This window comes from Maridesulfovibrio sp. (assembly GCF_963678865.1).
GTDB lineage: Bacteria > Desulfobacterota > Desulfovibrionia > Desulfovibrionales > Desulfovibrionaceae > Maridesulfovibrio.
On record NZ_OY787459.1, the window covers coordinates 2,228,674 to 2,286,344 of the forward strand.

The 57,671-nt window shown below is 46.5% G+C and carries 44 protein-coding genes, 1 tRNA gene and 1 pseudogene (2 of these 46 only partly in view); 23 read left to right on the plus strand and 23 right to left on the minus strand.

The window, feature by feature from the left end:
* From ACKU41_RS10225 to ACKU41_RS10265, 9 genes are all read left to right on the plus strand, one after another.
* On the plus strand, positions 1-539 hold the 3' portion of the coding sequence (locus ACKU41_RS10225; protein WP_321400540.1) for a sulfite exporter TauE/SafE family protein. The gene continues 388 nt to the left of window position 1, outside the view; only the last 539 of its 927 coding nucleotides appear in the window; the start codon falls outside the window, past its left edge; its stop codon occupies positions 537-539.
* 3 nt (positions 540-542) lie between these two features.
* A complete protein-coding gene (locus ACKU41_RS10230) occupies positions 543-1,292 on the plus strand; it encodes a TIGR02186 family protein (protein ID WP_321400542.1) in 750 nt (249 codons plus the stop codon).
* A gap of 155 nt (positions 1,293-1,447) precedes the next feature.
* The gene (locus ACKU41_RS10235) at positions 1,448-3,913 is read left to right on the plus strand and encodes a PEP/pyruvate-binding domain-containing protein (protein ID WP_321400544.1); all 2,466 of its coding nucleotides are present in this window, start codon (positions 1,448-1,450) and stop codon (positions 3,911-3,913) included.
* 4 nt (positions 3,914-3,917) lie between these two features.
* Complete coding sequence (locus tag ACKU41_RS10240; RefSeq protein WP_319777225.1) at positions 3,918-4,319, plus strand: response regulator; 402 nt, start codon at positions 3,918-3,920, stop codon at positions 4,317-4,319.
* 31 nt (positions 4,320-4,350) lie between these two features.
* Positions 4,351-5,163, plus strand: coding sequence for a universal stress protein (locus tag ACKU41_RS10245; protein ID WP_321400546.1), 813 nt, complete (start codon positions 4,351-4,353; stop codon positions 5,161-5,163).
* Positions 5,163-6,029 carry a universal stress protein gene (locus ACKU41_RS10250; protein WP_319777229.1) on the plus strand — a complete coding sequence of 289 codons (867 nt, stop codon included), beginning with the start codon at positions 5,163-5,165 and terminating at the stop codon, positions 6,027-6,029. Before ACKU41_RS10245 ends, ACKU41_RS10250 begins: the two co-directional genes overlap by 1 nt.
* Positions 6,030-6,622: 593 nt before the next feature.
* Positions 6,623-11,134 carry a DUF4347 domain-containing protein gene (locus ACKU41_RS10255; RefSeq protein ID WP_321400549.1) on the plus strand — a complete coding sequence of 1,504 codons (4,512 nt, stop codon included), beginning with the start codon at positions 6,623-6,625 and terminating at the stop codon, positions 11,132-11,134.
* A gap of 46 nt (positions 11,135-11,180) precedes the next feature.
* On the plus strand, positions 11,181-12,689 hold the full coding sequence (locus tag ACKU41_RS10260) for a TolC family protein (RefSeq protein ID WP_321400551.1): 1,509 nt from the start codon (positions 11,181-11,183) through the stop codon (positions 12,687-12,689).
* The gene (locus tag ACKU41_RS10265) at positions 12,686-13,441 is read left to right on the plus strand and encodes an efflux RND transporter periplasmic adaptor subunit (RefSeq protein ID WP_321400553.1); all 756 of its coding nucleotides are present in this window, start codon (positions 12,686-12,688) and stop codon (positions 13,439-13,441) included. The genes ACKU41_RS10260 and ACKU41_RS10265 overlap by 4 nt, the downstream gene beginning before the upstream one ends.
* A 108-nt stretch (positions 13,442-13,549) precedes the next feature.
* Here the strand turns inward: ACKU41_RS10265 and ACKU41_RS10270 are convergent, their stop codons facing one another.
* Together ACKU41_RS10270 and ACKU41_RS10275 are read right to left on the minus strand one after the other, a co-directional pair.
* Positions 13,550-14,266 carry a response regulator transcription factor gene (locus ACKU41_RS10270; protein ID WP_319777235.1) on the minus strand — a complete coding sequence of 239 codons (717 nt, stop codon included), beginning with the start codon at positions 14,264-14,266 and terminating at the stop codon, positions 13,550-13,552.
* A 12-nt stretch (positions 14,267-14,278) separates the two neighbouring features.
* Complete coding sequence (locus tag ACKU41_RS10275; RefSeq protein ID WP_321400556.1) at positions 14,279-16,627, minus strand: transporter substrate-binding domain-containing protein; 2,349 nt, start codon at positions 16,625-16,627, stop codon at positions 14,279-14,281.
* 327 nt (positions 16,628-16,954) lie between these two features.
* Between ACKU41_RS10275 and ACKU41_RS10280 the strand changes: the two genes are divergently transcribed.
* Positions 16,955-18,508, plus strand: a complete 1,554-nt coding sequence (locus ACKU41_RS10280; protein ID WP_321400558.1) for a methyl-accepting chemotaxis protein — start codon at positions 16,955-16,957, stop codon at positions 18,506-18,508.
* Between the two features lie 10 nt (positions 18,509-18,518).
* Here ACKU41_RS10280 and ACKU41_RS10285 read toward each other — a convergent pair whose 3' ends face one another.
* On the minus strand, positions 18,519-18,659 hold the full coding sequence (locus tag ACKU41_RS10285; protein WP_319777238.1) for an integrase core domain-containing protein: 141 nt from the start codon (positions 18,657-18,659) through the stop codon (positions 18,519-18,521).
* Positions 18,653-19,069: pseudogene (locus ACKU41_RS10290) on the minus strand (transposase); the annotation flags it as partial. The pseudogene ACKU41_RS10290 and the gene ACKU41_RS10285, both read right to left, overlap by 7 nt.
* A gap of 606 nt (positions 19,070-19,675) precedes the next feature.
* On the opposite strand from ACKU41_RS10290, the gene ACKU41_RS10295 reads away from it, so the two are divergent.
* The 7 genes from ACKU41_RS10295 (at position 19,676) to ACKU41_RS10325 (ending at position 29,815) form a co-directional block, all read left to right on the plus strand.
* Positions 19,676-23,722: a BadF/BadG/BcrA/BcrD ATPase family protein gene (locus tag ACKU41_RS10295; protein WP_321400561.1), complete on the plus strand. Its 4,047-nt coding sequence runs from the start codon at positions 19,676-19,678 to the stop codon at positions 23,720-23,722.
* On the plus strand, positions 23,706-24,494 hold the full coding sequence (locus ACKU41_RS10300) for an outer membrane lipoprotein-sorting protein (RefSeq protein WP_321400563.1): 789 nt from the start codon (positions 23,706-23,708) through the stop codon (positions 24,492-24,494). Before ACKU41_RS10295 ends, ACKU41_RS10300 begins: the two co-directional genes overlap by 17 nt.
* A 10-nt stretch (positions 24,495-24,504) precedes the next feature.
* Positions 24,505-25,728: an FtsX-like permease family protein gene (locus ACKU41_RS10305; protein ID WP_321400565.1), complete on the plus strand. Its 1,224-nt coding sequence runs from the start codon at positions 24,505-24,507 to the stop codon at positions 25,726-25,728.
* A gap of 1 nt (position 25,729) precedes the next feature.
* Positions 25,730-26,962, plus strand: coding sequence for an FtsX-like permease family protein (locus ACKU41_RS10310; RefSeq protein ID WP_321400567.1), 1,233 nt, complete (start codon positions 25,730-25,732; stop codon positions 26,960-26,962).
* A 45-nt stretch (positions 26,963-27,007) separates the two neighbouring features.
* On the plus strand, positions 27,008-27,694 hold the full coding sequence (locus ACKU41_RS10315; protein ID WP_321400569.1) for an ABC transporter ATP-binding protein: 687 nt from the start codon (positions 27,008-27,010) through the stop codon (positions 27,692-27,694).
* Positions 27,687-28,931 carry a hypothetical protein gene (locus tag ACKU41_RS10320; RefSeq protein ID WP_321400571.1) on the plus strand — a complete coding sequence of 415 codons (1,245 nt, stop codon included), beginning with the start codon at positions 27,687-27,689 and terminating at the stop codon, positions 28,929-28,931. The genes ACKU41_RS10315 and ACKU41_RS10320 overlap by 8 nt, the downstream gene beginning before the upstream one ends.
* A gap of 194 nt (positions 28,932-29,125) precedes the next feature.
* Positions 29,126-29,815 carry a 4'-phosphopantetheinyl transferase superfamily protein gene (locus tag ACKU41_RS10325; RefSeq protein WP_321400573.1) on the plus strand — a complete coding sequence of 230 codons (690 nt, stop codon included), beginning with the start codon at positions 29,126-29,128 and terminating at the stop codon, positions 29,813-29,815.
* 68 nt (positions 29,816-29,883) lie between these two features.
* On the opposite strand, the gene ACKU41_RS10330 is transcribed toward ACKU41_RS10325, so the two are convergent.
* From ACKU41_RS10330 to ACKU41_RS10350, 5 genes are all read right to left on the minus strand, one after another.
* The gene (locus ACKU41_RS10330) at positions 29,884-37,755 is read right to left on the minus strand and encodes a non-ribosomal peptide synthetase (protein ID WP_321400575.1); all 7,872 of its coding nucleotides are present in this window, start codon (positions 37,753-37,755) and stop codon (positions 29,884-29,886) included.
* Positions 37,756-37,759: 4 nt separating this feature from the next.
* Positions 37,760-39,148 carry an MFS transporter gene (locus ACKU41_RS10335; RefSeq protein ID WP_321400577.1) on the minus strand — a complete coding sequence of 463 codons (1,389 nt, stop codon included), beginning with the start codon at positions 39,146-39,148 and terminating at the stop codon, positions 37,760-37,762.
* A gap of 411 nt (positions 39,149-39,559) precedes the next feature.
* Complete coding sequence (locus ACKU41_RS10340; protein ID WP_319777251.1) at positions 39,560-39,922, minus strand: hypothetical protein; 363 nt, start codon at positions 39,920-39,922, stop codon at positions 39,560-39,562.
* A gap of 88 nt (positions 39,923-40,010) precedes the next feature.
* Entirely contained in the window at positions 40,011-40,448 is a 438-nt protein-coding gene (gene ccsA, locus ACKU41_RS10345; RefSeq protein WP_319777253.1) for a cytochrome c biogenesis protein CcsA, read from the minus strand.
* A 2-nt stretch (positions 40,449-40,450) separates the two neighbouring features.
* Complete coding sequence (locus ACKU41_RS10350) at positions 40,451-40,612, minus strand: hypothetical protein (RefSeq protein ID WP_319777255.1); 162 nt, start codon at positions 40,610-40,612, stop codon at positions 40,451-40,453.
* A gap of 453 nt (positions 40,613-41,065) precedes the next feature.
* On the opposite strand from ACKU41_RS10350, the gene ACKU41_RS10355 reads away from it, so the two are divergent.
* From ACKU41_RS10355 to ACKU41_RS10380, 6 genes are all read left to right on the plus strand, one after another.
* The gene (locus ACKU41_RS10355; protein ID WP_321400580.1) at positions 41,066-41,227 is read left to right on the plus strand and encodes a hypothetical protein; all 162 of its coding nucleotides are present in this window, start codon (positions 41,066-41,068) and stop codon (positions 41,225-41,227) included.
* A gap of 64 nt (positions 41,228-41,291) precedes the next feature.
* On the plus strand, positions 41,292-41,993 hold the full coding sequence (locus ACKU41_RS10360; RefSeq protein ID WP_321400582.1) for a response regulator transcription factor: 702 nt from the start codon (positions 41,292-41,294) through the stop codon (positions 41,991-41,993).
* Positions 41,959-43,290, plus strand: coding sequence for a HAMP domain-containing sensor histidine kinase (locus ACKU41_RS10365; protein WP_321400584.1), 1,332 nt, complete (start codon positions 41,959-41,961; stop codon positions 43,288-43,290). The genes ACKU41_RS10360 and ACKU41_RS10365 overlap by 35 nt, the downstream gene beginning before the upstream one ends.
* A 332-nt stretch (positions 43,291-43,622) precedes the next feature.
* The gene (locus ACKU41_RS10370; RefSeq protein ID WP_321400586.1) at positions 43,623-44,825 is read left to right on the plus strand and encodes a site-specific integrase; all 1,203 of its coding nucleotides are present in this window, start codon (positions 43,623-43,625) and stop codon (positions 44,823-44,825) included.
* Between the two features lie 311 nt (positions 44,826-45,136).
* Positions 45,137-45,358: a ComEA family DNA-binding protein gene (locus ACKU41_RS10375; RefSeq protein ID WP_407944402.1), complete on the plus strand. Its 222-nt coding sequence runs from the start codon at positions 45,137-45,139 to the stop codon at positions 45,356-45,358.
* A 245-nt stretch (positions 45,359-45,603) separates the two neighbouring features.
* Positions 45,604-46,227 carry a hypothetical protein gene (locus tag ACKU41_RS10380; RefSeq protein ID WP_321400588.1) on the plus strand — a complete coding sequence of 208 codons (624 nt, stop codon included), beginning with the start codon at positions 45,604-45,606 and terminating at the stop codon, positions 46,225-46,227.
* 217 nt (positions 46,228-46,444) lie between these two features.
* Here the strand turns inward: ACKU41_RS10380 and ACKU41_RS10385 are convergent, their stop codons facing one another.
* From ACKU41_RS10385 to ACKU41_RS10450, 14 genes are all read right to left on the minus strand, one after another.
* The gene (locus ACKU41_RS10385) at positions 46,445-48,193 is read right to left on the minus strand and encodes a sel1 repeat family protein (protein ID WP_321400590.1); all 1,749 of its coding nucleotides are present in this window, start codon (positions 48,191-48,193) and stop codon (positions 46,445-46,447) included.
* 279 nt (positions 48,194-48,472) lie between these two features.
* The gene (locus ACKU41_RS10390; RefSeq protein WP_321400592.1) at positions 48,473-49,021 is read right to left on the minus strand and encodes a hypothetical protein; all 549 of its coding nucleotides are present in this window, start codon (positions 49,019-49,021) and stop codon (positions 48,473-48,475) included.
* A gap of 388 nt (positions 49,022-49,409) precedes the next feature.
* On the minus strand, positions 49,410-49,970 hold the full coding sequence (locus ACKU41_RS10395) for a metal-dependent hydrolase (RefSeq protein ID WP_321400594.1): 561 nt from the start codon (positions 49,968-49,970) through the stop codon (positions 49,410-49,412).
* Between the two features lie 141 nt (positions 49,971-50,111).
* Positions 50,112-50,474 carry a ribbon-helix-helix protein, CopG family gene (locus ACKU41_RS10400; protein ID WP_321400595.1) on the minus strand — a complete coding sequence of 121 codons (363 nt, stop codon included), beginning with the start codon at positions 50,472-50,474 and terminating at the stop codon, positions 50,112-50,114.
* Positions 50,474-51,496, minus strand: a complete 1,023-nt coding sequence (locus ACKU41_RS10405; RefSeq protein ID WP_321400597.1) for a type IV secretion system protein — start codon at positions 51,494-51,496, stop codon at positions 50,474-50,476. The genes ACKU41_RS10400 and ACKU41_RS10405 overlap by 1 nt, the downstream gene beginning before the upstream one ends.
* Positions 51,496-52,422: a hypothetical protein gene (locus tag ACKU41_RS10410; RefSeq protein WP_321400599.1), complete on the minus strand. Its 927-nt coding sequence runs from the start codon at positions 52,420-52,422 to the stop codon at positions 51,496-51,498. Before ACKU41_RS10410 ends, ACKU41_RS10405 begins: the two co-directional genes overlap by 1 nt.
* Before the next feature lie 50 nt (positions 52,423-52,472).
* The gene (locus ACKU41_RS10415; RefSeq protein ID WP_321400601.1) at positions 52,473-52,862 is read right to left on the minus strand and encodes a hypothetical protein; all 390 of its coding nucleotides are present in this window, start codon (positions 52,860-52,862) and stop codon (positions 52,473-52,475) included.
* Positions 52,863-53,507: 645 nt separating this feature from the next.
* Complete coding sequence (locus ACKU41_RS10420) at positions 53,508-53,852, minus strand: hypothetical protein (RefSeq protein WP_321400603.1); 345 nt, start codon at positions 53,850-53,852, stop codon at positions 53,508-53,510.
* Positions 53,839-54,831, minus strand: a complete 993-nt coding sequence (locus ACKU41_RS10425; protein WP_321400605.1) for a hypothetical protein — start codon at positions 54,829-54,831, stop codon at positions 53,839-53,841. The genes ACKU41_RS10420 and ACKU41_RS10425 overlap by 14 nt, the downstream gene beginning before the upstream one ends.
* Positions 54,818-55,069: a hypothetical protein gene (locus tag ACKU41_RS10430; RefSeq protein WP_320173413.1), complete on the minus strand. Its 252-nt coding sequence runs from the start codon at positions 55,067-55,069 to the stop codon at positions 54,818-54,820. Before ACKU41_RS10430 ends, ACKU41_RS10425 begins: the two co-directional genes overlap by 14 nt.
* 99 nt (positions 55,070-55,168) lie before the next feature.
* The gene (locus ACKU41_RS10435; protein WP_321400609.1) at positions 55,169-56,239 is read right to left on the minus strand and encodes a hypothetical protein; all 1,071 of its coding nucleotides are present in this window, start codon (positions 56,237-56,239) and stop codon (positions 55,169-55,171) included.
* A 187-nt stretch (positions 56,240-56,426) separates the two neighbouring features.
* Positions 56,427-56,502, minus strand: a tRNA-Thr gene (locus ACKU41_RS10440).
* A 111-nt stretch (positions 56,503-56,613) separates the two neighbouring features.
* Entirely contained in the window at positions 56,614-57,129 is a 516-nt protein-coding gene (gene tpx / locus ACKU41_RS10445) for a thiol peroxidase (protein WP_319777259.1), read from the minus strand.
* Between the two features lie 93 nt (positions 57,130-57,222).
* A protein-coding gene (locus tag ACKU41_RS10450; protein WP_321400610.1) for an ABC transporter substrate-binding protein crosses the window boundary here: on the minus strand, positions 57,223-57,671 show its 3' portion. 526 nt of this gene lie beyond the right edge of the window; the window shows 449 of its 975 coding nt (coding positions 527-975); its start codon lies off the right edge, out of view; it ends in the stop codon at positions 57,223-57,225.

Genomic DNA, 57,671 nt, shown 5'->3' on the forward strand with positions numbered 1-57,671 from the left:
TGTTCATTGAAAGCCTCCAGAGCCTGCGCAAAAAAGATAAAACAGAAACTCAGGAAGCTCCCAAAAAGAAATCCCGCTACGCCAAGATGCTTGAAAGCCTCCCCTTCCAGACCGATTTCGAAAAATCAGGAGTCCGCCTTTCCCTGCTCATGCCGCTGGTACTCGGAGCTCTCGTCGGTGTTCTGGCTGCAATCATGGGTGTCGGAGGAGGATTTATCATGGTTCCGATCATGGTCTACCTGCTGCGTATGCCAATGCATGTTGTTGTAGGAACCAGCCTCTTCCAGATTCTCTTTACCTGCATCAACGTTACCATTCTGCAATCATATACCAACCATACTGTCGACTTTGTGCTGGCATTGCTGTTGCTGGTAGGATCAACAATCGGTGCTCAATTCGGAACCAGAATAAGCAGAAAACTTAAAGGTGAGCAGCTTAAAATCCTGCTGGCAACCCTCGTTCTGGTTGTAATGGTCAAAATGCTTCTCAGCCTGTTGCTCACTCCTGATGTGCTGCTGGCTTACGCAGGAGGACATTAAAAGATGAATAAATTTAATATAATATTTATTGGCGCACTGGTTTCAATGCTCATTTCATGTGGAGCAGCCCTTGCATCCGAAAAAGTAACATTGCACACAAGTCCCGATCACATTGCTATCGGAACAACTTATGATGGGACTACCCTCACTGCAAGTGGTACTGTACCTGCGGGGAGCGAAGCAGTAGTTAGAATTATGGGTGAACATAAGGACACCCATTTTAAAAAGAAAGGTAAGGCTCTCGGATTCTTATGGATGAATCTAGGGTCCGTGGAACTTCATGATATTCCGGACCTGTTCCTTATCGGCACCGATGCCAAAACATACGCTTCCGGCGGGGGCGCATGGAAACAGCTCAATCTTGGTTTTAATTCAGTAAAAGGAAATACTGATCAGCTCCTGTTTGATGAATACATCAAACTCGTCAGTCAGGAAGGACTGTATGAAGTGCAGGAAAATGTTGTAACCTACAGTGATGCCGGCAATGGTTTGCGGAATTTTACCGCAACAATCAAGCTGCCCTCTTCGCTGAAAAAAGGTGCCTATACCGTTGAACTGGCAGCTGTACAGGGCGATAAGGTTCTCGGCAGGTCCTCAACAACAATAACTGCCGAACTGGACGGATTCCCTGAAATTCTTGCCTCGATCGCCTTCGGACATGAGATTGCTTATGGAGTCTCTGCGGTTATTATCGCAATTCTGGCCGGTCTGTTAATGACCGTGCTCTTTCAAGATAAAGGCGGAGTCCATTAGGACCAAAGGTTAAAATTATGAATCGGTTGTTTAATTTCATACAGAAACTCCTGAAAGGAAGGCACAAGAGAAGGCCTCGCTCTTTTGCCGACCTCTTTAGAAATTTTAATTCCGTATTGGAATTAAACAACCGTATTCTGACCGGCATAGCATCAATGCACAGCAAACTCGGTGGTGATTATATTTTTGACACCCAGTATCTGCGCATGGCGACTCAGGATATGGAAGATCTTGTACGCAGACTTATCGGCGCACTGGATTCCATGACCCCAGGCAAGTATATTGAATTATACAGTTCCCTAGGAGAGATTTCCAAGAACATCCAGCACGAGCTCGCAGGGCAACCGGCTCTTCCAGACAGGTTGATGATTGCGTTCAGTGAAACAACACCAAAGGACTATGATCTGGTCGGAGCTAAAAGTTATAATCTGGCCCGCATATCCAATTTGCTGGAAATCAAAACTCCGGCAGGAATTTCCATCACCACCAGAGCGTGTAAAGAATATATGGAGTCCAACGGCTTCAACAAAATTATTTCCGCCATCAAACACGAATGCATGGATGGAGATAAACCGCTTGATCAGGCCTCAGCGGAGATTTCCGAATTAATCCTTTCCGGTACAATTCCACCCGAAGTGCGCAAGACCCTAAACGAAGTCAGGGATCAACTTTCCCTCAACTCGGAAAAAGGTTTAGGTCTTGCTGTACGCAGCAGTGCGTGGGGGGAAGACGGAAATAATTCTTTTGCGGGAATCTATGAAAGCCTGATCAATGTCCGGCCCGACAGACTGCATGAGGCATACCGGACTGTACTGGCCGCCATATATTCACCCGCTGCCATAAGATACCGCCGCAGGCTGAATTACAGGACCAGAGAAACTCTGATGGCCGTATCCTTTCAGACAATGGTCGATGCCAAATGCAGCGGGGTTGTTTATACTCTTTCACCGACCGCCCCCCGGGACAACACTGTCATTATAAGTTCAGCCTGGGGACTCGGATCAGCCATTGTTGCCGGGGAATCGGCAACGGACCAGTTCTCCGTCTCCAGAGAAAAGCCGTATGAACAGCTGGCTGTGTCCATCCAGCGCAAAGAAAAGGCGCTGCGGATAAATCCCGCTGGTCCGGGTACAGTTGAGGAGACAGTCCCCGAACACCTTCAGACCCGGTCCAGTCTCAGCTCAGAAGAAATAAAAATACTGGTTAAGACCGCCCTGCGTCTGGAACAATATTTTAAAAAACCGCAGGATATTGAGTTCGCCTTTGACCAAGACGGAGAACTCATAATCCTGCAAAGCCGCCCCCTGCGGATACAGTCACCGGTTGATGAGCCTTGTGCGTCACTAATCGAAGAACTGAACAACCGGGAAAAAATCATTTCCGGAAAAGGGGATGTAGCTCAGCAGGGAATTGCTTCGGGAAAAGTATTTATAGCGCGTAATGATTCATGTTTAAACGACTTTCCCAATGGGGCCATTCTGGTTGTCCACCACTCGTCGCCTTCGTATGCCGCCATTCTTCCCCGTGCGGGAGGCTTGATAACAGACGTGGGTTCCCCTCTCGGGCATCTGGCAACTATTGCCCGCGAATATCGCGTCCCTGCGCTTCTTAACACTGAAAATGCGACAAAAATTCTATCCGAAGGCCAGATTATAACCATGGATGCGGAGCAGAAAACCGTTTATGCCGGGATTCTCCATGAATTACATCTTTATCAGGCCAAGAGTGAAAGCATCGATGAAACCTACGAATATCGTTTACTCAGAAGGATTCTCAGGCAGGTGGAACCGCTCAATTTATTCGATCCTGCAGACAGCAATTTTAATCCTGCGGGATGCGAAACATTCCATGACATCACCCGTTTCGTTCATGAGAAAGCTGTAGAAGAACTGATTGAAATCAATATCGGAACTTCGCTTGACTCATCTTCACCCAATGGACGGCTGAAATTACCTGTCCCTCTGGATTTGACAATTATTGATATCGGGGGCGGATTAAAAAACATCGAGTCCGAAATGGACTCAGGCCGGTTCAACAGAAAAACAATAGAACAGGATCAGGTCGCGTCAGCTCCAATGACAGCTTTTATCGAGGGGGTCACTATGGCCGGAGTATGGCAGTCGTCCCCTGTTCCTGTTGACTTTTCAAGTTTTATGTCCAGCATGACCCGGACAGTTTCACCACAGCATGCGGACTCCACAAACATCGGGCGTAATCTGGCTGTTATTTCAGACAATTACTCCCACATAAGTCTGCATCTTGGTTATCACTTCACTATCATAAACTGTTACGTAAGTGAGAATCCGGCAGACAACTACGTATACTTCCGCTTTGCAGGAGGTGTAACCGATGCTGAAAGGCGTTCACGGAGAGCCAGATTCCTGAGCGAAGTTCTTGCCCGTCTGGATTTCTCAATTACCGTCAGGGATGATCTTGTCATCGCACGAGCCAAAAAAATCAGTGCTGATGACATTATGTATCGTATGATGGTCATGGGGATACTGGTTGCATACAGCAGACAGCTGGATGTTTCCATGATCAATGACTCCAGTATCGAAAGTTATGCAAACGATTTTGATGAACTAATAAAAAATCGCATTCAAACAACAATCGGAGGGTGACAGAATGAACACCTCAAAAACAAGTATTCTGATTCTTGATGACGAACCGATCGTCAGTAAAAGGCTCCATCCTGCTCTGGAAAAAAAGGGCTATGAGGTGGAAAGCTTCATAGACAGCAGCAAAGCTCTGGAAAGAATCCACCAACGTAATTTCGATATTGTGGTCACTGACCTCAAGATGGATGGAGTGGACGGGATGCAGTTTATGACTGAAGTAAAAAGCCTCTCTCCCGACACCGAGGTGATAATCATCACCGGATTTGCGACCATGGAAACAGCAAAGGAATCCATACGCAAAGGAATTTTCGATTTTCTCGCCAAACCCTTCAAACTTGGAGAGATTCAGGAAGTAATCAGGTTGGCTGACGAAAAAATAAAGAAAGCCAAACTGTCAAAACAGGCTTAACCAGATTTAGCCGTGTATGCGAGGTATGTTTATGAATAAAGCGTTAATTCCGGTGGAAATGACTCTGGCATCCAATATTGCCCTGCGATATGCCTGCCAAAAATCGGATATCATCGGAGTCGGTCTACAACCCATACATATTGAGGAACCGGATCATAAGTCGCACTCGTCTGAAACCGGCTGGATTCGCAAATCATGGGAATCAGGCCTTAAGCAGGCCGGTATGGAACAAGTCCGCCAGATTCTTCAAAACGAGGAACTGGACTGCTTCATCATGCCCCAGCCCATTGTGGAAGTGGGAGACAGGGCAGATATACTTTTACGCGAACTCCGGTTGGGTGGATATAATCTGTTCATCGAAGGTGAAATCTCAAATTTCAATACCGGTGAATTCCGCAAGAAACTGCGCTCCAAATTATACAGGAAGATGCCTTGCCCGGTTCTTGTTGTAAAAAACCTTATCAAATCTGACCGGGTGGCTATCGTTGTTGATTCCAGAACAGACTTACAATCCATGATTGATCAATTCTGCGGATTACTGCCTGACAAACAGATAGATTTTGACCTCTGTGTCTACAGTCTGGATGACTTCAGTCAGGAAAAACAGCCGGAGGACATCATTAAAAGCGCTAAAACAATACTTGCCGGACATGGACAGACTCCGCAAAGGGCATTTACCTTGTTGACTGCTCCTGAAAAAGCGGCTCCTTCACTCCATGATTATGGCATGATCGTTTCTGCCGTGGATCGTAATTCCACCCGTAAATCACCTCTTATCGAGGTTCTGGCCCGTGTATCCAGTCCCCTTTTTCTGTGTTGGACATACTCTGCCGGGAGGTCATAATGAAAATACTTATTCCTGTAGATGAAAACACTTACAGCATGTACGCCATCCGCCATGCCGCCCGGCTGGCCCGAAATACATGGCCGGATCTGGCCCTGCTGGGCATTGACCAAAAAGGACTGCTGCCGGGAATAGAACCCAATTTTACCGATTCCAATCCCAAAGTGCGTATGCTGCACAACTACTGCAAAGACCTGCTGGCTCTACTCGGTTCAAACTCCGAACTTTACGTTGCAGGGGATGAACAGTTCCTGATGTCAGAGCAAGGCAATCGACTGGCTGGGGAAGATCATGCGGGACGCAAAAAGCTGCAATTGCATCTGCGGAATGCCTCCCCCGTAAAGGCTATACTCGAAGAAGCTAAAAACAATGACAGCGACCTGATCATCATGGGCTGCAGCCGCAGCGGTTCTGCCTGGGAAAATGATGCCCATGCGCCCGGCAAAGTGGCAGACCGGGCAAACTGCCCTGTACTGATAATCAAGGACGAACATCCCATTACAAAAATAGTATGTTGCCTGGACCACGCTCATGTCACACAGGAATCCCTTGAAATGATCAGCCAGTTAGTCACATTTTATGATGCTGAGCTTGAAATTGTCGGCATTCTTAAACACTCCCAGCTCAAGCATGAAGTTGAGCAACAGATGGGCGAAGTTTTGGACTACTACCTTAAACGTAATATTTGCGCTCTGGTGAAAGTGGTTGACGAAAAATCACTTGAATCTTTCATATCTTCTGGAACTCAGAAAAATCTGATGGCTGTATGGCTCAGCCCCAAGTCTACGCTTCAACGTCTCTTTCCCCGAGATAAAGTTGCAACCTTGGTCAACAACACGTTGTCTTCCCTACTTGTCCTGAGATAGATAAAAATGGGTTATGCCTGGTTAGACCTTCCTTTCTAAGAATGGCGAATCCCTCCACCCCCCTTTGAATTAGAATTCTTCTGAGTTTCAGTTTCAACAAGCCCGGTACAGCACTCTCCAGTGTGCTGTACCGGGTCTTTTTAGCGATCAGAAAAAAACACGTATATTCTTTTCACAAACAGTTCGTATTGATCAAGCTTGTCCGGTCTTACCCGCCACACACGGAGTCCTTCCCTGTTTCAGATGTAATATTTGTAATAAACTGTAATATACCGTCGCCGCATTGCTTAAGGAACAAAAACAAGACTTTTATTTCAACCTTATATTTTGGATGATTTTCACATTGAAAAACCGCCAGATACAAGAATCAAGATCCGACATGCCCCCTATACCGGACAGGCGGCCCCCTAACAAATTATCATTCTCTGCATGTATCTGTAATAAAATGTAAGTGGTTCCCCGTTCTTTAACCGGTTATAATGAAATCAAAGTCGGCATTTTTGATGTGCCTTTCTTTTACCTCCAACACGTTAAAACGATGCCGGTGACCGGCTCGTCTTAACGTAAGCGATCACCTATGTGCGGGAGGCCCCATGACACTAGACATCATGTTGCTGGAAGAAAGAATCGTTCTGGACGGCGCGGCAGTGGATACCGTGGCCGAGCAAATAATCGAGACACAGGAAACGAACGAGATTCCGGACCACGCCGAATATATACACGCTGGAGCTCAGGATGCGAATCCCGTTGAAGCCTCAGTGTCTCAGACCGAAACCGAGACGCAGGGTGCTCCGCGTTTGGAAGTAGTTGTCATTGATTCCGCAGTAGAAGACAAACAGGCCATTCTCAATTCCGTGTCCGACGATATGACTGTTATTGTTCTTGAATCCGGTCAGGGCCTCTCCAGAGTTAGCGATCTGCTTGCCGACATGACCGATATCGACGCCCTGCACATCATTTCTCATGGTGAATCCAATCAGATCACACTGGGCGGGGAGGTCATCGCATCAGGCAATCTCGGAGATCACGCAAATGAACTGCTTTCATGGCAGGACGCTTTCAGCGCGGATGCCGATATTCTGCTTTACGGCTGCAACGTGGCTGACTCGACCGAGGCTGACGAGTTTCTGGGCCGCATAGCGGCATTGACCGGCGCGGACGTATCAGCCTCGGACGACCCCACCGGAGCTGAAAACCTTGGCGGCGATTGGGAATTGGAAGTCAAGTCCGGTTCCGTGGAAACGGATGAAATCGTTGTTGCGGATTATGACGGGACCTTAGATACACCGGCCATGAGCGGAACAGACACGACTCTCACGGCATTCAAGGGTCAAGCCACGGCTGTGGATCCCGGTTTGACCATTAACGGAAGCGGCAACATCACTAACGCTACAGTTGCACTCAACAACTATAAGGCCGGCGACTCCCTCTCATTTACCTCCATGCATGGGATTGCAGGAAATTTTAACACGACTACGGGTGTACTGACTCTGTCCGGGACTGCTACTGCCGAAAACTGGCAGGAACTGCTCCGCACTGTCGTTTTTTCAACTTCATCAAACGACCTCGCCACCAACCGGGCGGCCACATTTACGTTAGGCAATATGATCTCGATGGAAGTCAACGGCAAGACACATTACTATGAACTGGTAACGTCCACCGCCACAGTTGCCGATGCACTCAGCGATGCAGAAAGCCGGAACTACTTTGGATTGCAGGGCTATCTTGCCACCGTCACCTCTGTAGCAGAAAACAACCTGCTGGGCAGTATGTTTGAAGGCATGGCATGGATCTCCGCTACCGATGATCCTAATCAGGGAGTTGGTGCATCAGAAGGAAATTTCTACTGGTTTTCTGGTCCGGAAAAGGGAGAACAGTTCTGGTCCGGTGGGGCCCCCAGTCTCGGGGGAGTTTCGTTCGGGGGCATGTATGCCAACTGGGTCGGTGACGAACCGAACCATATGGGTCCGGAGAATCACACCGTATTTGTTTGCGCCGATCCAGGTTTCACTCGCGGGTGGTACGATGTCCCGGGAAGTCAGTCCAAACAGTATATTGTCGAATACGGCGGCATGCCGGGCGAACAGGAATTGAACCTCTCTCATTCCCGGACTATTGACGTCATCACCAACACGGCCCCGAGCACCGGAACGAATACAGGGTTGACTGTGCAGGAAGACGCTTCCTCCACAACCATAACTGCGTCCATGCTTGCTACCACCGATACCGAGCATGGGGCAAGCGAAGTAACCTATACCATCACCGACGCTCCAGACAAGGGAACGCTGAAACTGAACGGCGCGGATATCGGCCAGAACAGCACCTTCACCCAAGCTGATATCGCAAACAACAGGCTGAGCTTCACGCCCGCCGCAAACGCCGAAGGCTCGGACAGCTTCGCCTTCACCGTAGCCGACTCCTTAGGAGCATCATCCGGCCCCACAACCTTCAACCTGACCATTACCCCGGACAATGACGCTGTTACAACCACGACCCCCGGCAATCTGAACCAGACACACGGTTACAATGAAGGAGATGCATCGGTTGCTCTGGGCGACATAGAAGTCGCGGACCCGGACACGGGCGAACAGATCACCGCAACTATGACTCTGGCCGACACCTCAACCGGCGCGCTTACGGCCAATGACGGAGCCTCTTACACCGCCGGAACCGGAGTATGGACAATAACCGGAACCGTGGCCGAGGTGAACACGGCACTGGCAAACGTGGCGTTCAACCCGGTTGCCGACAACGATTCCGATACCACCATCTCCATAAATATTACGGATGGAGAATCCGCCGCACTGACCGGCACCATCAACCTGAACGTCACCAGCTCCAATGACGCCCCCACAGCCACCAACACGACCCAGACCAAAACCTATAACGAAGGCGACACCTCGGTTGCTCTGGACGACATAGAAGTCGCGGACCCGGACACGGGCGAACAGATCACCGCAACTCTGACTCTGGCCGACACCTCAACCGGCGCGCTCACGGCCAATAACGGTGCCACGTACACAGCCGGAACCGGCGTATGGACAATAACCGGAACCGTGGCCGAGGTAAATGCTGCCCTTGCAGCTGTATCTTTTACTCCGGCAACCGACAATGACACAAACACAACTATTTCCGTAAACATCAAGGATGGTCTGGAAGACGGCGCAACCGCCAAGACCGGCACCATAACCCTGAACGTTACCGGCTCCAATGACGCCCCAACAGTCACCAACACGACCCAGACCAAAACCTATAACGAAGGAGACACCTCGGTTGCCTTGGATGACATACAAGTCGCGGACCCGGACACGGGCGAACAGATAACCGCAACCCTGACTCTGGCCGACACATCAACCGGCGCGCTCACGGCCAATGACGGTGCCACGTACACAGCCGGAACCGGCGTGTGGACAATAACCGGAACCGTGGCCAACGTGAACACGGCACTGGCAAACGTGGCGTTCAATCCGGTTGCCGACAACGATTCCGATACCACCATCTCCATAAATATTACGGATGGAGAATCCGCCGCCAAGACCGGCACCATAACCCTGAACGTCACCAGCTCCAATGACGCCCCCACAGCCACAAACACGACCCAGACCAAAACCTATAACGAAGGCGACGCCTCGGTTGCTCTGGACAATATAGAGGTCACAGACCCGGACACGGGCGAACAGATCACCGCAACTCTGACTCTGGCCGACACCTCAACCGGATCCCTCACCGCCACATCCGGCAATGGGGAAAACTACACTGCGGAGACGGGAGTATGGACAATAACCGGAACCGTGGCCGAAGTTAACGCGGCACTTGCAGCAGTATCTTTTACTCCGGCAACCGACAATGACACAAACACTACTATTTCCGTAAACATCAAGGATGGTCTGGAAGACGGCGCAACCGCCAAGACCGGCACCATAACCCTGAACGTTACCGGCTCAAATGACGCTCCCACAGTCACCAACACGACCCAGACCAAAACATATAACGAAGGCGACACCTCGGTTGCTCTGGACGACATAGAAGTCGCGGACCTGGACACGGACGAACAGATCACCGCAACCCTGACTCTGGCCGACACCTCAACCGGCGCGCTTACGGCCAATGACGGAGCCACGTACACAACCGGAACCGGCGTGTGGACAATCACCGGAACCGTGGCCGAGGTAAATGCTGCCCTTGCAGCTGTATCTTTTACTCCGGTATCCACCAACAAATCCGATACCACCATCGAGATAAATATTGCTGATGGAGGAGAAAACGGAGTTGCCGCCAAAACCGGAACCATTATTCTGGATTGCATTCCGGCCCCGACGCCAACCAACCCGGACAATTCTGCAACCAATACTTCTGGAAATGAAACAAATCCCCCAATCACTGATCAGGGCAAAGCTGAGCAGCAGATCAAGCCCGATTCTCCCAGTGGAGATAACGGCCCGACCGGTGCCAATCCCCCTGAGTCAGAGTTTAATACGAATACCGGGGAATTTGCTTCTGCAGCAGGGGAATTCGACGGTCCCGGAGAGGCCTACGTCGACCTTGCGCAGGTCCTCAACGCGCTGGGCGACGGGGGAGACTTGATCGATCCCTACAGCGGCCCGGTCAGCACTGACACGGACCTGAGCCATGTGGTGCGCGCCCTGCAGATGGCACCTTCTACAATGGGAGGCGGTTTCGGAGGACAGGCCGATCCCTTGAGCGTTAATACCGGACTGGGTACGGCAACAGCAGAAGCTTCTTCCTCTGCTGAGAATGCTGCACCCCGAACCGAAGGAACCGGTTTTGAGCAGGAAGGCCAGACACCCGGATTGACCGGACAGCAAAACATTCAAGCCGATATCCAGAGCATGTCTGTTGCTGTGGAGGGACTGCGTTTCAATTCACAACAGGCTGATTTTTCCGTGACGTCACTGGAAAAAGCCGTCAACCAGCTTTCAGAACTTGCCAAAACAGGTCAGGTCAATGAGCCCGAAGCCATGAACGAAATTTCGGACATGGCCGACGAATTGACTGAAATCTGTGAGAAATGCGCCAGCAAAGGTGAGGATGTAAGCGAACTGCTGGCAAAACTCAATAATGTAAGACAGGCTATGACCAACTAGACCTGCGTCTGTATTTCACGTTGAAGGTGTATCTTAAGGAGTGAGTATGCGTTCTCGTTTTATTGTTAAGTTTGTAATTACAGCTTTTTTTGCGGTTGCCCCATTCATACTGAGTGGCTGCGCCGCAAAGAAGAGTCCTGAAAGCCTGCGGGCACTCAATGCCGGGAAAGACATCCAGTTTTCCAAAGCCAATGAAAACGAAATCATTGTCAAATCAGGAAATGGAACTGTTTCCGTACCGCAGATCAGTGGCACAATCACATTGGATGAAGCTATTGCCTACGCCTTGACCCACAACCTCAATGCCGCAGTTTCCAAAACAGAGGAAGAGGTGCAGCGCGAGATGTCCACGGCGGCCATGATGAAAATGCTGCCTGCCCTGATCGCCAATGTAGAGCGCAGCTGGAAGTCAAGGCACGTTCCCAGCAAATCGGTCAACTATACCACCGGGGCGGAATCCTTGGCCCCGTCCATATCATCCGAGCTCGAGACAGCTACCGAAAGCGTGGAACTGTCCTGGGATCTTCTGGATCTTGCAATCAACGTCAACCGCTGGAAACAGTCCGGTGACCGGGTCAGGATCAGGGCATTGCAGCTCAGGCGGATCAAGCAGAACCTTGCTTTCGAGGTGACCGGAGCCTACCTGCGGGCAGCTGTGGCCAAGGACGCTGCCAAGCAGGCCGAAAAGGTGATCGGCTACGCCCTGCAACGTCAGGAAATCATTGATACCCAGATGGAAAAAGGACACATTCCCAAAATCGACGGATTGCAGAGCAGTATTGATATTGCCGAACTTCTTATCCGGTTAACCCGCTATTCCGACGAATATAAGGCTTCCAAGACGGAACTGGCCCGGTTGCTGGGGGTGGCCCCGACCACTCCCTTTGAGCTGGTCGATATTGATTTTGCATCCCTCCCCGGACAATTGATCATGTCTGGTGAAGACATGGGCAGGGAAGCCATGCTCAGCCGCCCGGAACTTTTTGAGTTGGACATCGAAGAACAGATCACATCCAAAGATGCGGAAATCGCCATCATGAGCATGTTCCCGGACCTGACCCCCTTTGTCCGCTACCAGCATGATGCCAACAAGTTCCTGACCCGCCACGACTGGTTTGTTTCCGGCCTCAAGCTTTCCTGGGACATGCTTTCAATCCCGGAAGCATACGCCGAACAGCAAACCGCAGCGGCCCGTGAACGCCTTGTACGCAAGAGACGCATGAACATGGCGATGGCCGTGCTCACCCAGCTCCGGCTGGCGGTAATTGAATACGAAAACTACATGCGTCAGGTTGAACAGGCTCTGGAGCTGGAGAAACTGCGCAAGGATCTGGCTGTTGAAGTCCACCAGCAGGTGGAAACCGGAAGGCTCAAGGAAAGTACCCTGCTTAATGCCGACCAGCTTTACATTGTAGCGCATCACGCCCGGTTGACCGCAGCAGCCCGGTTGCTTACAGCGCGCCAGCGCATACTGAACAGCATGGGCCGGGACTGGGATGCCGGAGGTAAAAAAATAGTTTCCACCGCAAATGATCTGGAAGTTGCCCTGCAATGATTAAATCAACAACGCATATACACATAAAGATGATGCAGACCGTTGTTATGGCGGTCTGCATTTTGCTGTCAGCCTCATCCTCCATGGCCCAGACGGATCTTGAGGAGGGGGTTCCGGTTGTTCTGGCTCCACGTCACGAATCCATGCTTTCCGCTGAAATTGATTCACGGGTCGCGGCCATCGGTAAAGAATTCGGGCAGAGCTTCAAGAAAGGGGCAATGCTGGTCCGTCTTGATGCTGTTCCCGCAGGTCTCGGCGTACGTAGGACCAAGACCCTGCTGGCAGAGGCACGCAAGGGACTCAAAATAATGGAAGACCTGTTCAAGACCAAATCAGTATCCATTCTTGAGCTTGAAGAATCCCGTTCCAAACAGGTGGTTGCAGAAGTTGATCTGGCTATAGCCCGTCAGAAGCTGGCCCGTTGCGCAGTCAGGGCACCTTTTACCGGCAGGGTGGCCAAACTGCTGGTCAATGAGCATGAATGGGTAAAAATCGGCACCCCGCTCATGGAAATTGTTGATGATTCCGTGCTGCTGGCAAAATTCCTGCTCCCGTCCTCCATGTACGGCAACGTGAAAATAAACAACAAAGTAACAATAAATATTCAAGAAACCGGTAAGAATTATGAAGGGGAAATTTCCCACATCGGTGCGGAAGTGGACCCCTCCAGCCGTTCCTTCGAAGTCTTTGCCGAAATCAAAAATGATGGAGCCCTGCGAAGCGGCATGCGCGGCCTGATAAAACTGCCATGAACACCGCAAACGAAAATACCGTCCGCATCCTGAGCGTGCTCCAGCAATTGGGCCTAGAGGGAAAGACTGCACCCTCCCCGTCCACTTGCGGGAAAAATAATACAAAAATCAGTCAAGACCGGCCGGAGCTGAAAAACTATACCCTTGAGAACGGATAGTTTTGATGGGAGGTTCAAGCCCGGTCTGCTCACGAATCTTCTTGCGAAGCCGGGTCACCATAACTGCCAGGGCTCCTGCACCGTAAAAATCATCCCCCGCATAATCAAGATCGGCCATGAGTGTTTCCTTCGCCACGGGGGAACCGTTTTCGGAGATCAGAATACGCAGGAAGCTCATTTCCTTCTCAGTCAGCTTGGCCTCATTGCCCACCGGAGGAGTCAGAACCCAAAGCAGGGTGTTCAGCCTCCACTGGCCCGATTGATTTGAGGAGGGCCCCTCATCCGGAACTTCCGGCCTATTGCCCAGCCTCTCGACAAGACTGCCTACAGCAGCAACCAACTCCCGGCAATCCAACGGTTTGGTGAAATAATGGTCCGCACCGCACTCATAGCCGCGCATCTTGTCACTGATGGAATCTCGTGCAGTAAGAACTATTATGCCCATGTTCGTTCGCTGGCGCAGGGTTTCCACTACCTCGAAACCGGACTTGTCCGGCAAACCTATGTCCACGACAGACACATCATACTCGCTACCGATCAAGGCCTCAAAAAACTCTAGGGCCGACCCCGCTCCATGCGCCTCAAAATCATTAAGCGTAAAATATTCCAAAAGGGTCTCAAGCTGCTCAACGTCATCTTCCGCTATAAGAATGCGGCCCTTGGGCATGGCAATCATCTCCTACTTCATCTCGAACACAGGCAATTCCATAACAAAAACAGCCCCCTCTCCAAACCGTGAGGTTACCCGTATTTCCCCTTCATGCAAAGCAATTATCTTTTTCACCAGATAAAGCCCTATCCCGACGCCGAGCTTGCGGCCTACATTCTGGGAACGGAAATATTTTTCAAAAATACGTTCCAGATCCTCGGCCCGAATGCCCATCCCATAATCGCTCACCTCTACAACGATCCGTCGACTCTGCGCAGAAATATTTACAGTCACCGCACTATCCGCCTCTGAATATTTACAGGCATTATCGAGAATATTGATGACTGCGATATTGAGCAGATCAGGATCACCGACAACAACAGGGATATCACCTGTCTGCTGAAAATTAACGGTATGATCAGGGTGGGCATTACGGATATCCCTTACAGCCGAACTGACCAGATGAACAATATCGACCTGCTGTTTTTCCGGCTGCATCCCCGCATTATCAAGACGGATTTTGGCCAATGATTTTTCAAAAATATGCACAAGTTTACGCGTGGAATTACGCATACGCCCCAATTCTTTGCTGACATCTTTTTTGTCTTCACGGCTGGTCTTGAATTCAAGCAGATCAAGATTAGATGATATCACTGCAAGTGGCGAGCGGTACTCATGTGAAATCATATCAATAAAATTAAGGTTTGCCTTGATGGCCGCACGTTCCGCTTCGAGAGCCTCCTCTGCCCGGAGCTTGGCCTGCCTCAATACGCGGTTCCAGTAGAGAATTCCGGCCAACAGCACAACTGCCCCGAGAACGATCTTCCAGATAAGCGCGTAATCCACACCGCGCTCATACTTCACCGCCATCCATTTGTTTACAACGCCTCGTACTTCTGCACTGCTCATTGAGCCTACAATCTTCTGGAAAATATGGTTCAACTCTACGGAGGAAGTCCTGGTTGCCACCGCATAAGAAGCCTTGATTCTTGTATGTCCGATAATCTTAAGTTCGGTCAAGAAATTGGTCTGAACTTCATGGGCGGCAATGGGTGAGGTGGCAATAAGTCCGGCATAAAAACCGTCCCTGACCTGTTTCAAGCCGGACTTGACGGATTCAACTTCACGCACCTTGATTCCGGGATATGCTTTTTCCATTTCTGTGAGAATCCCACTGCCCTTGACACTGAGGAACATCTGACCTGCTTCCGGTTGAAATTCATCCTGAAATAGTTTGTCCATCCTTGCCACGACCACATATGGGAAAGATACATACGGGGTTGTGTAGGTAACACCGGGTTCCGGCGGTTCCTTCAACTCGCACATCATGACGAGGTCGCACTTATTCTCCAGCAGATCCCGTACCGGATCGGCCGACTCGACCGGAAGCATTTTGATTCCCGATCCAAGGCTGTCGTCCGCCAGTTGCATGAAGTCGGCGACCATCCCTTTTAGCCGGCCATTGGGAGCAAAAAAGCAGAAAGGGGGCAGTCCTTCCTTGAGACCGACTCCGAGGTTATTACGGATGCTCAAAAAATCCCTTTCCCGATCTGAAATTTTTATACGTCCTTTCAGGTCCACCGGGTTCCAGGCCCCCCCCTGCAGCCATCTGGCTCTGATCCCGACAATCTGTTCCTGAGGGATACTTCTGAGAACCTTATTGAAAATGGAAACAAGTTCCGGCTGATCATTTCGCAGACTATAGCAAAGAGATGTGGTTTCCCCGGTAGGAAAGGAACTTTCAATGAAATCGGCCATGCCGAGCTTTGCGACGATGTAAAAAGCTGGTTCTCCGGCAATAATGAAATCACTTCGTCCGGAGGCAACACTCTTGACCAGCTCATAAGTATCCGATTCCCAAATGATTTTGACGTCCACCCCAAGCCTTTTGACCTGATTGAGCATATTGATATTGCCGGTCATGACCGTAGCCCGTTTCCCCTCAAGGTCTTTCAGGCAGTGTATCTTCTCAGGGTTGTTTTTCTTGACAAGCACGACGCTGGAATACTGGCAGTAAGGGACTGAAAAGTTGAAATAACGCGCCCTGCTGGGATGTGAAATAGTAGACGCCATTCCGTCAATTTCTCTTTTTTCAGCACGCTTTAGAAGTTCGGTCCACTTCCCGAGTTCAAACTTGAACTTCAACCCGGTCTTTTGAAAAATAAGGTCGGTAATATCAACATCAATACCGCTGTAGGAACCGTCTTCGTTGCGATGTACAAACGGGTCAAAGGATTCATCCACACCCAGAGTAACGACCGGATGTTCCTTGATATAACGGATTTCATCTGCATTCAGTTCAAACGATCGTGCCGCGGCAGCCATACAGCCAAGGGCTCCCAGAGTTGCGCTGCAAACAATCAATATAATGAGAGACATTCTTGCGATCATTTATTGATATTCACGCTGACATGTATTTTTGTCAATAAAGGGAAAAGTTAAGTTTAAAGAATATTATATTATCTTTTGTAACGATAATTTGTTATGATTAAAGTTAAACTTTGTCATTGCAGGCAAAAATTAATCATAAGATTTTTTGTTTGAATTGAGTAATTAGTAAATAAAAGTCTAAAAGTTTAGAAGTCTATAATGTAAGGTTGTCGGGGTATAATTAAATATGGTAATCTTTAATAGCTAATTTAAGTTGCAAGTGTGTGGGCTTAACTTGTTGCTATAACTGTTATTGCAACTATGGGGGGAACGGTAATGAGGTCTTCTGGCAAACTAAGTTTAAGAATTAAATTTTTGGTTTTAACTATTGTAACTATAATTCTTTTTGTCGCACTTGGGCTACTAGGTAATTCAGGTGATACAAAAATGATTTGGGCTGTTGTTCTCGGCTCAATTGTTATGTCCCTGCTTTTCTATTTTTTGCAGATTAAGATGCTAATTCGTCCGTTGGCTGAAATTGAAGAGGTTGTGAAACTCGTTAAGGGGGGTGATTTTGAGGCCCGTCTTGATGTTGATTCTTGTGGTGGGATTGGTGATCTAGGGGCTAATTTGAATCTGATTTTGGATAAGGTAACGGACAAGATTTATTGGTACGAAAGTCTACTTGATGCAATCCCGTGGCCTATCTCGGTTACTGACATGGATATGAATTGGACATTTATAAATAAAGCAGCAGCAGATGTAACGTCTTCTACTCGAGAAGAGGTTGTTGGAAAACAATGCAATAACTGGGGAGCAGATATTTGCAACACAGAGCGCTGTGGAATTGAATGCTTGAGACGAGGAGAGGAAACATCTTTTTTTACTCAACCTGGACTTAATATGGATTTTAAAGTTGATACTGCATATTTGACTGATAAGGAAGGACAGCACGTAGGTCATATTGAGATTGTTCAGGATATTACTGAAGCAAACGAGATGAAACGTAAAGCAGAGCAGGCATTGAAGGATGGTATGCTCATGGCTGCTGATAAATTAGGGGCTATTGTCGAAAACATTACTTCTGCTTCTGAACAACTTTCTAGCCAAGTTGAAGGAGCTAGTCAGGGTGCAGAGACTCAGCGAGAACTTGCAGCTGAGACAGCAACAGCAATGGAAGAAATGAACACCACTGTACTTGAAGTTGCTCGTAATGCCGGTGATGCCGCATCCAATGCTGACATCACACGTTCCAATGCAGAAGAAGGTTCTGACGTAGTTGAGAATGTTGTTAAATCTATTGCAGAAATTAGTAGACGTGTGGAAGGGATGCAGCAAAATGTTAATGAGTTAGGAGACCAAGCGCAAGGCATAGGTCAAATCATGGATGTTATTACAGATATTGCAGATCAAACTAATTTACTTGCTTTGAACGCTGCTATTGAAGCTGCTCGAGCAGGAGAAGCCGGTCGTGGGTTTGCTGTTGTAGCTGATGAAGTTCGTAAGTTGGCAGAAAAAACTATGCAGGCGACTACCGAGGTAGGGCAATCTATCTCCGCAATTCAAGGCGGAACTAAGAATAGTATAGAAAATATGGAGATGGTTGTTGAAGTTGTGAATAAGAGTACTGACCTTGCTCAAAAATCAGGAGTCGCTCTTGAAGGAATACTAAGGCTTGCTGAGGGAACATCAGATCAGGTGAGTGCCATTGCTACCGCTTCTGAAGAACAAGCTTCCACTGCTGAAGAAATATCAAGGCATACTGAACAAATAAATCAAATTTCATCTGAAACAAGTGTTACAATGAGTCAAGCAACAGAAGCAATCACTGATTTGGCAAGGCAAGCAGGAGAGCTACAGAGATTGATAGAAGAATTGCGTCAAGCTTAATTTGTAGAGGCTATGCAGCCATTCTTAGTTTTTGCATCGGGGTGATGCCGCCAATACCCATATTGGGGCGGTCATTGTTATATGCCCAGAGCCATTTGGTTGCGGACTCTTGCAGCTCTTGGATGCTTTCAAAGATGTATGGCTCAGCCAATCGGCAATAAGCTCATTTTCTGCGGACAGCTTCGGTTCGTAACTGTAACAAGTTTGGCTGAAGCTGAAAGCTTCGCACGCCTGACGGATATTGGTCTTTTTCTCCTTCACGGCTGCCTTTGCCATCTTGCACCGACAAGATGGCTTACCATTTTTTTCAAGTGCTTCCTTGACGATTTCCGCTTTCAATCGTTCTTCGGCGTACATTTTCTTTAACTGGCGATTCTCGCGTTCCAGCTCTTTCATTCGGGCCATCAGGGGTGCGTCCATACCGCCATACTTGGAACGCCACTTATAAAACGTGGCACGGCTCATTCCGTGTTCACGGCAAAGTTAGGCAACGGGAACACCATTCTCGGCCGTCTTCAAAATACTCAAAATTTGACTGTCACTGTAGCGTGACTTTTTCATCTGAATATCCTAGGTTTTCTTTACGATAAAATTCTACTTTTCAGAACAATTAATTATCGGGGGGATTACCCTATAACCTGATTTTTTACTTTATTTTTGGCGAGCATTGCAACGCTGCTTCCCGCTATTTCAACGCTTTTCAAACGACATGAATTATTTGGTGTAAAGCTGTGTTTTCTTGTGCGAAAAGAAACCACAAAAATCTTTGTTTATCCAAATATTCCATTAGATACGTATACATGCTACAGAAAACCAAGCATTCATTTAAACTCTTGCAAAAGGCTAAGTCACAATGACTTTGCAGAACAGACTACATGAAAATGCTAGATGCCTGCATCTAGTGTTAATTACTTTTTTTTTGATGCGAGGATATGCGTGGCAATAGAATCCAAATTATTTTGGGGAGTTGATCTTGGGGCTGAAACAATAAAAGTTACTGTTTTGTCTGAAAGCAATGGCGAGCCACATATACAAAAAACATATCGAAAAGCGCACGATAAAGATCCATTCAATGTTTTACGTGTGCTTCTGCAAAAATCCGGCTGGACACCTTCATACCCAATAGCAGCTACTGGCAGATATAGCCGAGGACTCACATGCTTGCGAGTGCCTGTAAAAGCAGCACTGGCACGCGGTATTCGCTTTACCCACCCAAACGCTTCCCCATGCAGCGTAATATCCATAGGAAGTCAGGGGTTTTCTGTGCTGGAATTGCGTAGCGATGGTCAGGATCTTTACCGAGAAAATTCCAGATGTTCGCAGGGGACAGGTAATTTTCTTTGTCAGCTTGTTGAACGATTCGGGTTAAATATATCCGAAGCGAGCCAAAAGTGCGTGAGCGTAGAAGAACCATTGGTATTTTCAGGACGCTGCCCTGTAATTTTAAAAACGGATATGACTCATCTGGCAAACAAGGGTGAAAACATTGAAAACATTCTTGCAGGTCTGTTTGATGCTGTCTGTACGAATGTACAATCCCTGCTCAAGCCCGAAAGTTCTCCCGATAAAATCATTCTTACAGGCGGAGTTACCCAGTCTGCCCGTATCCGGCGTAATTTTACCTCTTTCTCCAATTCCCGCCATCTGTCACTTCTCGAGAATAATAAATATTCCACTCATTTTTCCGAAGCCGTGGGAGCTGCCCTTGTTGCCTTTGAGCAAAAACCTAAAGCTCCAAAACTTGAGCAGCTATTTCGAAATGAAAGTAAAGGGACCTTTGAAAAGGTTGTACCGCTGAGTAAATCTTTTGAGAAGGTTAAACGTATTTCAGATGAAACATGGATAAAAGACGATCCTTTGTGTGACGTTGTTTTAGGTTTCGATATAGGCTCAACCGGCTCCAAGGCCCTTGCGGTAAACAGCAATACGTTTGAGCCTGTATGGGAAAAATATATAAATACTCAGGGCGATCCCATTACCGCAGCTCAGAAACTTGTAAGCCTTTTTTTAGAGGAGACAGGCAGTAAGCATAAAGTTTGTGCTGTCGGCGTTACCGGGTCCGGCAGGGATCTTGTCGGCTCGTTGATGGGAAGTTGTTACGGGAATGAGCCGGTCGTCATCATGAATGAAATTGCCGCTCATGCTGAAGGGGCTCTTTATTTTGATTCTGAAGTCGACACAATTTTTGAAATAGGCGGTCAGGATGCAAAATATTCCAGACTTGAAGACGGTCACATAATTGATGCGGCAATGAATGAAGCCTGCAGTGCCGGGACGGGATCTTTCATAGCTGAACAGGGCGGCAGATTCGATGGAATCAGCAATGTTACCGAAATGGATAAAATTGCCATGGAAGCCGAATACGGGGTTTCCCTCGGGCAACATTGTTCTGTCTTCATGGCCGAGGTCATTGCTGATGCAATTGCTGAAAAAGTGCCCCAGCCTTCAATCATAGCAGGTCTGTATGATTCCATTGCCCTGAACTATCTAAACAGGGTCAAAGGGCCCCGCTCCGTCGGTAAGAAAATATTCTGTCAGGGAATGCCTTTTAAATCTGACTCCCTGCCGGCAGCCATTGCGAACAGAACCTCTCGAAATATTATTGTTCCCCCTAATCCGGGAACAATCGGTGCGCTGGGGATAGCATTAATTGCAGGCAGACAGGAAAATAGCTCAGGTTATGATCTTGATATGAGCACTTTTCTTGGTGCTGAAATTCTGACTAAGGATACATTCAACTGTAAATCAAATCAGGGCTGCGGTGGGAGCGGCAATAAATGCCGAATTGACCGGATTAAAACTGTTGTTCAAAACGAGGAAAAAGTATTTCTATGGGGAGGTAATTGTTCGCTATACGAAAAGGGAACTAAAAAGAAGAAGCTTCCAGACCTCACGCCCGATCCTTTTCTAGAAAGGCGCAGACTGGTATCTTCGATAATTTCTTCACTCCCGCAGCAACCTGAGCGCCCTACAGTTGCTCTGGTTGAGGAATTCGGTTTAAAGAGCTGGCTCCCTTTTTTCTGTCATTTCTTCAGTGAACTTGGATTCAATGTAAAAGTTTATTCTGAAGAAGGAATAGCTTCACTTAAGCTGGGTATTGAAAATAGTAATGTTCCTTTCTGTGCACCAATGCAAATTTATCAGGGAATAGTCTCAAAAATTATTAATACAGGGACCGAAGACTTCTTTTTTGCCCCCAGACTTCGGGAAAATCCTCGGCATGGAACGGAACTTCATGCCTGCAATTGTCCAATAATCCAAGCCAGCCCGGATCTTGTCTATTCAAATAAATTTTCGCAAAAGATGAAAATTTTAGATCCGTGTATTGATATCGGGATAGAAAATTTTCAATCTGAAAGGTTCATTGAATCAGTAAAAAGGCTTGCCGGTCAGCTAGGCGAAACTGAATATCAGGGCGCTTTTGATGCGGGATGCCGGGCTCAATTATCCTTTGAAGAGTCCTGCCGCAATTTAGGTCGTAACGCTTTGGAATTTGCAAAACGGCATGATTTGAAGGCTGTTATTGTTATCGGGCGTAGCTATACAATTCATAACGATATCCTTAATGCCAATGTGCCAAACCTGCTTCGGGAGCAGGGAGCATTGGCAATTCCTTTGGATTGTTATCCCATTAGCAAAGAAATACCCGTATTTTCAGAAGTTTACTGGAGTTCATCCCAAAGTTGCTTACGCGCTGCCCACCAGATTCGCAGAAGCCCGGGCCAACATGCTGTTTACTGCTCAAACTACTCATGTGGTCCTGACAGTTTTACCCTGCATTTCTTCTCATACATAATGGAAAACAAGCCGTTCACCATAATTGAGACAGATGGACATTCCGGCGATGCCGGAACAAAGACCCGTATTGAAGCCTTTCTTTACTGCGTTTCTTCCTACATTAAGAAGTCTGCTCGAGCTACGAATCAGGGATTAAACGATTTTAGAGACACTCGGGTTGCAGGAGATCCTATACTCAACGTCCGCAGTACAGGTGAAACTCTTATGATACCGAGAATGGGACCATGTGCAGAAACAATCGCCGCTCTCCTTAATGCGGAAGGAGTGCGGGCGGAAGCCTTAGCCCTCGGGACAAAAGAGGATTTGCAATTAGCCCGTAAATATACCTCCGGCAAGGAGTGCATCCCGATGGCCATAACACTGGGAAGTTTCCTTACCAGAGTGCTGCAGGCTAAAGATACTGACGAGCGTTTTGCTTTTCTCCTGCCGGGGGCCAACGGTCCCTGTCGTTTTGGTATGTATAATATTCTCCAGAATATTATTTTTGAGCGAATAGGACTTTCAGAAAAAGTTCGTATCATATCTCCATCGGACGAGGACTATTTTGCAGAGGTCCCTGTAGATTTCCAACTGCGCGCACTAGCCTGCTTTATTGCAACGGACATGCTGCAGGCAGCCCTTCATGATGTTCGTCCGGTAGAAAAAATTCCCGGTGAGACTCAAAAGATATATGACAGATACATTGCCGAGTTAAAAGAGATGATGGTACGCCTTGGAAGTGTCGGAACCTTTAATGCTTTCAGGCAGGTCTGGTCGGGATGCTTCGGGCTTAAAGAGCTGCTGACTCGTGCCGGGGAGGAATTTTCAAAGCTCAAAGATTTTGGAAAAGATATTCCGACTGTCGCGGTGGTAGGTGAGATATACGTCCGCCTAGACACCTTTGCAAACAACGACCTTGTTTTAAAGTTGGAAGAACGCGGTCTGCGTTGTGTGCTTGCTCCTTTTTCCGAGTGGCTTGTTTACTGTACCCTCAATGAGAGGGATAGATGCAGTCAAAAACGTCCGTTACCCGGCGATAGTAGACTAGGTTCCTTTATAACTCATACAGTTCAACGACAAATTATTGAAAAATTGCATAAAGCCGTAGGGTCAAAGCTGGGATGGGGGCCTGTATCCCCTGTGGAGGAGCTTGTTAAGGCTGCAACTCCTTACATCAATCCGGCGCTTATAGGTGAGGCTGTTTTGAGTCTTGGCGGCCCGCTTCATGAGTTCTGTCACGATAAAATTATTGGTGCGGTGACTGTTGGACCACATGAATGCATGCCGAATAAAATTGTTGAATCACAGTTTCAGCATGTAAATGAAGATACTGGATTGATATGCCTTGCTTTAGCCGTGAACGGCGAATCCTTAAACCCTGAATTGTTAGACCGTTTTGCTTTTGAGGTACATGAAAAACATGGAAAAAATCGATAAGTTACTACTCGCCATATTTTTGTTTGTTGCGCTATTCAGCGCGTTTCCTAAATCTGCTTTTGCTCTTGATTTGCAGACGGTGATTCGTAATGTGGAAGAGCAATACAACGGCGACTCGTCTTATGTGGAAGCAATTATGAAGATAAAAACCGGTAACTGGGACCGGACAATCGCAATTAAGGGCTGGTCCCTTGGACGTAGTTTCAGCCTGACTAAAATTCTCAAACCCAAAAAAGAAAAAGGAATAGCGACTCTCAAAGCGAATAAAGAGGTCTGGAATTATCTGCCGCGCATTGACCGGGTGATAAAAATACCGCCTTCCATGATGGGAGCACCGTGGATGGGAAGTCATATTTCAAATGATGATCTCGTCAAAGCTAATCATGTTGACTTGGACTATAATTTAAGCCTCATCGAAGAAACACCGAAACTATGGCGGATTAAATGTATACCCAAACCGGATGCTCCGGTGGTCTGGGGCAAAATTATATATACAATTTTAAAAAAGGATTATGTTCCGCTGGTTATAGAATATTTTGATGAAGAGATGCTTAAGGTACGAACTATTTCGTTTGATGATGTTCAGGTGATGGATGGGCATATCCTCCCTTTGCGAATGACCGTCCAACCGGAAGACAAGCCCGGTGAGCAAACTGTACTTACTTATACCATGATTGATTTCGATATTTCGATACAGGAAGATTTCTTCTCACTGTGTAAATTAAAAAAGATGCGCACATATAAAAGCCATCTTGGCAGAAACCGGGAATAAGAGGTTATAGATGCTGCTCGTGTCTCTTGCCCTGCGCAATATCATGCGCAATAAACGCCGCTCCTTCTTGACCATCTCGGCAATGGTGCTTTCTTCCGCCATGCTGCTTTTGGCAATCGGGGTCTCGGCCGGTAAGATGCATGATATGCTCGCTTCAGCAACAGACCAGTATTATGGCCATATCGTCATTTCCGGCAACGGCTATCAGAAAAGCCGAAGTATATTTACAAATTTTCAGTTAGAACCGGAACAACTGAAAATTCTTGCAGGGCTGGATTTTGTTAAAGGCTATTCTCCAAGGTTGCGCGGTTTCGGGCTTCTCTGCCGTAAGGATAATTCTTTACCTGTTGAAGCATTGGGCATTCGTCCTGAGATGGAAAAAAATGTAACTGTCCTGCAGGACAGTCTTGTCGCGGGCAAACAGCTTGGGAATGATCCTGACGGAGTTCTTCTCGGAGAAGGTTTGGCCAGGAAGCTTGGAGTGAGCCCCGGAGATGATTTGGCTTTTGTTTCCGGTGCCAGTGATGGTTCAGTCGGCAATGGGATTCTGGTTGTAAAAGGTATTTTCAGAACAGGTAATTTTCGAAATGACAATGAATTAATCCTCCTTAACCTTGATTGGTTGCAGGAAACTCTGGTTCTACCTGATACAGTTCATTCTCTGGCCGTAAGCGTACAGAACCCCATGCAGGCCAAGCTGATTGCGGCAAAGCTCCAGAATCTGTTCGGCAATAGATTTGAAGTGCTGGACTGGAGTTCTTTCCTTCCTGAAATCAGGGATGCCATTGCTATCAGCTATGTTACCAATATCATTGTCATGACAATTTTTTATCTGGCTACCGGGCTTGGTATTTTCAACACTTTCTACATGTCGGTCATGGAACGTTCATATGAATTCGGCATCTTGATGGCTTTGGGAACACGGCCTTGGCAGATCAGACTTCTGGTTTTGCTGGAGACATTCTTCATGGGGGTAATTGCTGTGACTCTCGGTGTCGGGCTGGGACTCGGTATAAACATTTATCTGCAGAAAGTAGGTATCGATTTAAGCGGTAGTGTTGAACCGATAACTTATGCCGGAGGTACCATTCTACCAAGAATTCATGCTTCGATTGACTTTTTTTATCAGATTTCGGCTGCACTCTTTTTACTTTTCGTGTGTATTGCAGCAGGTTTTCTCCCCGCGAACAGAGCTGCAAAATTAAATCCTGTTCAGGTGATACGAGGAGATTAGCTTGAATTCATTCCAACTGGCATGGCGAAATCTTTTTCGTCATAAAAGACGTCTTCTCCTCACTCTTATCGGATTAAGCTTGAGTCTTACTCTGGTTCAGACATTCCATAACTTTACCAAGGGAGTATACTCCTACATGGTAGAGACCGGAGTCCGCTCAGGAAGCGGGCATATAGTAATATGCCGAAATAATTATCTCGAAACTAAAGATAGTAATATTTTTTTTATTCCCGGAGACCTTGCTAAAAAAGTTTCAGCCGTCACAGGAGTTCAATCAGTACTTCCTAGGGTTGAGCTTTCCGGGCTGGCCCAGTCCAGCAGGGAAAGCAGAAATATTCGGATTGCAGGGGTGGATATACCAAAAGAAAAAGCAATAAACCCTTTTTTAAAGGAAGTACCCAAAGATCTTTTTGCGAAACCGTGGCGTAAGGGAGATGCCCTTGTGGGGAAGGTTCTCATGAATGAGCTGCAGATCAAGCCGGGACAGAAATTCGTTGTCACCACTCAAACATGCAAGGGAGAACTAGTCAGCGAGCTATTCAGGGTTAAAGGTGTTTTGGCTACCGGTATCAGGGAAGTGGATAGTTCATTGGTCATGATCAGCAACGAGAAGGCTGCAACTATGTACTCAGTTCCGGGGGCTACCCATGAATTGGCTGTAGTGCTTGAAGATAACGGATTTGTAGATAAAGTTTTTCCGGTCATAAAAGATTTACTACATGACAGGAACGGATTGATGACCTGCTCATGGGTAAAAGCAATGCCCAATCTCTATAATGCCATACGTTGGGATTATGTAAGCATGAAGTTTCTTTCCATGATTGTTTTGATGATCATGACCATTGGAGTTATGAATACACTTCTTATGGGTGTTATGGAGCGCATTTATGAATTTGGGGTCCTGAAAGCAATTGGAACGTCTCCGGGGCAGCTCAGAACCATGATTATGGCCGAGGCATTGCTTTTGGGAATTGCGGCTGTAATTCTGGGGTCTGCGCTAACCTCAATCGCTACCGTTTATCTGGTACATTACGGTTTTGACCTCCGCTTATTCATTCCGGCTAATCTAGAATTCGGCGGAGTACTCTTTTCTGCACTCCTGTACGCCCAATGGGATGTCTCATGGATGTGCAAATTCGCATTATATCTGCTTATGTTGTGTCTGCTGGCTTCAGTCTATCCCGCAGTCAAAGCTTCAAATATATCACCTGTAAAAGCACTTAGGCATGTATAACATGTGTATCGTCGCGATGGTAAATATCTAATAAAGGAATCTGCAGTGAGCCTGATAGAAATTAAAAATTTATCAAAAACATATATGCTTGGTGAACAGCGGGTCTATGCGATTTCCAATCTGGACCTTGAGATTAAAAAAGCAGAATTTACTGTTCTCGCGGGTCCATCAGGTAGCGGCAAGACAACATTATTGAATTTGATGGGAGGACTTGATCAGCCAACACATGGAACTATCAACGTGGACGGATACAGCATTGATCAAGCCAGACCTAAGGATCTTGCAAGATTTCGTTTAAAATCTATTGGTTTTATATTTCAGGATCATAACCTGATCCCTGTCCTGACTGCTGCCGAAAATGCCGAGTATGTTTTATTGTTGCAAAAAGTCCCTAAGAAGGAACGGCGGGCAATTGTGGATTCTGTGTTTCATGAGCTGGGATTAGACGGTTTGCAGAACAGAATGCCTAAAGAGTTATCAGGGGGGCAACAACAAAGAGTCGCTATCGCACGGGCTTTGGCTCCTAAGCCGACATTGATTCTTGCCGACGAACCAACTGCCAGTCTTGACTCAAAAACCAGTTCCGACCTGCTTGAATTGTTGCTTGACCTGAACAACCAAAAAGGAATTTCTATCGTCGCCAGCTCACATGACCCAATGGTTATGGATTACTCAAAGCGTACTATTCTTTTGCAGGATGGACGACTTAAGAGCAGTGACTCTCATGATTGATTTCCGATCGTTAACAAAGCCCCACTACCGGATAAAATCATGGATTGTCTTTTTTTATCTATTGTCTATTTTGGTGCCCGTAGACGGTTCTTGCGAAGAATTATTTAATAATATCGAAGTGAGCGGCTATGTGAAATCCCTCAATATCATCATGCAACCCTCTCCTTTGGCGGGAATCCCTTCCGGTTTTACTACTTCCAACCAGCAACGTGTCGATCTTACAGGCGAAGTCAGTGACTTTGACTTTGAAGTGTCTGCCGAGAACAATTTAATATATTCCGAAAATCCTCTATCTGGATTTGATCCTTTCACCCATGAATCGGTAAACCGCATTGTTAAACTCGAATCGACAATTTTTACCGATAAGTATTCCAAAGATACGCTGGACATTGACAGGCTTCTTATCAGAAAGAACTTTGATAATGGAGAGCTGACTGTCGGAAGACAGGCTATCGGATATGGACGGATGTCATTGTTTTCACCTCTTGATGTTGTGGAACCCTTCTCCCCCGAAGCACTTGATACGGATACCCGCCCCGGCGTCGATGCCGTACGCGCCACCCACTATTTTGATCTAGGGGGCCAGTTAGGCGGTAGTGTTATTCTGGGTGATGGCGTTGAAAACAACAGTTATCTTGTCAATTTTTCACAAAACATAAATGGCTTTGATATATTGGGCGTTACTGGGGTTCTGCGTGAACGGCCCATGCTCGGGGGAGGACTTGCGACAGATATCGGTGAGCTGGGCTTAAAAAGCGAAGTCGTATTTTATGTTGGCAAAGACGTAAATCAGGAAGGTGGTGATATCCACTCTTTCTTTGTCGTCGGTGGAATTGAAGCCTGGTATCGTTTTGAAAATGGTATCAATTTTATTGTGGAGTATTTATATAACGGTGCTGGAGAAAACGATCCGGCCAAATATCTGGAAGTTAAAAACTCCGCAGCAAACAATGATGGCTTAAACGCATTTTACGGCCAGCATTACCTTCTTTTCGGCCCTTCTTATGCCTTCACTCCGCTAGTTGAACTTAAGGTGCTATCATTCTGGAATATTCTTGACGGTTCTGTTTTTGCGAGGCCTCTGCTTGATATCTCCGTAACGGACGACATTGATGTTCAATTATTCTGGGCTATGACCACCGGCGCAGAGCCGTCCCCTGCAACTCCAAATATTCCACGCAGTGAGTTTGGCTCACTAGGAGACTACGGTGGACTTTATCTGAAATATTATTTCTAAATTTAAATCCAGTTCTTTTTCAGACCACGCCACCGTCAGATTCGGTCATGATCCTGCTACAAAATTATGGACACGACATTATGCGAAAAGTACTTAATTACCAATAAAGACAGCGAATAGATTAGAAGTAAATTGTTTTTTATAGCGCTTGACTCAAGGAAGGGCTTGCGGACACGATTACGGGGTCTTTCATTATGAATCCATCTTATCAGGGAATCTGTAAAAAATTAATTTCAGGATCATTATTTCCAGATGTTGTAGCAACAGCAGAAACAACTCCCCATATAGCTAATATGTATGAACAAGAATGGGCAATAGTCGCAGGAGCGATAGACGAGCGAAAGGCTGAATTTTGTGGAGGACGGATTTGTGCCCATCAAGCTTTAAAAAAACTCGGTGTGCTGCAAGGACAGATTCTGCAAAACAAAGATCGTTCCCCGCTCTGGCCGGAAAATGTGGTCGGTTCCATATCACATACTAAAGGGTATTGTGCCGCCGCTGTGGCCTGTGCCCGCGAGCTAAAAGGAATCGGCCTTGATCTGGAGATTGATTCGCCTCTTGATTGGAAACTTTCCGGGCTCGTTTGCTCCACTAATGAGCTGGCCCGGCTGAAAGCATATCCCCCCAATGAACGCTGCAAATTGGCAAAAATAATTTTCAGCGTCAAAGAGGCCGCTTTCAAATGCCAATTTCCGTCCACCAAGGAATTTATAGACTATAATCAGGCCGAAATTAGTCTGGACGTTGATAAGGGGTCTTTCCGGGTTGAGGTTATGGGGAAGTCTTTATCCACAGCTGAAATATGTTCAAAAATACGCGGAAGGTATGAGCTTGCCGGCGGCTATATAATTTCCGGGGCCGTTCTCTATCATAATGAAAATTAAATAGCGGGACGGTATTTTTGCAGGGCTGCCCGCAAAGAGCAGCCCTGCAAAAATATTCCCGTGAACAACTAGCTGGAATAGACCAGCAATTTTTCCAGATCCCTGTGTTGCTGGGCCATAATCTGCATAATTTTTACTGCAAGTTCCGGTGTTTGGGTCAATTGGCTAAATATGGCTTTGCGGTCAAGGATAACCACATGGGCGTCCCCCATAATGGCTTCCAAGGTGTTGCCTGCTTCATTTTCCTCTACAAAGTTTTGAACAGCGACAAAGTCCCCGGCATGGGCTATTTTTATGGTTCCTGACCATCCTGAATGAGAGCGTTTGCTTATCTCGACAAAGCCTTTCACAATAAAGAACAGATTGGCTGCCGCGTCCCCTTCCTGCTGGATCAGCCCGCCTTCAGCAAACACTTCATACCTGGATTTAAGAGCCATGCCTTCAACAGCCTGGGCGGGCAGTCCGGTAAAGGCCCTGATGCTTTTCAAAAATTCCATGCGTTTTTTCAAAGCTTCCAGAACAAAATTCCGGGCGGTTTCAGGCTTGGCCCTGTCCCATTCAAAACCGAGTTTTTTCAAGACCAGTAAGGTCTTGTCTGCGCTGACCATGGTTGCGGTACGTACATTCTCTTTTTCCAGCCAGCCCAGATGCAGCAGCAGAGACTCAATGTCCTCACGGTATTCATCGTAATTCAACTTTTCCATGAGCAGATCAACAAATTGCGGAATACGCATTTTCCTGATCGCCAGATTCAGCCCGGGAGCTTCCAGGAAACTGCCGAGACTTTGCTTGGTTTCATTTTGAATATGGTAAATTTCATTAAACAGCGCCGGGCGGTCAAAAAGGGTCAGGATTGAATCCGCCACCCGGTCAACAAAGGAAAAATCACACATATCAATGCCTTCGGGCACAGCGCCCACGGCAATGTATGATTTTACCTGTCTAAAAAAACCGTTATCTTCAATATTTTCCTGGAAACAGCCGTTTATTGAATCAAAAACAATGTTGGAAACCCTATAAATATTGGCGGTAAGTCCCTGCTTCTCTGCTGCGATAATCTGTTTTTCCGCTTCAAGCTTTGTGCGCAGGTAGAAGTTATCTGTCTGCTGTCCAGCATCGAGCTCAAATTCGGTAAAGAGCAGGGAATCCCGCCCTTCGATATTACCCAATCCCACCGATGTGGTTGAAATCTGATGCAATACCTTTTTGCGGCCTTGAAGGGCTAAATCAATCAGATTAGAGGTAGAGTCCACATTTGCCGAGACGAATTCTTCGTAATGCCCGTAATGTTTCACCAGGGCCGCAGCATTGATAATGCAGTCGACTTCCTCCGATAGTTTTTGCCAGTCGGCAAGAGGTAAGCCCAGTTTTTCTCCGGCCAGGTCGCCCACATGGATTTTGATTCTTTTCCGGCATGTCTCCGGCAGGGCTTCTTTAAAATAATATTTCCATTTGGCATCAAGACGTTTCCCGGCCTCTTCAATATTTTTGCCCCGGATTATCAGCTGGATATTTGAATCAGTTTTTTCCAGTAAACCTTTTAAAAGGAAAATTCCCAGAAACCCGGTAACACCGGTTAAGAGTACGGATTCGTATGGTTTCTGTTCAGAAACATCCAGGTCCGCGTATGCTGCGTATTGTTTTGCGTAATCAGTTTCCTGCTTTGTAAAGGAATCACTTAAATTCGGAACCGGGCCGTTTTCGAACCGTTCTTTGACCTCCATCAATTTATTGACCAGGTTGTTTTCCAGGGGTCTGACATTGCGGGCCAGTCTTTGCGGAGTTTGATATTTGAAAACATCGTTAACCCCGGTTTCCACATGCTTTTTCAGCTCGTAGGTAAGGGTGACGGCTTTAAGCGAGTTACCGCCCATATCGAAAAAGTTATCGGTCATGCCGATGTTGCTTTTTCTGAGAATGGAGCGGAAAGCCTTGAGGACTATTTCTTCCACCTCATTCTGGGGTTCGATAATCTGCTTGATTTCGCACTCTTCGCAATCAGGCATGGGCAGCGCCCGGCGGTCGACCTTGCCGTTGGGCGTGACCGGAATCTGGTCCATGTAGATCAAGTGTGCCGGGACCATATAGCCCGGCAGTTCCTGCAACAGATGGTTCTTCAATTCAGAAACATCCACTTCCCCGGATCCGGTATAATATCCGCACAGGAAAGAATCTTCCGAATTTTCGCCGGCAACGGCCAGAACGAAACTGTCCTTTATGGAGGGATATTTGCTCAGCACATTTTCTATCTCAGAGGTTTCGATCCGGTAGCCCCTGATTTTTACCTGGTGGTCCTTGCGGCCCAGGTAAACAATGCGGCCCTGCACAGACAAGCGCACAAGATCCCCGGTTCTGTACATTCTTTGTCCTTCGGCAAAAGGATCGGGCAAAAAGGCCTGATCGGTAAGATCCTGCCGGTTCACATAACAATCAGCCAATCCGTCGCCGGCAATATACAATTCGCCCACAGCGCCGCGGGGCACAAGCCGGAGCTCTTCGTCAAGGATATAAAGACGGGCGTTTCCCGCAGGAACCCCTATGGGAACGGAGCCGCCCCTGTCCATTGCGGGATTAAAGGAATGCCAGGCGCAGGCCACGGACGCTTCGGTTGGTCCGTATTCATTTATTATTGAAAGACCTTGCGGATATTTGGCAAGAATACGTAGGCAGAGATCTGTGCTTAAGTTTTCTCCCCCGACAATTAATTTTTTAACACGGGTGCTCTGGCAATCAACCATTTCAAGAAGTGCCAGATGGCTGGGAGTCATTTTCAGGATATCCACTTCATTGTCGCGGACAATTTTTTCCACCAGGCCGCTTTTGTCCTCGCCTGAATAAATGACCATGCGGGCCCCGGTCATAAGCGGGATAAAAATTGATGTGACCACAAGGTCGAATGAAAGCGAAGAATAAAGGGGAACGTCATAGACCTGATTTTGCAGCAAACTTCTTTTTACCCACATCAGGTAGTTGAAAACCCCTTTATGGGGAACCATAACCCCTTTGGGTTTACCCGTGGAACCGGAGGTGTAGATGATGTAAATAGGGTTGGAAGGCGAGTAAGCCACATCCGGCCGGCCTGCATTCTCCGCATAAGTTTTTTCATCTTCAAGGGACATGCAGTTGAGAGAGGGGGCCAGCTTCCGGGTCTGGTCATTTCCTGCCGTGGTCAGGACAATGTTGACATTCGCTTCCTGCATCATGAAATTTATTCTCTCGGCAGGATAGCCCACATCAACGGGGACGTAGGCCGCCCCGGCTTTCAGTGCTCCCAGAATGCCTATAATAAATTCAACGGATGCGGAACCGACAATACCGACAACCTGGCCGGGCTTTACGCCTTGGGCAATGAGTTTATTGGCCAACCGGTTGGTCTGTTCATCCAACTCTCGGTAGCTGATGGTTCGCTCGTCCTGTTTGATAGCAACAGCGTCTGGTACCCGTTTTGCCTGCTGAATGAAGCATTCGATTACAGTCAAATCCGGGTTGGAAATTGCGGTCTCGTTAAATTCCTGCAGTAAAAACTTGCGCTCCCGGGGTAAAATTATATCGTATTCACCCACGGCTTTTTCGGGGTGCTCGCATAGCTGCCGTAAAAGCTGGATGTATTGCTCACCCCAAAGTTGCACACTGTCCTTTTCAAACAAGGCTTTTTTGTATTCTATGATCAGCTGGATGCCTTCGTGATGAACGATGGCTTCAAAGGTCTGGTCAAATTTTGAAATCTTCGGGTTGTAGTTTTCGGGGGTAACCGTGAGTTCTCCGCAGTCCATAGCTGCGGGCATGTCCCGTAAGGTAAAAAGAGCGTCGATTAAAGGCATCCTGCCGGGTTCCCTTTTTACCCCGAGCTGCTCAATAAGGTCTTCAAGAGGATATTCCTGGTTATCCAATGCGCCCATGAGGGTTTGGTTTACGGCGGACAAATAGTCTTCAAGGGATATGTTTTTTTCAGGTAACAGCCTGAGCGGCAAAGTCCCCACGAACATGCCGAGCATATTTTCCACTTCAGGCACGGTGCGGCCTGAAGAAGGAATTCCCACCACAAGGTCGGTGCAGGAAGTGTGGCGCATTAAAAAGATTCCGTAAGCGGCGAGCATGGCGCTAAACAGGGTCACCCCGGATTTTTCTGCAACTTTTTCAAGCCCCTGCTTAATTTCTGCGGGAATCTCGAAAATCAGGCGGTCTCCCCTGTAATCCATGGCGGCTTTCCGGGCATGGTCGGTTTCAAATTCCATGCTTTGTTCAAAGCCTTTGTATGCGTCAAGCCAGTATTTCTCCTGCCTCGGCAATCTTCCGCCGGCATTTGTTTCCTGCTGCCAGACGGCAAAATCCTTATAGCTGTATTCGATGGCCGGGAGTTCATTGCCGGCGTAAATTTCCCAGAGTTCTTTCATGAGGATTGAAACAGAAAGGCCATCCATGATGATGTGGTGGACATCAAAGACGAAAACATGGCTGTCCGAAGATTCTTGGAATAGCGCAGTACGGAATAGGGGGGCGTTTTCAAGGTCAAACGGTTTTACGAAGTCCCTGATCTGCGATTGTACCTCACCGGGGGAAACCTTTGCCAGAAATCTTTTGGGAGTAATCTCCTGGTAAACCTTGAGAACCGGCACGCCTTCCTCCAGGCTGAAAGCAGTGCGCAGGATATCATGGCGCGAAACCAGTTCGTCAATGGAAGCACCAAGTCTTTCATGATCCAACGGCCCCTGTATCCTCATGACCAGGGAAATGTTGTAGGCGGTTTTTACATTCCCCATCTGATTGATCAGATAGAGCCTCTTCTGGGCGGAAGTCACCGGGTAGGAGCTGCGTACGGGAACTTTGGTTATGCCGACCTCGCCGCTTCCATCCAATGCTTCAATGGCCTCGGCTATTTTCCTCAAGGTTTGCAGTTTGAAGATTTCCGAGACGGGAATATTTACCTTGAATTCTTTTTGTATCCGGTACTGCATGGTCAGGGCCTTGAGGGAATGCCCGCCAAGGCTTATGAAGCTATCATCCGCACCGATTTTTGTGATGTCCAGTAATTGGGCCCAGATAAGGGAAAGTTTTTTCTCAGTATCAGTTTCGGGGAGGACAAACTCTGCTTGACTTTGGGAGTCGAGATTCGGCTCCGGCAATGCCCGGCGGTCCACTTTTCCGGAGCTGTTGAGAGGCAAAATTTCCACCGGGGTAATGGAAGAGGGAACCATGTAATCCGGCATTTCCTCTTTCAAGCTTGCCTGTATGGCGGCGAGGGAATTGTCTTTTGAGGTCTCGACCCAGGCGCAGAGGAAAGAAGAGCCTGTGCCGTCTTCCCGCACATCCACCACCGCGTTGCTCACATAGTCCAATTTGACTATACGCGCTTCAATCTCTTCCAGCTCGATACGGTATCCCCTGATTTTGACCTGGAAATCCAGGCGGCCCAGAAAGTCTATGTTGCCGTCCGGCAGCCACCTTGCAAGGTCTCCGGTGCGGTACATTTTCTGTTCCGGGAAAAATGGGTCGTCCACAAATTTTTCAGCGCTGAGCTCCGGCTGGTTCAGGTAGCCCCTGGCCAGCCCGGCTCCGGCCAGGTGGAGTTCTCCGGGCACGCCCATGGGCTGGGGATTTTGGTAACGGTCTAGAATATATGCCCGGGTGTTGGGGACAGGCTTGCCGATGGGCGATTTAAGCCACTGCCTATCCAGATGGATATGTGTGGAAGCAACCGTGTTTTCAGTGGGACCGTATTCATCAACCAACTTGAATTTGGGCAGATTGTATTTCTTTAATTTTTCCCCGCCGGTGGTCATTACTTCCAGGGAATTATTGTCGCACATTTCAAGAAATTGCTCACACATGGGTGTGGGCAGGTCTATGTACATAATCCGGTTCTGTTCCAGGTATTCATTTATCCTGACCGGATCGAGCCTGATTTCATCCGCAATGAGATGCAGCTCCGCCCCGGTCAGCAGCGGTGAAAATATCTGGGATACCGAGGCATCAAAGCTGAAGGAAGCATACTCTGCGGTTTTCGTCCCCGGTTTTATCCCGTAGGCCCGGCTGTGCCAGTTGACCAGGTTCACAACACTGCGCTGCTCGATGACAACCCCTTTGGGCCGTCCGGTTGAACCTGAGGTATAGATTATGTATGCGGCACTGCGGGGATTTGTGCTTATGGGCAGACTTCCTTTCACCGGACTGAACAGAGAATCATTTGTGAGTTCGAAGTAAGTTCCCGTGTATGATTCTGGAACATCATTCCCGCAGCCGAGCAGTATCCCGGCCCCCGAATCCTTGAGGATGTAGAGGATGCGTTCGGACGGGGATTTGGGATCAATGGGCAGGTAGGCCCCTCCGGCCTTCAATATGGCCAGAATCGCAATTATGCTTTCTACTGTTCTGCCGGCAATGAGCCCGACGATTATTTCCGGGCCGACTCCGGCTTCACGCAGTTTGAAGGCAAGGGAATCGGCCTTGCGAGACAGTTCGGCATAGGTCAGTTTCCGGTCTTCCAGGACTAGGGCGCAGGAGTCCCCGTGGAGTTTTACCTGCCTTTCGAACAAGTGAACCAGAGTGGTTTCAAGGTCGTAATTTTTTTCAGTATCATTAACACCATGTATCAATTGCTTGATCTGGGCGGGGGCAAGAATGGGCAGGTCTTTGATTTTACCCTCGGACCGGCGTATCCCTGCGGCGATGATGTTGCAGAGACCGTTGAAAATGGTCTCGATGTCTTCGTGCGAATAAAGATTCTTTTTATAGTCGAACTCAAGTTCCAGAATTCCGGTTATATCCTTGTTTTCCGGGTTCACGTGGATGGATAGCCCGCCCGCTTCATAGGGCGGCTGGAGGTGTTCCACACTCATGCCTTCAAGGATGACGTCCTGGTGGCCGATAACTGATACATTCATGAAAAAGGATGGATCAATCCCGGATTTTTCCCTTAAAAGCAGACCCAGCTCATCAAAGGGATATTTTTGCCTTTCCTTGATCAGGTAGTTCAAATGCTCCCCGTTTCTTTTGACCAAAGAGCTGAAAGAATCCTCACCGTCCAGCTGAATCCTTACGGGAATGGTGCTGATGAACATTCCCGCCATTTCATATTGTTCTTTTATGGAGCGGTTGTGGTTGAAGGTAGGCAGCACAAAGTCGTCTGTCCCGGTAATGCGGCTTATATAAACAGCTATTGCGCTATAAACGATCTTGAAGAGGGAGGTCTTGTTTTCTTTTGCCCAGGCGTGCATTTCCGTGCGCAGCCCGCTTGCAAATGCTAAAGTGGCTTGGCCCGCATCCAGTAAATCTTCCTTAACCCGTGTGCCGGAAAGGGATATTTCTTCCGGCATGGGCAGCATTTGTTCTTCCCAAAATTTTTTATCTTCGTTGAATCTGTCGGAATTCAGATATTCTTTTTCGTAGCTTAAAAAATCCAGGTAGGAATTGATGGTTGAAAAATCAGGCTCCTTTCCTTCCTGCAGGCGCAAATAGGTATTTTTAATATCCCTGAACAAGAGCAGAAAGGTACCGCCGTCGGAGATAATGTGGTGCAGCTTGATGTAATAGCCTTTTTTGCCGTCGTCATAATTGAGCAAGGCAAAATAGATGAATTCTGTATCCAGAAACGGGAAAGGTTCGGCGGTCTTTTCTGCGGCCCAGTTTTTTAGCTTTTCGGAACCGCCCGGAACGTGGAAATTATGGATTTCAAATTCCCGGTCCGTGTAGGGGGTAACGTATTGGTATGGTTTTACGGAATCCTCTTCGGGAATTTCAGTGATGCGCATTCTTACACCCACATGGGCCTTAAGAACCGCGTTTATCGCTTTTTCCAGTATAGTGAAGTCAACCTCAAAATCAAACTTCACCAGAAAGACCAGGTTTGCGGCTCCCACGCCGGGATAGGTCTTTTCCCCGTACCAGACCCTTTTTTGAGGATGGGAAAGTTCATATAATTTCTGTTCAGTTCTATTTTTCATCGTCTTATTCCCCTTCAGAAAGTACAGGTTGACCAGGTTTCGACAGCATGGATGCCCCGAGAGCGACAAGGGCAAAGACGGTGGCAAGAATTACAGCATAGTGAAAACCGGCATCTATTTGTGAGGCCCGGTTTGAAAGAACCTCTCCAGTTCCGGTTTCCAGAAAATTGGTAAATATGCTTACGCCCAGAGCAGAGCCTACAGTAGTTCCGGAGGAAGCCACAGCCGTAAACATCCCGGCTTTGTCCGCCGGGGCATTGCTCATGAATAAGGTGATGTTTGAAGTGAAAAATGAGGCTAGGGCGATTCCGAAGCAGACGAAGATAAAGAGAATGCCCATAGTTGAAACATGGGGACCAAAAGAATAAAAGCCCGCAGTGGACAAAACTCCCACGGCGGTGGCCAGGATAACGATTTTTTTGGCACCTATTTTATCCGAGAGGTAGCCGGCCAGGGGGCTCATCACAACGGAAACTGCTGGAAAGCACATGAGAAAAAGACCGGTGCGGGCCACATTCATGTTCAGGACTTCCATGAAGTAGAATGGAAAAAGAAAATTCAAACCGGCCAGAACAATTACCAGGGCCATGTTGGCGATAATGGTGGCGGCGATCCCTGTTTTTAAAAATATGGGGATTTCAAGAATGGGATGCTCGGTTTTGAATTCTCGCCGGATGAAGGCCAGGGTGCAGACCAGGACAAAGGCTGCGGCCCCGAAATAAGGGGTTGAAAATACATCTTCGCCGAAAGCGCGGGTCAGAATCAGCAAAAAAAAGGTGATGGAGGTCAGGCTGAATAAGAGTCCTTGCAGGTCGAAATGCTCCAGCCTCGACTCCCGGGGCTGATCTTTTTTCAGGCAGACGAGCGCAGCCGTTATGGCCAGGGCTCCCACCGGGATATTGATTAGAAAAATCCAGCGCCAGCCCACGGAATGTATCAGCCAGCCGCCCAGGGGGGCACCCATGGCGTATCCGATTCCGCCAAGGACCGTATTCAATCCAAATGCCCGGCCTGAATATTCCGCAGGCAGGTTCTGCAAAAGGATTGCTCCGAAATTTGCCATAATGCATGCCGCCCCGATGCCCTGAACAAGCCGGCCCAGATACATTGTATAAATATGCTCGGCCATGCCGCAGAAAAGGGACCCCAGCGCAAAGACCAGAAACCCGGCGATGAATATCCGTTTCGAGCCCAGTACATCTCCCAATTTTCCGGAAAAGAGGAGCAAGCCTCCAACTGCGCATAAATAAATCAGGACCACCCAAGATACATCTTGGATATCTACCGTGAAATCCGTGCAAAGCGTGGGAAGTGCAATGTTAACAATGCTGGCATCAAGATTGACCAGGAAGGTCCCTATGGCGATTACTAAAATAGTTATAATATTTTTCACGTGTGTTGCTTCCCTGTAGGAAAAATTTGCTTCTCTGATTTTTTAACAAAAGCGTATTAATGTCGTATAATCATGGAAGCTTGAAACAATGAAAATCGTTAATTTCATACTATAATACTAAACATAAAGGAATGCCTTTATTGAAGAAAAACGAGCTTAACCAATGCCGTGGTCCGCTATCATGGAATTCATTTTATAGCTAAAATTCTCGACGTTCGGAGATAGTTTTATAGTTCAAGCAATATTCAGCATGCTGAAACATTACTGTCCGGTTAAACCAATAGCCTGCAATTGAACCGACGGCCTGCTGGTTACAAATAAAATGTTTGGAAAATAACGGTTGAAATAATGGAGGAAGCGATCTCTACCGTCCTAACTCAAAGTGATCGCTTCCATGAACCTAAATTTTCATTACTCGGCCAGCAGTTCCGGTCTGACAAATTCAGTAATATCGTTACCGAAATGAACGTACACCTTTTCCACGCCTTTGACCGGAATCCAGTAGCCGTCCAGATATCTTCCGGTCTGCTTACTCAAGGAACCTTTGCGCGTAGCCTTACCGGATTTGAGCATCTTATTGGCCAGACAACCGGGACAGACGCGCTCGCTCGGGTATAGGGAATGGCACTTAATGCCTGTGGTGATACCTAACTCTTCCGCCCGCTGGTTTACAGCCAGAATGTCGCGGCAGGCATGGACGAGCATAACGGGTTCGGGGTACAGCCCCCACATGGTGTCAAAGGCTTCCAGAACGGATTGATCAATTGATTTCATTATTTTCTCCTTTTAATATTGGTGAACTTTCTAAAATTTATACTGATAAGATTTGCGTAGTATCGACCATGTAAGTGCAAGTGGTTTCTTAGGTTGCTGCCAGATATAGCTCCAGAACAAAGGACATTATCACTGCATGAAAACCATAGACCGCCATATATGAAGGGATCTTACCGCGCAGGCCCATGGTGAGCCTGAAGAACAATATGAGTAGGTAGAAAAGCCAAATAATGGCTGGAAAGAATATCCGCGGCGAAGTCAGATCAACCATTCCATATTTCGAATGCTGAAGAGCTATGCCCATGAGCAGCCCAAGGCCCATCGATACAAAACCGAGGGTCAGGGAGACAAAAAGGCTACGGTCCAGATCATGGAGACTCCAGCGAAATCCCTCACCCAATCTATACGACTTGGTCTTAATCGCTCTTTCGCTCTTCAGATAGGCATAGGCGCTCACGGAAGTTATTCCAAAAAGAAAATATCCCAGAGAGCAAATGATAATATGGAGAGACAAAAGTGCTGACATTGCTAATTCTCCTTTGTTGATCGACTACGACGCCCTGTTAATCTTTTCACTGCTCCGTAATTCTTGACTTCTTTTCCGGCTACGGCTTTTTTTCGTGACCACAGGCTGTGTGCAGCCTTGCCTAAAAGTCCTGTCAAAAAAGCCGTGCCAACAAAAACACCCATTACTTACTCCAAACTCCGCGAAGATGCCCCACAGCAGGAGGGTTCTCTCCATGAGCGTGAATAGTCTTCACATATTTCTTCCAGCCGGGGCAGACAGAGGTGTGCCAAATCCAAAGATGGCCGAGGAACGACGAAGGCGACAGCTCCGCTCTCTTTCTAAGTTTGCAGGTATCACACGACATTTTGGGTCTGATGTTTTCTTTTTGCATCACGATCTCCTTATAAGTGACAGCCGCATTCCTGAGCGGCGTTAGAATCAGACTACGCAAGCCGAGACGAAAGTCCTCTCTGAGTTGCAACGAGATGTAACAAGTTGTTTCCGGCGGCCGGATACAATTGGATACAATTAGTTTCAGGTTAGAAAGGCCTTTGCTCACTGCCTGCGATATTCAAAAGCATACTTCGCAACCAATAAGGAGAACCATATGAAAAAGATGCTGATTATCAGAGTAGATGAAAGGCCCCTTCGACGGCGATGAAGTCAACACTGCTTTTGTTGAGTATATTAAGAATGACTCTATCGCTTTTCATGCAAAGCTGACGGATAAACAAAAAGGAGCTTTAGCCCAACTCATTCTTGATCATGGAAAGAAGGGATGGCATGGCGGCCGCTAACAGGCTATTGTGCGAGTTGCCTCGGCATAAGAGGCAGCTCATTTTCACATCATGCGAGGATATAATGGCAAATAACATTTTAGTCATCGAGGACGACGCCGATCTACAGCAACTTCTTAAAGAATATCTTGCCGGATTCGGTTATACAGTCCATTCCGAAGGAACGCCCGAAGCAGGTTTGGAAGCCTTAAAATCCCTTTCTCCCGACCTGCTCATTCTGGATGTTATGCTCCCCGGAATAAACGGCTTCGAGGTCTGTCGCCGTGTTAGGCAGGACTCACAGATCCCGATCATCATGCTGACCGCTCGCGGTGACGTAATGGACCGGGTGGCCGGACTTGAAATCGGGGCTGATGACTACTTGCCCAAGCCGTTTGAACCTCGTGAACTAGTCGCCCGCATCCAATCCATCCTGCGTCGCAGCCAGCATAATACGATGTCCGAAATAGGAAAAGGAGAGTTCGGTTCACTTCGTATCGACTTCGATGTCCGTGCCGCGCTGCTCAATGAGGAAGACATTGGCCTGACCACCAATGAATTCAACGCCCTTGCCGTTTTGGCTCGCAACCCCGGAAAAACATTCAGCAGGGACGATCTTATGCAAGAGCTGCGAGGACTGGACAGTGAATCATTCAACCGCTCCATAGATATCACCATGAGTCGCATCCGCCAGAAGTTAGGCGACGATCCCAAGTATCCCAGATACATCAAAACAATCTGGGGAACCGGCTATGTCTTTATTGGACAAGGAAATGAAGATGGCTAGAGTTTGTAGAAAAATCAGGCAATCCCTGTTCACTAAATTGGCCTTGGTGCTCGTCATGGGGGTTGTGGCCATTAATGCCGTCACTATGCATCTATACTCCACCCAGAAACGTGAACATGACACCACGTTAAACCAGAGTTTACTGCAGTATGCGCGTTACCTTGCCGGCCGAGTCGGCTCCCCGCCGGACAGGAGTAAGGCGGAGGCTCTAGCTCGCCAACGGCCTATGCGCATCACCTATACGGGAAAAAATTCATGGATTGTTGGTGAAACGGAAGAGAAATTTCCAGAAAGATTCCTTGCTCCACGCTTCTCCCAAGAAGGAATTGAAATACTCAATCTTCATGAAAATTATAGACTGCGTGTTCCGCTCGCCTCTGGTGAGCTCTTGACTTTTGATCTGTTTTCCACAGAAGCCGAACGGTCTGCGTTGCGTCAATTCGGGATTTATTCCCTCGTGGGCTCTTGCCTGATCATGCTGGTCATCTACCTTGTCCTGCGGCTCCTTCTTCGTCCCATTGAGTGGTTGACTGAAGGGGCTGAGTCTGTCCGGGATGGCAGGCTTGATACACGTGTGCAGATGAGAGGTTCCGGCCAACTAAGAGAACTTTGCGAAACCTTTAACCAAATGGCGATTCGACTGGAAACCCTTGTGACGGGACAACGGGATTTGGTGCTTGGAGTCAGCCATGAATTACGAACTCCGCTCACCCGCCTCAAGCTAAGACTTGAAATGCTGGACACAGAGATCGACACCTCGGCTATCAAGCAGGATGTAGGGCAAATGGAAACCATGATCACCTCGCTGCTGGAAACTGCAAAAATGCACCATGGAGCCGATGGTATTCAGGCACAATCGGTGGATATGGCCCAACTCGTTGCCTATGTTGCGAGTAGTTATCAAGCCCAGCCCCCCGGGATTGTGTTAGATATTACTCAAGATCCAGTTATGGCAATGGTCGATCCCCAAAAAATAACGATGGCCTTGAACATGTTGCTGGATAACGCAATCAAGTATTCCGCACCGGACGGTCCTCCTGTCGAAGTCTCGCTACAAGTGCGAAACTATGAGGTCAGCATTATCATCACAGACCACGGCATAGGCATTCCGGAAGAATCGATCAGTCACCTTTTCGATCCTTTCTATAGAGTTGATGAATCCCGAACCCGTGACACAGGGGGGTATGGTCTGGGCCTTTATCTTTGCCAAACAATCATAAAAGCTCATAGGGCGCATATTGAAGTGGTGAGCACCTTGGGCGCGGGCACGACGTTTCGGATAACTTTTCAATCGTGATTTAATTACTTCAGATTTTCTACTGAGGATGATTTTAGTGCGTCAAGCCCCTGAATAAGGAACCATATTTTAGATAAAACAAAAGGGCTTACACATTAAGTGTAAACCCTTGATTTTATTATGGAGCCAACGATCGGAATTGAACCGACGGCCTGCTGGTTACGAATCTTTACCGACATTTTTCCCACAGCTTCCCAACACTTCCATTAATCCATTTGTTTAAAAGAACTAATCCTGCTATAGACTTCCCTAAAGCACATTTACTATCCCCACCCGTCCCGACCAAAGTGGGGACAGAAAACGGGGACAGTCCCCATTTAAAGGAAGTGAAAATGGCAAAGTGGATCAGCGTAAAGGATGAGTTCGGCAAAAACTGCGGTGTACGCTACCGCACACACGAAACCCGCAAGCATGGAATCATGGCTGACAGATATTACGCCATTCGTTTTCAGGTGAACGGCAAGCGTGTTGAAGAGGGCTACGGCTGGGCCTCAAATGGTATATCTGAAAAGATGGCCATTGAAAAAGCCAAGGAGCTGAAAGCAAAAGCCCGTGCCGGGGAAACCAATTTTCGCCTCAGACATGAAAAAGAAGCCCAGATCCAAGCCGAGCTTGAAGAATCCCTCAAAGGCTCCATAGACCAACTTTTCAACGCTTACGTTGCCGATCTCAAGGGCAAGGGTAAAAAATCATGGAAAGAGGTTCAACGCGCCCTGCTCACTGGCAAGTATGCCGCGGTAAACTTCATAGGCCGGGACGTAAAAGCCAAGCGCATTACACCGAAGCATATACAAGCCCTTTTGAAGGAAACATATAAGCGCGGCCCGTCCATGGCCTCACACCTCCGGGGCTACCTGCACAGTGCTTTCAGCTATGGAATTGTGCGCGAACACGACTACACCCGCGCTGCACAGGAAATCACTTTCGACATCAGCAACAACCCCGTTGCCGCCATTCCCAAAGATTCAAAGGCTGAAAAGGTCGGTGAACGAGTTCTTACATCTGAAGAGCTGAAAATCGTCTGGCACGAGTGCAACCAGCCAGCAATCAAGTTAATTATCGCTACTGGCGGTCAGCGCGTGCTTGAAATTCTGGAGTGCAAGAGAACTGAATTTGATCTTGAGGAGAACCTTTGGGTTATCCCCGCCGAAAGGGTCAAGAATGGTCGTGAACACGTTGTACCGCTCACAGAAAGGGCAAAAGAAATAGTCATGTCCAGAAAATCAAAATATCTGCATCTCTTCCCCAACGCAGGCCGCCCCAGTGATCCACGCGAGATCCCCAGCTTAGGCCGTGCAGTGACCAGATTCTGCAAGCGCGTAGACATGAAGCATTGGACACCGCGCGACCTGCGCCGCACAGTCAGAACCATGCTCGCCGACCAGCAAGTACCAAGCTACCTGCTCAACATCCATTTCAACCACGGAAAGCAGGAAGTCGGTGAAAAGCACTATGACAAGTCTTCACATCTGGCTGAAAAGTTGGAGGTTATGGGGGTGTGGGAGAATAGGCTTAAACGGATAGTTATTTGTTAGGTATCAACAAATTCCTAATCCTTCCTAAAAAAGACTTGCACCTTGTTTTTCATAATTATAAAGATCATTATAAAAACGCTATCCAATGATACCACATTGCAGCATTATGTACTTAAAGTACATGAGGAGCATGGTTACGTAACTGTGTAGCTCTGGGCATATTGCAACGAACGGGTCCATATGGATTTGGGGCGATAACAACCCCGATGCAAAAATTGGGAAAGGCTGTGTATCCTTCAAGTCTCATGACCTAAGAATGGTAATCTGGCCGAGGTTGGCATCAAAAAAAGGTTTAACGATTCTAGAACCAAATGAATAAGCAATTTAAATCCGTACGTATCAATACGGCTAATGCCAAAACACTCCAACAGTTAAAAGGCATCGGACCAAAATTAGCTGAAAAGATTATTGCGTACAGGAAATGCAATGGTCCTTTACTCGGCCTCAAAGACCTTACTAAGATAGAAGGAATAAATCATACCCTTGCAAAGTCTATTGCACCTGATATTAGTTGGCGCACAGAAATCATATAAGAGGAATGTTCCTCTCAACACTTGGATTGTGTCTCTTTTTCATATCTTTTTCTCGTATTAAAACAGTTATAAATGGAAATTTAAACTTATCTCTGTACGTATTCAAATATTACACACTCGAGAATTACAAGTTAAATGGGATAATATTCATCATCCTCTCAATCACAGAAGTCTTGTCTGCTCTACTAGAACTTTGCATTGCCGCCAAGCTGATCTCGATTGGACTATCAACGACACAGGAAAAGATGGGGAAACTCATTCGTTCGACAATTAACATTGCGATAATCGACCTTGCTGTAATTGTTATAAACGGAATATGCTTCATTGCAATAGAAAATAATTTTTCAAATCTGTTGAGCCACTTTGAGGTTCTTTACTCGGTACCAACTTATACAGGCCTGCTTACCTTTATTATATCTATAAGAATTGCCAAGAGCAACTGCTCCGAAAATATAAAAGTAATTCTTGAAAAATTATGCACAGCAAGTCTCATCTTGATGGCTATTGGGTCGATGTTACTTATCTACTCAGAAATATACTTCCACATAGATAAAACAACAATAATACCTCACATCATTGTATCGCTGATGTTTATCTGGCTTGGAATTGCAAATATACATAATCGGTTGCCTTACATTCAAATAATACTAAGTTTATCAAGAACACCCACTTCGCAATCAATAAATGAAAGAGAAATAATTGCTGAATTACACACTACATACAATAATGATGAACTTGTTTTTATCCAACAATACTTGGAAAAAAACTTCCCAAAAGAACAAAGTCTCACAAAAACTATAACTAGCCATATCATCACAGCTATAGGCATTCTGGGAGTAATAATACAAACATGTCAACTTTTTTTCTAATTTTATAATCTAAAACAACATGTTTTAGGTTATAAATAAATTTATCGTTCCAGAGGACTATCGTGCCACTGACTGCAAATAAAAGAACAAAGGGGGATCACATTTACATCTTTAATAACAACTCAATTATACTAAAACCATATTCCCCTATTAAGATATATCTATCCTTAGCGTATTTAACGGAAAACATAAGGACATGACACATAACACTCTTTGTTTATTTATCTAAAGGAGGCATTGTCATTTTTTGCGCTTTTTCGATATGATCTGGAAGCAGTATCCCCTCCAATAGTTGCATTGTAGACAAAAGACTTTTGTCGTTAATTCCGTTTTTTTTTGCTTTATACATATAGAAATATGCCATAACAATATCCACTTGCTGACGACTACCTGTCAAATAGCAAAGACCCAAATTAAACATTGCATCAGGAAATCCGCGGTTGCAGGCCTGTTTGAAGAATGATGCCGCCTTTACAAAATCCTTAGGAACACCTTTTCCATGCAGGAACATTACGCCGAGGTTGTTCTGTGCAGCGGCACTCCCTTGTTCCGCCGCCTTCCGGTACCAAGCGACGGCCTCGACATCATCCTGCGGAACACCTTTTCCCTCTGCGTACATTAACCCTAGATTGACCTGTGCAGCAGCATTACCTTGCTCCGCCGCCTTCCGGTACCAAGCGACGACCTCGACATCATCCTGCGGAACACCTTTTCCCTCTGCGTACATTAACCCTAGATTGACCTGTGCAGCAGCATTACCTTGCTCCGCCGCCTTCCGGTACCAAAAGACGGCCTCGACATCATCCTGCGGAACACCTTTTCCCTCTGCGTACATTGAGCCTAAATTATTCTGTGCATTGGCATTCCCTTGTTCCGCCGCCTTCCGGAACCAAAAGACGGCCTCGACATCATCCTGCGGAACACCTTTTCCCTCTACGTACATCCAGCCGAGTTTGACCTGTGCAGCAGCATTACCTTGCTCCGCCGCCTTCCGGTACCAAGCGACGGCCTCGACATCATCCTGCGGAACACCTTTTCCCTCTGCGTACATTAACCCTAGATTGACCTGTGCAGCAGCATTACCTTGCTCCGCCGCCTTCCGGTACCAAGCGACGGCCTCGACATCATCCTGCGGAACACCTTTTCCCTCTGCGTACATTGAGCCTAAATTATTCTGTGCATTGGCATTCCCTTGTTCCGCCGCCTTCCGGTACCAAGCGACGGCCTCGACATCATCCTGCGGAACACCTTTTCCGCCTCCGTACATTACCCCGAGATTGGCCTGTGCAGCAGCACTCCCTTGTTCCGCCGCCTTCCGGAACCAAAAGACGGCCTCGACATCATCCTGCGGAACACCTTTTCCCTCTGCGTACATCCAGCCGAGATTGACCTGTGCAACAGCATTCCCTTGTTCCGCCGCTTTCCGGTACCAAGCAACGGCCTCGACATCATCCTGCGGAACACCTTTTCCCTCTTCGTACATCCTGCCGAGGTTATTCTGTGCACCAGCATTACCTTGTTCGGCTGCCTTCCGGTAGCAAGCGACGGCCTCGACATCATCCTGCGGAACACCTTTTCCGTATTGGTACATCCAGCCGAGATTAGCCTGTGCATTGGCATTCCCTTGTCCCGCCGCTTTCCGGTACCAAGCGACGGCCTCGACATCATTCTGCGGAACACCTTTTCCCTCTGCGTACATTAACCCTAGATTGACCTGTGCAGCAACATTACCTTGTTCCGCCGCTTTCCGGTAGCAAGCGACGGCCTCGACATCATCCTGCGGAACACCTTTTCCCTCTGCGTACATTGAGCCGAGATTGTTCTGTGCTATAGCATCCCCCTGTTCGGTCTCAACCATTCCACTTTCAGAGGGCTCTGCATAAAGAGACGAAACATTTATGAGTAGACTAAAAAGTAGTGTTAAGACCAAATATCCCCAAAAAATAATATAATTTGTTTGAGTCATTGAATGCTCTCTAGCTTCAGAATGTCAAATGGAACTGTTAGCTTATTCGATTTCTCAATTAAACTAAATCTATTCTTAGGAAGAATCAGAGTCAAATGTGTAGGCAATTAGATAAGGTACAGAAACATTTCTTTGTTGCTTATGTCCGCAAGAGAACGAGGGCAGGAACGTAGCAGCTATCAAGTCGGAACCCTTACATCTAATCTTATACCCCATCAACAAAACAGTTGCTATATTCATCAAGCTGGCAAGTCTAAATAATCGCGCCCTCACCAGCTCTTAATCCCAGCTACGATAATGCTTACTCAGCAACTTAAACAGATACTGAATATCCTGATCTGCAAGCTTTCGTTCCTGCTCAAGACATCTACGCAGCTCTTTCTTAGCTTCCTTTTCCAATTTCAGGTTGGTAGCTCTGGGCCAATCTGTGAACCAGCGACAAGCATCTGGCTCAACATCCCCGGTCGAATTGTCGTATGAAGGTTCAAAGAAACTGCGCATCTCTCCCCATTTCTCTCTATGCTGCTCACGGCACTTATCAGCATAATTATGAGCGAAGTAACGATCTAAGATCATTTCGCAGACATGCATGGTATGCAGATCCCGGTCAGCTCCCACATAGTAAGGATTGCTCTCCAGCTCGCGCTGCATAAGCACAAGTTTGCGCTGCATGACCTTGAACAGCCCATCAGACGTATAATGACGGTCAGACCATATTACGGGAAACCATTGATATAAATTGCGTATTCCAAATTTTACTGCGCGATACCATTCATCAAGCAGTTCCCATGGAGCCGTTAAATAGTATGACCAGCGATAGTCCGGCATGATAATCATTCCCATTCGATTTAGACGTAGTTTTTGCTGCTATTGGCCTTGCTCGTCTTTGAAAAACCGCAAATAACCCCTACTCAGCAAAAGAAAAAGATCAATGTTTTCAATGTTTTTTACCTGAATTATTATTCAAAACTCAGCTACAAACATAAGCAGAATTTAATTTTAACTCAGACGTATTTTTGGATGTTTTTGACGTGAATTTGGTAGTTTTAAATTTTGCTCATCAACAGACTTTCGGAAAGACTCTCCACAAACCAAAAGAGAAAAGATCAATATTTTCAATACCATTTATAAAAATCATTTCTGAATTCCAGCTCTTAGAATGGAGCTATTTTCAATTTTAATTCAGACGTGAATTTGGTAGTCGATGAGTCGTACTTCAGAACACAAACCACGCAATAGTGCCGACGACCAGCACCAGCGTTAACGCTCCTTCAACCCATTTCTGATTAACTAAAAATGGAATCCGCATATAACCTGTTTCGTCTGCAGGAAAAGGTTTCCGCGCAGGGATTCCCATCGGGGTCATGGCATCTAAAAGGAGATGGCTAGCCCATCCTATGGCTACGGGCTGGAGTCCTGCGATATAAAGAATGATCGGGATAGGCCACCAGTGACTTATGGTTCTATGTACTTGCCACCATGATTTTTTAGCTGCCAGCATTTCATTGAATTCATCGCTTGAAAGCCATTCTCCAGCGTCAATTCTATGCTGTAAATGTGTAGCACGTTTATGACCTGAGAATGTTCTGTCTATGATATCTGGAAGTACTGCACCGAGAATCATCAAGAAGAGTGCGGCGAATTCATGATGTAATCCAGAGGGAAGCCATGCAGCGTTGGCGCAATAAAAATTTCTCATTTCTTGTCTGATTGAATCAGGTGTTTCCAGTAAGGCAATAACATTTATCGGAAGTAGTACGTGGGCTATGGTATTCATAGGAGTTGCACTAACTGATTTTAAGTATCGCTGTCCAATATTGATTATATCTATTCAGTGTTGCCATAAAAAAGCCGGCTCACCTGAAAGGAGTTCTCAGGTAAGCCGGCAATGATAAACCGCATTGGAATCAGCCACGATTCATATTAGTTTTCGGATCTCTCTGAATGCTTCATCTACGCTACCCACCGTTTCAGCGAAAAGCTTCTGAAGCTCCTTGTGGTTTTCTTGCAGCTCCACGGGGACAAGCTTTCCTTCAGAGTTTAGGTGGTAAGCAATTTGGTTCAGGTTGCCCCCGATTTGGCTGAAGCCGATTTTAAGATCTACGAGCGTCTTATGTATCTGCTGAAGAACTTCAATTCCAGTTTCATCAAAATCGTACAGACCAGACTGTACCAAGTCCCGGATCAAAGCGGATTTATTTTTTCCTTTCTCATTGGCCCTTTCTTCCAAGCAAGTGGCCAACTCTTCGTCTAATCTGAATATTTCTCTTTTGTCTTTCATTACTGCAACTCTCCTGCCTTTCTCAACCATTTGGAGTTCATCGCGCTATCAAAAGAGCCTTTGACCTTAGAACCCACCGCACCTAGAGAACTTGAACCAGAAGCAGCCCCACCACGATGAGCAAAAGATGAAAACGCAGCAGCTCCGGCCAGAGAGGCTACAGCAGCCACTCCTGTGGATGCTGTGGCCATACCTCCAGTTAAAGCGGAGGACATGTCAGGAACCTTTAATAAAATTCCAAAACAAACGAGAGACCAGACAATCAAAGCGGCGAACTCTGCGTTAAATACTCCTTGTTCCACGAGAACATGAGCATAAAGGTTTAAGGATGATTCAACCCCTTGATATGCAACACTCATAACAATTGCCGCAAAAACCATCATCATGGAGTAGTTTGCAATAGCTTTTGCCCAAGACCAGAATATATGCCTAGTTTCTTTGAAAGCAGAAAGAAAAATGCACACAACGCCTACCACAAACATTACATGTACAACAAACAATGACATTATGATGAGTACTAAAAAACATATATACATTAATCCGTAGCTTATACTGAATGTTCCAATTGCAACCCATGCTCTGATATATTCACCTGCATTTACCATTAAGTTCCCATCTGGAACTTGGTTCATCAACTGGTTGTATACAAGGGCGAAGCCATTATCTAAATGGTCAAATATGCCAATAAAATTAGTAACCTTACCTTTTGATGCAAACCAGCTAGAGGTATTAATTATCCATTTAATATATGGAAACACAATTTCTTGAATATAAAAAGACCCATTAAAACAACACGAGACAATACCAACCAATATCAGCATTGACCAAGCAAGCTCTTTCAATCTGTCCCCAGACACTTTGCCGAACATTGCTTGAGCGCAGATATAAATTATGTATAGAGCTGTTAAGACTGTAGCCGCACCTGAAAATTCCTGCATCATTGAATGCATTTCAATCATGTAATGCTTCAATGACGAAAGAGTTAATGTTAAAACTTTTGTTGCAAGTGGAGTCAGTTCCATTATTTGCCTCCGTTCATGTCGATAATTTGAAGCAAAGTATCAGTTGAAGGATTTTCTAAATCTATGCCTTGGCTTTGCATTTGTTCATAAGGAGCAAGATATTTGGCCTTTGCTCTTTCATATTTGGCTTTCTTTTCAGCTTTCTCGGCCTGTATTCTTCTCAGCTCATCATCTTTAACGCCACTGAAATTCATAAGGGCCTGAGCCTCGCCAATCTGTGCAGATAAGGCCAGCTGCTCGGAGAGAATGCTGATTATCTGAGCCAGAAAGACATTTGTAAGATCCTGAGCCTCTTTGATGTTTTCTGTGGCATCAATTTTATTGGTCAGATCCTCTAAGGCTGCGAATCTATCCTTCATTCCAGCAAGCAGATTTTCAGATTTTTCAATTGTATCCTTCAATCCTTGTTGCCGGAGCTGGTACTTTGGGGCCAGCGTTTGCCAAGGATTATAATCTGGTGACCGTGGATCTCCGAAAATTCCATCCAGCATATCTGCTGCTTCAGTGAAATCTCCAATTCCATCAATCAAACTCATAATTTCCTTACCCCTGCCGACAACGCTTGAAGGAACGGCTTCTATCTGACTTTTAATGTCCTTGATTTTACCCACAAAGGCCTTTCCTTGATCGTAATAGCCTTTGACCTGATCTTTAATATCATTGAGTTCTTTAAGCTGCTCTGTTGCCATTTTGTACGTATCATTTAGAACTTTAATTTCTTGCATCTGGTTAGCAATTTGCTCTTTTGCTGCTGCTAACTGGAGCTTTGCTTCTGAAAGCTGTTGCACAAAATAACCATATGAGCCGGGATCACTGACCGTCATGGCTTCCGCTTTCATTGAGGAGAAAGCCAGGGCAATGAAAAAAGCAGTACAAACAGCCACAATTTTTTTAGTAGTAACTGCATATATATCGAGAGAAATCATAAACGCCTCCTGTAAGGGAGTTTCTGAAGGCCGGAGCTCTTCCGGCAAATTTACACACTTCTTCTGCTGACAATATCCATGGACAATGCTTTCATTGCTGCAACAGCTTCGTCTAAGTGTGGTCCCGCCAATTCACAATCGCTTCTGCTAACAAGATGCCTTGCCAGCGCATTCAATTTTGCAACACCATCTTTTCCGTGCCGCTTTGCCAGTTCCCTATCGAGTTCTTTTTCTTCCCTTATAATCTTCCTGCGTTTCCTTCTGATCTGCCTCAACTGTTCGTCTATTTCTGCGTATTCTATGAGTTCTTTATACTGCAAGGACTGCCCAAGCCGACTCTGACAAAGGGCATGAATGATCCTGACAAACTCAGTAGTTCTATTTGAAAACTTTATAAGGAGCTCTTCGAATGAAAGAGCACACAGTGATGAAAGAGCCATAACTCCTCCTGTATTTCTGTTGCGCTCATATTTGGGGCGTTGCCTTGCGTGGCATAATCTGCATTTTCCAAAGGCATGATCTCGGCACGAGATTTGGTACCTCAAAACTCAATTTTTTTTGGGTACCTCAAAACTCCATAAGTTACGTTTTCAGCGAAAGTGTAACGTATGGTTGTGCCTTTCCCGCCGGGACCCTTTAGGGAAGGCGGAAGCGGGGGCCCCTCAGGGGGGTGAAACCCATCTATTGCGCCAGCAAGAGCAGGACGAGGCCACGCCGAGGCATTTTGTCATACAAAATGCGTATCCTGCCATGACACTTAAACGCCATAATATGTGCGATTTAACCTGTTCATACGGGCCAAATTCGGTTAGTTTTCACTAAGCAGCTCGAACCGAGAGCACAACCACTTAGAATAATAACATTTACACAAACAAATAATCGAAAACCCGAAAAACGTGGGGGTCCCTTTTTTTGATGTGGGGATGCTAATTTTTCATGTGGGGGCTATCTTTTTTCCTGTAGCGACCCTGCTTTCAACCGTAGTGAAACCGTCAAACATCGTAGGGGCTACTTTTTAAGCGAACATGCTCGTGAAAGAGTAAAAAGGAGCTTTGAGGTACCAAACACTCCTTTTCAGCTACCATCTAGGGCGTATCTTCCGACGAATAGCACCTATCCCAACGATAATATTTATCGATATCAATTCTCCACGCCTCTTTGTGCATCTTCGAAAGGATAGTATAGGCGGTAATGAATAAATGCCGCTCACTCTCAAAGTCTGGGCGCATAAGTTCATAGTATTTTTGTGTTGCCGGACTGAGCTTAATGCGTGTGGTCTTCAAATCTTTATCCCGATACTCTGGAATCTCTGGATAATTCTGTGCTTGAAAAAGGTACCACATTGCCCCGCCGGACTCCGCGATCATATCTTTGTCGCGTAGATGTTCCGGCAGATCCACGAAGAGGGTGATGCTTTTACGCTCTGGCATTGCTGCCCCCTTTCTGCCCGTAGATATTCTTATCCCAATAAAGACGTAAGCTTCGTTGCTCATCCAATCCGTTACTGTGGAGCATAAGTATTCTTTCTCTCTCCTCATCAGAGAGCTCAAGCAGCCAGACTTCATGCAAGGCATCCACTTCCCGTTTCTTGGCCTTCTTAACGGCTCTCAATTGTTCTTCAGCTTCATCAGCTGCTTGCTCTTCAGCCGTTTTAAAACCGTCCGGCTTGTTTAGTTTCCCGCCGATTAAAAGAGCTTTAAAGATATAACCAAGGAGTTTTTCAACAGGCTGCTCCTTACTATCTTTGAATCCACCGTTTTTAATTCCATAATTCGCATACTCTAAAGACGTCAGCACCATGTTAAGATGCTCGCCTGACTTGTCTCTTTTCTGGACAATTTGACGTAGTTGGTCAGCACCAAATCCTACCCCTGCGAGGGCGGGATATTTGCTACTTATTTCTTCATCAGTCACCGCAAGAATTTTCAAAGCCTCGTTAGAGTAAGTAGATTTAATATTACTACTAACTATACTAGTTTGAAGCCCCATAACGGATGCAGGTGCAACTGACGCCTCATTTAGGATAAAATTCTGATAGTGATTACAAATTGGCTTCAGGTTAACCTCAAGCCCTTGAAAGCGTCCGTCCCGAATTTTTCTTTTTGTCAGAAAACCTTCATACGCAAATTTTGTTAATATTCTCTGCACAGTATCAACGCTAACACCTGTTGCGTAATGTATATCAATGCACCTTATTTTGAAGCAGGAACCAACCCCGTATTCCTTGATCAGAAACGAAAGAACCACATTCATATTCTTGGTAAGGCTGGTAAAAACAGATTTCAGTGAGGCTTTATTTGCCCCGTCAATTGCACCGCGATTTGCGGCGGCAATTGCAGATGCATTGACATTTGAAGGGGCATCAGTGGGGGCATTTGCAGCAACAATTTTAAGCTTACCTTGGGGCATGGGCATTCCCCTTTTCAATGGCAAAGCTTCTTGCACTTAACCACGTAAGCAGTTCTTCAGTTCGGTAAGCAACTCTACCGCTGACTTTGATTCTGGGAGGGCCTTCACCAAGGCTGTCGAGATTCGCAAGGCTTTTGGAGGAAATTACCCCGCCAAGGAACTTTTCAACGTGGCTACGGCTGATGATAGGGGGCAGTTTATCTGCCAGATCGATAAGGGAAGTTTGCACTTTTGCCATACGATTTCCTTTTGCTTTTCCCTGTGTTTCCGTGGGGAAACTGTGGGTGTTTGAAACCGTATGGCAAAAAACAGGATTGGAATCACGGAATGGAAAATTTTAATTTTTAAATTCCGAGTTATGTGCATCTAATATTTCTTTGGGTGGCCCCATGCGAGACAACATTTTCTCTGCCCACTTTCTTTTCACTATATGCTCAATTTTTGAATACTCTGATTGCTTACGAGCAGATTTCTTACGGAATCGCGGTTTCTTGGATTCTGATAACGACTTAGGAAACACACCACTTTCAGCGTCCTCAATAAAACGCTCTGCTGCTCTAATAAGCTTATTAAAAGTCCTAACATGGGAATCATATTTCCCATCATTTTCTTTATTCGTTTCCATCATCTTCTCAACGGCTTTATCCTTATTTTCGGCAGAAGCAAGTGCGTCATATGCATCAAGACATTTCTGATAAAATTTCAGCTGAATCTGTCCAGTAGTAAAAAAAGGCTTTGTCCCTTGGGATGCCCTTCCTTCAGGGCCAACATGCACACGGTCCAAAACATGTTTGAAATCTTTTAAAATAACTTCCTTAGACACATGTGGATTTATTATGAAAGCGGTTTGTAAAGGGTTCCAGCAATAACCATCACCCTCTTGTGTTGCATCCAAATATCTTGAAATGTTAGACTGTACTTCCCATGTATCCACCAGCTGCCCTTGTTTCCCATTATGACGCTGGGCAGTGCCAATCAAATCCATAACCGATTCCCTGACACCGTATACTCCACGAATTTCATAGAATTCATAGAACAACTTAACTCGGTGAATCACGTCTTCAAATGGATCATTAAAAACATCCTGAAACAGACCATAAACTGTCTCCAAAGCCTCATCGATAGACATTTCTTGGTTGTATGGCTGTTCACGGACTTCCTCAGAAATATTTTCCCAGACCCAATCTCTATAAGGTTTTCCCAAGTCGTTACCATAGCAACACCATGACCGGATAAGTTCATTTTCAAATGGAGCAGTGCGCTTTGTTTCGTTTACAAGATCACATAGTTTTTTATATCGCTCGCTGCGCTTTAAAAACTCCCGGAAGTACCTAAACTTTTCTATTTCATTAGGCTTCACTTTATGAACAGGCATTTGGTGTCGGTCTATGTCGAAATAAGAATCCATTCTATCCCCACACTACTTAAAGAGTGTTGATGTTTTCTTTGTATTTTAAATTTGCGTTAGCAATAAACGCATTATTAATCGACAAATACGAAACCTACAACAAAAAAGGGGACAAAAACGGGGACAACTCATATTTTAGGCAAAACAAAAGGGCTTACACATTAAGTGTAAGCCCTTGATTTTATTATGGAGCCAACGATCGGAATTGAACCGACGGCCTGCTGGTTACGAATCAGCTGCTCTACCGACTGAGCTACGTTGGCTTTTGGTAAGGAGTTTCTTTATCTTAGCACATATTTTGTGGTCAAGTCTAAAATTCAAAAAAGACTCCTGCCGGGCGGCTGGAGTCTTTCAAACTTTATTGAATTGGGGTATTAAACCAGCTTTTTCGCAGCAGCGAGAGCTGCATCATAATCAGGTTCTTCAGTAATTTCATTCACATACTGCACATACTGCACGATACCGGACTTATCAACGACAAAAACAGCACGACTTAAGAGACGCAGTTCCTTAATCAGCACACCGTAAGCCTCGCCAAAAGAAGAATCCTTATAGTCAGAAAGAGTCTGCACTGCTTCAACTCCAGCCGCACCGCACCAACGTGCTTGAGCAAAAGGAAGATCCATGGACAGAGTCAGGATTTTAATATCCTCGCCGAGACTTGCGGCTTCGTTATTGAACCTGCGTGTTTCCATGTCGCAAACCGGAGTATCAAGAGAGGGAACTGCGCTAAGGATAAGAACCTTACCACCAAAATCAGCCAAAGCCTTAGGGCCTAATTCGTTGTCTGTGGCACTGAATTCAGGAGCTTTGTCTCCGACCTTGATTTCATTGCCGACTAAAGTCAAAGGATTACCCTGAAAGGTAATTATTCCTGTTCTTTCGTTCATGATTTAACTCCGTTAATTTAATTTTCCGTTATACCTTAAGTAGCATAATACATTATTCCCTACAACAACACTCCGGTTTTTTATAACTCCGAATTAACTATCAAGCAACGCCCGAACAGAAAAATCGTAATCACGCACGGAATTATTGCAAGCCTTGGAAAAACGTCTGAAATCAATTTTCCCCCAATCTCGGGAACCAAATTTTCTCAAAAACAGATCCACATTCTTATCGTCAATCACGCTAAAAATACGTTTCCTGATTATCGGGCCATCTTTCTCAATAAAATCATAACCATGGTGATAATCGTAGAGCATGACCAGCCCCCAGCCTCCGGTCATGAAATGTCCACCGATAGAAAGGGCCAGCGAACCGTTTTTAATAGCCTCAAGTGCGGGCTCATCCCAATTTATTCCGCCTACAAGAACATCCTTACCTGGTACGAGTCCACTTTTCTCAATCCCCATTATCGCCCCAAGGGCCATGGGATCATTGGCCGCCCAGACCACATTCACATCCGGATCGCGATTTATAAATTTTGTTA

Bases quoted from the DNA above. Each gene is read 5' to 3' on its own strand.
- ACKU41_RS10330 (WP_321400575.1), bottom strand. From the start codon at position 37,755: ATGAAAAATAGAACTGAACAGAAATTATATGAACTTTCCCATCCTCAA.
- ACKU41_RS10385 (WP_321400590.1), bottom strand. From the start codon at position 48,193: ATGACTCAAACAAATTATATTATTTTTTGGGGATATTTGGTCTTAACA.
- ACKU41_RS10390 (WP_321400592.1), bottom strand. From the start codon at position 49,021: ATGCCGGACTATCGCTGGTCATACTATTTAACGGCTCCATGGGAACTG.
- ACKU41_RS10355 (WP_321400580.1), top strand. From the start codon at position 41,066: ATGAAAGGCCCCTTCGACGGCGATGAAGTCAACACTGCTTTTGTTGAG.
- ACKU41_RS10415 (WP_321400601.1), bottom strand. From the start codon at position 52,862: ATGGCTCTTTCATCACTGTGTGCTCTTTCATTCGAAGAGCTCCTTATA.
- ACKU41_RS10250 (WP_319777229.1), top strand. From the start codon at position 5,163: ATGAAAATACTTATTCCTGTAGATGAAAACACTTACAGCATGTACGCC.
- ACKU41_RS10265 (WP_321400553.1), top strand. From the start codon at position 12,686: ATGATTAAATCAACAACGCATATACACATAAAGATGATGCAGACCGTT.
- ACKU41_RS10240 (WP_319777225.1), top strand. From the start codon at position 3,918: ATGAACACCTCAAAAACAAGTATTCTGATTCTTGATGACGAACCGATC.
- ACKU41_RS10365 (WP_321400584.1), top strand. From the start codon at position 41,959: ATGTCTTTATTGGACAAGGAAATGAAGATGGCTAGAGTTTGTAGAAAA.
- ACKU41_RS10270 (WP_319777235.1), bottom strand. From the start codon at position 14,266: ATGCCCAAGGGCCGCATTCTTATAGCGGAAGATGACGTTGAGCAGCTT.
- ACKU41_RS10280 (WP_321400558.1), top strand. From the start codon at position 16,955: ATGAGGTCTTCTGGCAAACTAAGTTTAAGAATTAAATTTTTGGTTTTA.
- ccsA (WP_319777253.1), bottom strand. From the start codon at position 40,448: ATGTCAGCACTTTTGTCTCTCCATATTATCATTTGCTCTCTGGGATAT.
- ACKU41_RS10245 (WP_321400546.1), top strand. From the start codon at position 4,351: ATGAATAAAGCGTTAATTCCGGTGGAAATGACTCTGGCATCCAATATT.
- ACKU41_RS10305 (WP_321400565.1), top strand. From the start codon at position 24,505: ATGCTGCTCGTGTCTCTTGCCCTGCGCAATATCATGCGCAATAAACGC.
- ACKU41_RS10300 (WP_321400563.1), top strand. From the start codon at position 23,706: ATGGAAAAAATCGATAAGTTACTACTCGCCATATTTTTGTTTGTTGCG.
- ACKU41_RS10395 (WP_321400594.1), bottom strand. From the start codon at position 49,970: ATGAATACCATAGCCCACGTACTACTTCCGATAAATGTTATTGCCTTA.
- ACKU41_RS10360 (WP_321400582.1), top strand. From the start codon at position 41,292: ATGGCAAATAACATTTTAGTCATCGAGGACGACGCCGATCTACAGCAA.
- ACKU41_RS10430 (WP_320173413.1), bottom strand. From the start codon at position 55,069: ATGGCAAAAGTGCAAACTTCCCTTATCGATCTGGCAGATAAACTGCCC.
- ACKU41_RS10350 (WP_319777255.1), bottom strand. From the start codon at position 40,612: ATGGGTGTTTTTGTTGGCACGGCTTTTTTGACAGGACTTTTAGGCAAG.
- ACKU41_RS10230 (WP_321400542.1), top strand. From the start codon at position 543: ATGAATAAATTTAATATAATATTTATTGGCGCACTGGTTTCAATGCTC.
- ACKU41_RS10375 (WP_407944402.1), top strand. From the start codon at position 45,137: ATGAATAAGCAATTTAAATCCGTACGTATCAATACGGCTAATGCCAAA.
- ACKU41_RS10435 (WP_321400609.1), bottom strand. From the start codon at position 56,239: ATGGATTCTTATTTCGACATAGACCGACACCAAATGCCTGTTCATAAA.
- ACKU41_RS10255 (WP_321400549.1), top strand. From the start codon at position 6,623: ATGACACTAGACATCATGTTGCTGGAAGAAAGAATCGTTCTGGACGGC.
- ACKU41_RS10410 (WP_321400599.1), bottom strand. From the start codon at position 52,422: ATGATTTCTCTCGATATATATGCAGTTACTACTAAAAAAATTGTGGCT.
- ACKU41_RS10235 (WP_321400544.1), top strand. From the start codon at position 1,448: ATGCACAGCAAACTCGGTGGTGATTATATTTTTGACACCCAGTATCTG.
- ACKU41_RS10325 (WP_321400573.1), top strand. From the start codon at position 29,126: ATGAATCCATCTTATCAGGGAATCTGTAAAAAATTAATTTCAGGATCA.
- ACKU41_RS10420 (WP_321400603.1), bottom strand. From the start codon at position 53,852: ATGCCAGAGCGTAAAAGCATCACCCTCTTCGTGGATCTGCCGGAACAT.
- ACKU41_RS10425 (WP_321400605.1), bottom strand. From the start codon at position 54,831: ATGCCCCAAGGTAAGCTTAAAATTGTTGCTGCAAATGCCCCCACTGAT.
- ACKU41_RS10320 (WP_321400571.1), top strand. From the start codon at position 27,687: ATGATTGATTTCCGATCGTTAACAAAGCCCCACTACCGGATAAAATCA.
- ACKU41_RS10275 (WP_321400556.1), bottom strand. From the start codon at position 16,627: ATGTCTCTCATTATATTGATTGTTTGCAGCGCAACTCTGGGAGCCCTT.
- ACKU41_RS10405 (WP_321400597.1), bottom strand. From the start codon at position 51,496: ATGGAACTGACTCCACTTGCAACAAAAGTTTTAACATTAACTCTTTCG.
- ACKU41_RS10380 (WP_321400588.1), top strand. From the start codon at position 45,604: ATGGGGAAACTCATTCGTTCGACAATTAACATTGCGATAATCGACCTT.
- ACKU41_RS10260 (WP_321400551.1), top strand. From the start codon at position 11,181: ATGCGTTCTCGTTTTATTGTTAAGTTTGTAATTACAGCTTTTTTTGCG.
- ACKU41_RS10340 (WP_319777251.1), bottom strand. From the start codon at position 39,922: ATGAAATCAATTGATCAATCCGTTCTGGAAGCCTTTGACACCATGTGG.
- tpx (WP_319777259.1), bottom strand. From the start codon at position 57,129: ATGAACGAAAGAACAGGAATAATTACCTTTCAGGGTAATCCTTTGACT.
- ACKU41_RS10370 (WP_321400586.1), top strand. From the start codon at position 43,623: ATGGCAAAGTGGATCAGCGTAAAGGATGAGTTCGGCAAAAACTGCGGT.
- ACKU41_RS10400 (WP_321400595.1), bottom strand. From the start codon at position 50,474: ATGAAAGACAAAAGAGAAATATTCAGATTAGACGAAGAGTTGGCCACT.